We start from the raw sequence: 57487 nt of genomic DNA, 5'->3' as shown, positions 1-57487 counted from the left end.
AGAGTATAGCAGACTTTTTTGCCGGCGCGTATATCGTTGGCAAACTGGAAAACCACCACAAAGGTACCTGTCCCCTTTGTGGTGGTTGGGGCGTTAGGGGAGGAGCTTCATGGCGGCGTCGTGGGCGGCGTGCTCGTAGGTGTCGTCGAGGGGTTTGAGCGGCAGCAGGGCGGCGGCCTGTGTGTCGCCACGGCGCTCGAGGGCGTGCGCGATGAGCCAGTCGGCGAGTTCGGGGTTCTTGGGCAGCGTCGGGCCATGCAGGTACGTGCCGATGACACCCTTGTAGATGAGACCCTCAAAGCCATCGCCGCCGTTGTTGCCGGTGCCCGTGACGACGGACGTTCCGAGCGGCGTGGCATCGGCGTCCAAAAGCGTGCGGCCACCGTGGTTCTCGAATCCCACAAAGGGCTCGGGTGCCAGGTCGGTCTTGACGGCGACGTTGCCGATCAGGCGGTCGGAGCCGCGTACGGTCTCGGCGGCAATGACGCCCAGGCCCTCGATGCGATTTTCGCCCATATAGTACGAACGGCCGAGCAGCTGATAGCTGCCGCAGATGGCGAGCAGCGAACCGCCGTCCTCAACATAGGCTGCGACCTTGTCTTTTTGGGCGAGCAGCTCGTGTGCCACGGCTAGCTGGTCGCGATCGGATCCGCCGCCCATCATGACGATATCGGCATCATGCAGATCGAGCACCTCGCCCATGCGGACCTCATCCACGCGAACGGGGATGCCGCGCCAGGCGCAGCGGCGCTCGAGGGCGATGACGTTGCCGCCGTCGCCATAGAGGTTGAGGGCATCGGGATACAGGTAGACGATGCGCAGCGGGCGCGAGAGCTCGACTGGCGCGATACCGACAGGAAGAGCGCTGCCGTCGGCGCGGACTGCGGCGCGGGCGGCAACCGTGGCTGCATCGGCACCCTTCAGCCCGTCGAGTTCTTTGACCAGCGGCGGGAAGGCCGTGTAGTTGGCGACGGCGTAGAAGGTGTCATCGGCGGCCTCGTCTGCCACGGCACCGATCGTCTGCGCGATGTCCGAGATAATCGCGGCATCGATGCCGGCGTACTTGAGGCGTACCTGCATGTCGTGCGCACGCGTGCCTCCGGCAAAGGCGACAAGACCCGGCGTGTCGGCGATGCGCTCGAAGTCGACATCGTAGATCCACGAGACATCGTGGCCGTCGGCATCGTTATCGTTTAGGAAGAAGGCGCAGAGCCTGCCACCTGCCGTTTTAATGGACTGGATCTGGCGATCGAAGCCCACGGGATTCTTGGCCAGGTTGGCCTCGACGGTGCGGCCGGCAATATCCCAGCGGCCCATGCGTCCGCCGGCGGGCACGTAGGCATTAAGCGTGGGCTGCAGGTGCGCCGCGTCCACGCCCAGCTCGTGCGCCGCAAAGAAGGCGGCGGCGACGTTATAGACCATGTACAGGCCGTTGTAGCGCGTGGCGATGTGCACGGCGGGCGCGTTGGCCTCAGGTCCAAAGGCCAGGTCAAAGCCGTAGCCGTCGCAGCCGAGCTCAACGCCCGTCACGCGGCGGAGCAGCGCGGGGCGACCCCAGCCGCACGAAGGGCAATGATAGGCGCCCAGCTGTCCGTACTGCACATAGTCGTATTCCAGCGGGGCGTTGCACTGCGAGCAAAAACGCGAGTCGCTAATGCGGTCGGACTCGGTGCCCGTGGCGCCGTCGATGCCAAAGGCGATGCTCGTGTTGGGGACGCGCGCGGCGATCGAGGCGCACAGCGGATCGTCGGCGTTGTAGATGAGCGTTGTCGTCGGAGAGAGCTCCAACGCATGGGCGATGACGTCCTGGGTATGGTCGATCTCGCCGTAGCGGTCCAGCTGGTCGCGGAACAGGTTGAGCAGCACAAAGTAGGTCGGCTTGAGCTTGGGCAGGACGCGCACCGTGTAGAGCTCGTCGCACTCAAAGACGCCTACGCGCTTGCTGCTGGCCGTTCGCTTAAGGTTGCCGCGCGCCTCGAGCAACGCGCCCACCACGCCCGGCTCCATGTTGTTGCCAGCGCGGTTGCACACCACGGTGGCGCCGCTGGCGGCAACGGCGTCGGCGATGAGGTTGGAGGTGGTGGTCTTGCCATTAGTACCGGTGATCACCACGCTGCGGTCGACCAGGCTCGCGAGGTCGCTTAGCAGCTCGGGGTCGATCTTCATGGCGATGCGGCCGGGAAGTACGCCGCCCTGGCGCTTAAGGACGGAGCGCAGCCCCCAGCGGGCGATATCGCTCGAGGTGCAGGCAAGAGATGAGCGGAGATTCATGAAACCGTTCCTAACGTAAACGATATGGTCGGGTCGAGTGCGTCACTAAAAACCGTAGCGGCGCGCAAATTCCTGGGCAAGCTGCGACACGTCTTCGCAGGCATTGGCCCAGGGGGCAAAGTCTGGAGTGTCCGAGATAATGCCGTCCGCTTCCCAAACGGCCTGGTGCGAAAGATCCCAGGGATCGCGTGGCTCGGGCCGGCAGGGAAGGTACGGTGTCTGGTACATGGGATTCAGCAAGAAGAACGCGCCGCCCTCGCAGCGGTTAGCGAACTCACGCAGCGCACGCACCGCCGGACGCATCTTGTTCGTTTTGAACAATAGGATTGTGCGGGCGAGCAGGTACCAAGGAGAGTTCTCGAGTGCATCGGCTCCCGCCTGTTCCTCGAGCTGGTGCGCTAGGGCGAAAAAGCCGTCCTGGTCTTCCAGGCGAGCGAGGGCGAGCAACACGGTGCCGGCAGCTCGGGTGGGATAGCCTTCTGCCTTAAGGACGCGGCGGGCGTAGTTGGCAGCAGCGCGGTAGCGGGCGCTCGCCATGCACAGCTGCGAGATGGCCTCGAGTGTGTGAAGCCACCCGATAAGAGCCGGCTCGCTCACGGTAAGGTCTGCTGCGGTGACACCGTCGGCCAAAACATTATTGGCCCAGTAGTGCGGGGCTTCCATGTCGAACCCGGGCACGCTTTGCTGCAGGTAATCGGCCGTGGTCGCCTCGAGCTTCATCAGGTCGCCCAGGCAGGCGTCAACGGGCGTGTCGGCCAGGATGATGGCGAGCAGCTGCGCGTCGACGGCCAGCGCATCGACGCGGACGATCTTGAGCAGCTCGTCGCGCATGTCGTCGAACAGGCGGTTGCGCGTCTGCTCAAACTCCTCGTCGCTGCCCATGTCCTCGATGCGATGGAGCTCGTCGAGCAGGTGGCGATGAACGCCGGCATAGGACAGCAGTGCCTGGGCATGCTCGGCCTGCGCATACTTTTGAGGATTCGCGCTAATGTCGTTATGGACAAGCTCGCGTGCTGCATCGGTGAGCTCGGGGTGCGACGCCAGATAGGTGCGCTCCAGGTAGGCGGGGATGTAGACGCTCGGATCCATTAGAGGTCCCCTCCCTTAAATGGAAGCCCCTGCTCGGCCGCGCGCAGGATGCGCTCGTCGATCTGGGAACGCACGATGTCGTTGGTGGCGATCCAGGCGGCAAAGCTGGCGTTGTCGGGGGCGCCCAGGCCCTCCTGCAGTACCGGCGTCGCCTCGGACAGCGCAAGGACAAGCTCGTCGGTGGAGCCTGCACCCACGTTGACGCGGGCATAGACGCCATCGGGAAACTCGGTTTGGAAGTAGAGCGCCTCGGCTGCGTGCGGACACGAGCGCGCAAGGATGCGCAAGTAGTGCTCGGCGCCCTCGTAGTCCAGCTCGCGCCAAGCAGCGCTCATCAGCGCGATGAGCGTCCATGGGTCCAAGTCACGCTCCGCATCTTTGGGGCGGCGGCGCAGCGGCGTGTTGGCAAGATAGGGCACGGAGTGGGCGGAGCGAAAGCGCTTGAGCTCCTCGGCGGGGTATTCGAGCTTTGCCATGGCGAGCATCGCGGTGTGGCGGACACCGGCGGGGTCGTTGGGCGCAAAGTCCAAGCTGCGATTTGCGGCTTCGAGCGACATGCGATAGCGGCCGCTAATGAGGGCGCGCGATGCCAAGGCGGCAAGCCAGCGCAGATAGGGGCGGCGCGTAAGGTCGCCTGCGGCCTCGCGCTCGTAGGGGTCCTGCGCCGAGGCGATCTTGAGCGCCAGATCGTGCTCCACCTCGTCGCACTTGGACACCAGATACTGCACGTATTCCTCGTTGGATTCGGCGGTGAGCGCCGTCAGCATGCGCTGGGCATCCCAGTTGGCCGGATCGAGTGCGGCTGCCTCGCGGAGCATGTTCTCGGCAGCTGCCTCTTCCTGCTCTGCCTGGGTATCGTCAGGGATAAAGGGAATGCGGTAGTCGACGGCCTCGACCACCTTGGCAATGAGGTGCCCGGCGCGGTCGCGGTCGTGCACGATGAGCGGTGCGGGGTTGCGGGTGAATTGTTCCATCAGACGCTCTACGGCGGCAGCGTCGGTGAGCGGGATATTGTCGCGGCGCAAGGCCTCAAGAACGAGGCGATGGCAATCCTCTTGAATGGGATCGAATGCCATGGGGCCTCCTTTGCTGCGGTTAGGGTTCAAATGTTTCTATATAAGGTTCTAGTTTACCCGCATGTGGCACACCGGGGGTGCCGCACTTGGACTTGCACCTTTGCACCACGAAGACGGATGTCGCACAAATGTCGGCACCCTGGACGACCGAGTGGTATCACGGTGCCGCAAACGGTCGATTTTTGGCGGCGAACGGTGCATATTTTGGAGGGGCACCGTCCTGCCCAGGATATGTAGTCAACCTTGATAAAACGTTTGCCCAGCTTGGGAGTATGAATGCCGCACAAGGATCTTCAGGGATAGAAAAAACGTTTCATCATTGGCGGCTTTAGGTGAATAACTGACCAACCAGAACGGTAAAATAGTGTTTGTCTGAGCGTTGAGACGTTTAGACATCGCGCATTGTCATCGCCGGCAACGCGCAAACCGGTCCTAACGGAGCCAATTGGGTGCTCCGTTATATACGCAAGTCTAAGAGGGGCTTGTTTAGGAGGCACAGTATGGGACGTTTTACCAATCCTCGCGATCTGTACTTTGGTGAGGGCGCTCGCCACGAGGTGAAGAACCTCAAGGGCAAGAAGGCCATCATCGTTTCTGGCGGCAGCTCTATGCGCCGCGGCGGGTTCCTGCAGGACGTCGAGAACGACCTTAAGGAAGGCGGTTTCGAGGTCAAGCTGTTCGAGGGCGTCGAGTCCGACCCGTCCATCGAGACGGTCATGAAGGGCGCCGAGGCCATGCGCGAGTTCGAGCCCGACTGGATTATCGCCATCGGTGGCGGCTCGCCCATCGATGCCGCTAAGGCCATGTGGGTCTTCTACGAGTATCCCGAGGAGTCCTTCGATAACATCATCCAGCCGTTCAGCTTCCCCGAGCTGCGTCAGAAGGCTCATTTCTGCGCCATCTCCTCTACCTCCGGCACCGCTACCGAGGTCACCGCGTTCTCCGTCATTACCGACTACGCCAAGGGCATCAAGTACCCGCTGGCCGACTTCAACATCACCCCTGATGTCGCCATCGTCGACCCCGAGCTCACCTACACCATGCCCGCCAAGCTGTGCGCTCACACCGGCATGGATGCTCTGACCCACTGCATGGAGGCCTACGTTTCCACCTGCGCCTCTATGTTCACCGACGCCAACGCTCTGCACGGCATCCGCGAGATCGTCGAGTGGCTGCCCAAGTCCTATGCTGGCGACCATGAGGCCCGTCAGCACATGCATGAGGCTCAGTGCATCGCCGGTATCGCCTTCTCCTCGGGCCTGCTCGGCATCGTTCACTCCATGGCTCACAAGACCGGTGCTGCCTTCGAGAACGGCCACATCATCCACGGTGCCGCTAACGCCATGTACCTGGGCAAGGTTATCCAGTGGAACTCTAAGGATCCCCGTGCTGCCGAGCGTTACGCTTACGTGGCCAAGGAGATCCTGCACCTTCCCGGCGAGACCAACGAGGAGCTCATCGCTGCGCTCGTCCAGAAGATCCGCGACCTCAACGACCAGCTCAACATCCCGCAGTCCATCAAGGATTACGCAAATGGTGGCGTGAAGGTCGACGCCGAGAACCCGCAGATGGTTTCCGAGGAGGAGTTCCTCGCCAAGCTGCCCGAGATCGCCGCGAACGCCGAGCAGGACGCCTGCACGCCCGAGAACCCGCGTGAGACCAAGGCTGCCGACTTCGAGAAGATCCTCAAGGCCTGCTACTACGACACCGACATCGATTTCTAATCGACTCTTGTTATCGTAGGGAGGGGCTCCGCACGTATCCGTACGGAGCCCCTTTCTTTTTAATTATGAGAGGATGGGATAAACATGGCTGCAATTTTCAATAGCCCCAGCAAGTACATCCAGGGTCCGGACGAGCTCGCCAAGCTCGGCTCCTATGTCGAGCCGCTCGGCGCTAAGGCCCTCGTCATCGTGACGCCTTCGGGCAAGAAGCGCGTCGGTGCTAAGATCGAGGGCGGTTTTGCCGAGGCTAAGGCCGAGCTGCTGTTTGAGGACTTTAACGGCGAGTGCTCCAAGGGCGAGGTCGATCGCCTGGTTGCGCTCGCTCGCGACAACGGTTGCGACATCATCGTCGGCGTCGGTGGCGGCAAGATCCTCGACACCGCGAAGGCCGTTGCCTACTACCTGGAGTCTCCGGTTATCATTTGCCCCACCATTGCTTCGACCGATGCTCCGTGTTCCGCTCTTTCGGTGCTCTACACCGACGACGGCCAGTTTGATAAATACCTCTTCCTTAAGGCAAACCCCAACATTGTCCTTATGGATACGACGGTTATCGCGGCGAGCCCGGTGCGCCTGACGGTTTCCGGTATGGGCGATGCGCTCGCAACCTATTTCGAGGCACAGGCGACGCATGATGCCGACGGCGGCACCTGCGCCGGCGGCAAGGGCGGAATGGCCGGCCTGGCGCTCGCCAAGCTCTGCTACGAGACGCTCATGGCCGATGGCGTCAAGGCCAAGGTCGCGCTGGAGAAGGGTGCGCTCACGCCTGCCGTCGAGCACATCATCGAGGCCAATACGCTGCTTTCGGGCATTGGCTTTGAGAGCTCGGGCCTTGCTGCTGCTCATGCCATCCACAATGGTCTGACGATGCTGCCCGAGTGCCACAGCATGTATCACGGCGAGAAGGTCGCCTTCGGCACCATCGTCCAGCTGGTACTCGAGGATGCCCCGACCGAGAAGCTCGAGGAAGTCTTGGGCTTCTGCATTGAGCTGGGCCTGCCGGTCACGATGAAGGAACTTGGCGTTGCCGAGGTTACGCGCGAGCAGGCCATGATTGTTGCCGAGGCCGCCTGCGCACCCGATGACACCATGTGCAACATGCCGTTTGAGGTGACGCCCGAGATGGTCGCAAACGCCATCCTGGGTGCCGACGCGCTGGGCCACTACTATCTCATGGATGAGTAAATCAAGCTAAGGAAGGGGCAAAACCAACAGATGGTTTTGCCCCTTTTTGCTATGGTGCAAAGGGGTCAGGTTACTTTGCACCAATCGTTGTTTGATGAAGGGCGGATTCTCGTATGGCGCTTCCTATGGTTTATGGCGGTCCCGGCCGGTATGTTCAGGGGCCGGGCGAACTTTCGCGTCAGGGCAGGTATTTGTCATGGTTGGGCTGCGCTGCCTATGTCTTGTTTGACCAGGGCACCGAGGATCGGCTGTGCAGGCAGATCGTCGATGGATTTCTGGACGAAGATCTAAGCGAGCCGTTCTTTAAGATTTATAACGGTCCGTGTACGGAAGAGGCCGTTGTCGGAATGGCTCAGGAAGCCCAGGCCGAGTACTGCGACATGGTGGTGGGCATTGGCGGCGGCAAGATGCTCGATATCGCCAAGGCCGTTGCGTTTTATGCCGAGCTGCCGTTGTGTGTATGCCCCACGGCGGCTTCGATGGACGGCCCGTGCAGTGCGATTTCGGTGCTGTATCACGAGGATGGGTCGTTCGACCGCTACTTGATACTCGACAAAAATCCCGATCTGGTCGTGGTTGATACCAACGTGGTTGCGGCAGCACCACTGCGGATGACGGTCGCTGGTATGGGCGACGCACTGGCAACGTACTTCGAGGCGCGTTCGTGTGCCGCGGCGCACGGCGCTAACGAGCACGGTGGCGCGCCGGGGCACTTGGCCTTGGTTACGGCTCGTGCCTGCTATGACACGCTCATGGAGTGCGGCGTCGCTGCCAAGCGCGATCTCAAAAAGGGCCGTATATCGCCTGCGGTTGAGCGTCTGATCGAGTGCAATATTCTGCTTTCGGGTGTTGGCTTTGAGAGTGGCGGCCTGGCGTTGGCACATGCCATCGCCAACGGTCTGACGATTCTGCTCGAGTGCAAGGCCATGCATGGTGAGGCCGTGGCATTTGGTCTGGTGGTGCAGCTGCGCCTGGAGCGTGCGCCCGAGCTTGATCAGGTGCTCGAGTTTTGCCAGCGCGTTGGTCTGCCGACGACGCTCGAGGAGCTGGGCCTTGGCGAGATTTCCGATGCCGACCTGATGAGCGTTGCGGATGCGGCCTTTAGAAACGAACGCAATATGGCCAACGAGCAGGCCAAGGTGACCAAACAAAAGCTCGTGCAGCTCATGCGCGAGGCATAGTTTGGCGCTTGATCGACCTTGTGCAATCGAGGCGGCGATAGGCCATGGGCTATTTGCCTCAAAGGTGCTCCGCGTGTAATTTGCCCGAGGCGTGGGCCGATAGCGTATCATTATCTCTTGCTTGTTTGCACTGCTCAGGGAGGGGCCGCGCATGGCGCAGGAACACGATCTGTTTGATGACATTATCGAGATCAGCAAGGGTTTCGACTTTCTTAAAAACCCGCTTGGCGGCGTGACCGACGCGCTCGATCCGTCAGCGCCGCAGTGGAATCCTGCCGACTATAAGGAGCGTCCGCGCGGCAACACGATTCCGTGTCTGACCTGCAAAAACGAAAAGAGCGGCTGCACCGCGTGCATGGACGTGTGCCCGGTCAACGCTATCGAGGTCGAGGAAGACGCCATCGAGATCCTCGACTCCTGTCGCAAGTGCGGCCTGTGCGCCGCTGCCTGTCCGACCGAGGCGATCATCTCGCCGCGATTGGCGCCCAAAAACCTGTATGACGACATTGTCTCGGCAGCTACGAGCCACGAGACCGCCTACGTCACCTGCACGCGCGCCCTTAAGCGCATGCCGCGCGAGAACGAGGTCGTCGTTGCCTGCGTGGGCGATATTACGGCCGAGACCTGGTTCTCGGTGCTGGCCGACTATCCCAACGTGAGCGTCTACCTGCCACTGGGCGTGTGCGATAAGTGCCGCAACACCGGCGGTGAGGACATTCTGGGCGAGGCAATCGCCACTGCCGAGGAGTGGGCCGGCACGGGTATGGGCCTGGAGGTCGACCCCAAGAGCCTCAAGTGCCATAAGCGCCGCGAGTACGAGCGCAAGGAATACATGGAAAAGATCGCCCGCACCACGGGCCTGACGGTGACCAAGCTCAACCCGGCGACGGCGGCGCTGGCCTCGGTGACGCAAAAGCTCAAGGCCCACCGCCATCAGATTACCCAGCTGGAGCGCACGCTCAACACCATGTGCGGCACCACGACGGCCAAACGTCGCCGCACGCTTACGCACGGGCGCCAGCTGGTACTCTCGACGCTGCAAAACCACCCCGAGCTTGCCAAGAACATGCAAGTAAGCACGCCGGAGTGCGATTTTGACAAGTGCACGTCGTGCGGCGAGTGCGTTAACGCGTGCCCCACGTTCGCCTGCGATTTGGTGGGAAGCGGCCGCTTTGCACTGGAATCCACGTATTGTTTGGGTTGCGGTGCCTGTGTCAAGGTGTGCCCCGAGCATGCGCTCAAGCTTGTTGAGCACGATGCGTCCAATTTGATCGTCGTCGACCCCGAGGCCGAGGAGAAGGCCGCCCAGAAGGCGAAAGCTCACGAAGAAGCTGAGAAGGTCAAGGCCGAGGCGAAGGCCAAACTCGGCAAGATGCTCGATCAGGTGGAGAAGCTCGCGGACTAGCTAAAAGAGCGTAAATGATGGCCGGTGGGACAGACGCTGCCCCGCCGGCCAAAAAAAGTTGCGGTGGAATAGTTCCTGTTTTGCCCTTAAGCTGGCCATTCTAGGAACTATCCCACCGCAACTAATAAATGGTTAGTTCATGCTGCTTTGGTGGCCGGTTCGACCGGTACCGTTGCGCGTCACGGTTTCATGGAGCAAAAAGAACCCGGGGACCTGTTTGGTCTCGGTGTATTCCATAAGGATGCCGTCGGCGTTGTAGGTCTGCCCGCGTATAACGGCGAGTGCGTTAAAGTCGTCGAGATCGAGCACGCGCGTATCCTCGGGCGTGGGATGCTCGATCGTTACATCGCGTTTGCCCGTGGCAATCCTAATGCCAAGATCTTCTTCGAGGTAACGATAGATCGAGTCGTTGACAATCTCGGGTGTCAGCCCCGGTACTTGTGAGCTTAGGTAATAGGAGTCGTCGGAGCACACGGCTTGTCCGTCTGCATAACGGATGCGTTTGGCGCGTGTGAGCTCACAGCCTTCGGGAAACCCAGTAATCTTGGAGAGCGCCTTGCTGCAGATGAGGAGCTCAAAGACGGTGGTGACAGTCTTGAGCTCAAAGCCTCGGTTGACCGCGATTTCCTTAAAGGTCTCGAGTCCGCCGCCACCACGACTCTTCTCGTCACTGATGTTGCGAATGACGCGCATGCCTTTGCCTTGCTGGGGGAGCACGTAACCATCTGCCGCAAGCATCGAGATGGCGCGACGAACCGTCATGCGCGAACAGTCAAACAGCTGCGTGAGCTCAGTCTCCGAAGGCAGATAACTCTGATAGGCGTATGTGCCGTCGTCAATCGACTGCTTCACGTTGTCATAAATAGTTTGGAAGATGGCTCGCGCCATGACGGTCTCCTAGAGCTGGGTGCGCGAACGACGGGTGAGGGCCGCCCGCGCAGGTGTCAATCGATTTACTTGCTGGGGTCGATTATATATTTACCCATGGCACGCAGGGCCGGGTCTGACAGGATGGCGCCGAGTTCGTCGAGGGAAGCCACCTTGGCGACCATCGAGGATACGTCGAGCCTGCCAGAGTCGATGAGCTCGAGCGCGCGACGCTGCGTATAAGGGTTGATGTAGGACGAGGTAAGCACAAGCTCCTTCTGGAAGACCTCGAAGGGCTTGACGGTGATTGTCTCATCGGGCTTGGTGAGGCCGAACATCATGACCGTAGCCTTGTGGCCGGCGATCTGGATGGCCTGCTCGATGGTGACGGGCTTGCCAACACACTCAATAACGACATCGACGTTGCCGACGCCCTCCTGCTTCAGGCGGGCCGGGACGTCCTCGTGGATGGAATCAATTGCCAGATCGGCGCCGAGTTTGAGCGCAACCTCGCGCTTGCCCTTGACGGGCTCGAGCAAGACGACCTTGGTGGCGCCGGCGTTTTTGGCAAGCTGCATCATGAGCAGACCGATCATGCCACCGCCGATGACGACAACCGTGCTGCCGGGCTTGATGTTGCACATATCGATGCCGTGCAGGCAGCAGGCGACGGGCTCGGTCATAGCACCCTGCTCAAAGCTGGTGTGATCGCCCAACTTGTAGACTTGCTGCATATCGACGGAGCAGTACTCGGCAAAGCCGCCGTTAACGGTGGTGCCGTAACCGGTCATATGCTCGCAGTAGTGGTTGATTCCGTCGCGGCAGGGTTCGCAGCAGCCGCAGGGATGGTTTGGGTCGATGCACACGCGATCGCCCGGTTTAAAGCCAGCGACGTCGCTGCCCACGGCCTCGACAACGCCCGCAAACTCATGACCAAGGATCGTGGGCGGGGTAACGTCGGCTGCACCCTTGTCGCCTTCATAGATATGAACGTCGGTACCGCAGACGCCGCAAGCCTTGACGTTGATCAGAACGTCGCGCTTGCCCACGGCCGGCTTTGTCGAATCCTCGACCCTGAGATCGTGCTTTCCATAGAAGACCGCGCTTTTCATGGTGACTCCTTAACGTGGTGGTGAATGTTGTAATGAAGTATAGGTATGTCTGCAGATATAGACAAGCATATCTAGACAAGTAAAAAAGAAATATGAATTGCAGCTATCAGCTATATTAGATTTAGCAGGCGAAATACTGGACATATACCGTTTACGGCCAATAATCAACCGTTTACCGACCGTAGTATTTATACTAACTTGTCTAGATAAGTGATATGATAAAAATAGAAGCGCAAGAAGTCAGGGAAGCGGGCCCACCCGTCCTATTGCACGAGGTACACGCAAACGGCGCGTCTGCGGTCTCGAGTGAAGCCAAAACCGCAGCGCTCCGAATGAAGAGAGGGGGATTCCCCGTCATGATGCAAAAGATACAACGTTTCGGCGGTGCAATGTACACGCCTGCAATTCTTTTCGCATTTTCCGGAATCGTCGTCGGCCTGGGTACGTTGTTTACCACCGAGGCGATCTTTGGCGAGATGGCCACTGCGGGTCATCTTTGGTTTGATTGCTGGAATGTGCTGCTCCAGGGTGGTTGGACGCTCTTTAACCAGATGCCGTTGCTGTTTTGCGTAGCGTTGCCAATCTCGCTCGCGAACAAGCAGAACGCTCGCTGCTGCATGGAGGCTTTGGCCATCTACCTTACCTTCAACTACTTTGTAAGCACAATCTTGGGGCAGTGGGGCCCTGTCTTTGGGGTCGACTACTCTGTCGAGGCGGGCAGCGGTACTGGTCTTGCCACTATCGCAAGCATCAAAACGCTTGATATGGGCATCATGGGCGCGCTTATCATTTCGGGTATTGCCACGATGCTTCACAACAAGTACTTCGACACCGAACTTCCTGAGTGGTTGGGCGTGTTCTCGGGCTCCGTGTTCATCTATATGATCGGTTTCTTCGTTATGGTTCCGGTCGCTATTATCGCCTGCCTGGTATGGCCGCATGTTCAGGCTGCTATCGCCGCCTTCCAGGGATTCATCCTTTCCGCCGGTACGTTTGGCGTGGGCGTCTTTGCTTTCTTCGAGCGCGTGCTGATTCCTACAGGCCTGCACCACTTTATCTATACGCCGTTCTATTACGACAACGCGGCGGTCAACGGCGGCATCTTTGCTGCTTGGGCCAACATCCTGCCCCAACTGGCTGCCGATCCGAGCATTGCTCTTAAGGATGCCGCACCCTGGGCTGCCTATACCTGCCCTGGTTGGACTAAAGTCTTCGGCTCGCTTGGCGTCGCCATTGCGTTTTATATGACCGCCAAACCCGAGCGCAAGCAGCGCGTCAAGGCTCTGCTCATTCCCGTCACCCTTACCGCTATGCTTTGCGGTATTACCGAGCCGCTTGACTTCACCTTCCTGTTCATCGCGCCCGGCCTGTTCGTCGTCCACTGCGTGCTCGGAGCGCTTGGCTGCATGGCTCAAAACCTCCTTGGCGTCGTGGGCATCTTCGACGGCGGCATCATCTCGATGCTCTCGTGGGACTGGCTGCCCCTTTGGGCCGCACACGGTCTGCAGTACGCCATCTCCATCCTTGTCGGTCTGTGCTTTACCGCCCTTTGGGTCGTGGTCTTCCGTTTCCTGATCGTCAAGTTCGACTTTAAGACCCCCGGTCGCGAGGATGACGATGTTGAGGTTGAGCTCAAGTCCAAGGCCGACTACAAGCAAAAGCAGGGCGGTGCTGCTGCTGGCAAATCGGTCGCCCAGAGTAAAGATGATGAGCGCTTGGTGCTTGCCGAGAAGATCCTCGATCTGCTCGGTGGCACGGATAACATCATCGATGTAACTAACTGCGCTACCCGTCTGCGCGTTAACGTCAAGGACAAGAGCGTCGTTGCACCCGAGGCTTCCTTCAAGGCGATCGGTACGCATGGCTTGGTGGTCCAAGGTCAGTCAATCCAGGTCATCATCGGCCTTACCGTCCCGCAGGTTCGCGAGAAGTTCGAAAGTCTTCTGAAGTTCGAGAGTCTTCTGTAAACCATCGTCCATCGAAACAATCGGCCTTGCAGAGCCGGTATGCACCGCAAGGCCCATTCTAGAGATAAAAAACTCCACTTCTAGGTAACAATTCCAAACCGCGCAGGCCGCGTGCGGGGACGGATTGAGCAAGCGGCCAGAATGAGGAGGACATCATGTCCAAGAAAAACTATGCCGTGACCATTGCCGGCGGTGGCTCCACCTTCACTCCGGGTATCGCCCTGATGCTGCTTGAGGAGCGTGACCGCTTTCCGGTCAACAAGGTGACCTTCTACGACAACAACGCCGAGCGTCAGGAGATTGTGGCCAAGGCCTGCGAGATTTACTTCCACGAAAACGCTCCCGAGGTTGAGTTTAGCTACACCACCGATCCCGAGACGGCTTTCACCGGTACCGACTTCGTCCTTGCTCACATCCGCGTTGGCCTGTACGCCATGCGCGAGCTCGACGAGAAGATTCCTCTCAAGTACGGCTGCGTTGGCCAGGAGACCTGCGGTGCCGGCGGCATCGCCTACGGCATGCGTTCCATCGGCGGCGTCATCGAGATCCTCGACTACATGGAGAAGTACAGCCCCAACGCCTGGATGCTCAACTACTCCAACCCCGCAGCTATCGTCGCCGAGGCCTGTCGCGTGCTGCGCCCCAACAGCCGCATCATCAACATCTGCGACATGCCGATCGACCTCATGGATAAGATGAGCCGTATGTGCGGCATCAAGGATCGTCGCGAACTGCAGTATAGCTACTACGGCCTCAACCACTTTGGTTGGTGGAGCAAAATCTACGACAAGGAGGGCAACGACCTCATGCCGCAGATTAAGGAGCACATGGCTAAGAACGGCTACCTGGACGGCATCGAGCACGAGGCCGGTAAGGAGCAGCATGTCGAGGAGAGCTGGATTCACACCTTCGGCAAGGCCAAGGATGTCTATGCTGTCGATCCCGAGACGATTCCCAATACCTACCTCAAGTATTACCTGTACCCGGACTATGTCGTCGAGACGTCTGACCCTAACTACACTCGCGCCAATGAGGTTATGGACGGCCGCGAGAAGAAGGTCTTTGGCGCTTGCCGCGACATCATCGCTAAGGGTACGGCCAAGGACGGCGGCTTTGAGCCGGATGTTCACGCCAACTACATCGTCGACCTTGCCTGCGCGCTGGCCGAGAACACGCTCGAGCGCTTCCTGCTGATCGTCCCCAACGATGGCGCTGTGCCCAACTTCGACCCGACGGCCATGGTCGAGGTGCCTTGCATCGTTGGTTCCAACGGCTTTGAGAAGATCTGCCAGGGTCCGATTCCGCAGTTCCAGAAGGGCCTGATGGAGCAGCAGGTTTCCGTCGAGAAGCTCGTTGTCCAGGCTTGGGTCGAGGGCAGCTACCAGAAGCTCTGGCAGGCGCTCACGCTTTCCAAGACCATCCCTTCGGCGAGCGTTGCTAAGCAGATCCTGGACGAGCTCATCGAGGCCAACAAGGATTTCTGGCCCGAGCTTAAGTAAGGACTGCAGTCTCGAACTCTCACTCATCTCTGCTTCATTTGCGCCGCCGTGGCGTCCGGGTTCGCCCAGATGCTGCGGCGGCGCTATACTTATGCAGTTTAAAGTACCTGTACCAAAAGGAGCTGTCGTGTCCCTTTCCATCGGTATCGTGGGCCTGCCCAACGTGGGCAAGTCGACGCTGTTCACCGCGCTTACCAAAAAGACCGGCCTTGCCGCCAACTACCCGTTTGCCACGATCGACCCCAACGTGGGTATCGTCGATGTGCCCGATAGCCGCCTGCAAAAGCTCGCCGATATCGTCAACCCGGGCCGCATTGTGCCGGCTACGGTTGAGTTCGTCGACATCGCAGGTCTGGTGAAGGGCGCCAACGAGGGCGAGGGTCTGGGCAACCAGTTCCTGGCCAACATTCGCGAGACCGACGCCATCTGCGAGGTCGTGCGCTACTTTAAGGACCCCAACGTCATGCGCGAGGTGGGCCGCACGGGCGAGTTCGTCGATCCCGCCGGCGATGCCGACACTATCATGACCGAGCTCATCTTGGCCGACATGGGCACGATCGAGAAGCAACTGCCCAAGCTCGAGAAGGAGGCCAAGCGCGACAAGGAACTCATGCCCAAGTTCGAGGTCGCCCGCCGCCTGCTTGCCTGGCTCAACGAGGGCAAGCGCGCCGCATCCATGGAGATGACCGACGAGGAGCGCGCCGCTGCCAAGGGCCTGTTCCTGCTCACCATGAAGCCCATCCTGTATGTGGCCAACGTGGACGAGGATATGCTCAACGACGACCTGGCGCCCATCGATGGTGTCAAGCCACTGCCCATCTGCGCCAAGATCGAGGCTGAGCTTTCCGAGCTCGATCCCGAGGATGCCGCCGACTACCTGGAGAGCCTGGGCCTGGAGCAGCCCGGTCTGGACGTGCTCGCGCAGGCTGCCTACAAGCTGCTTGGCCTGCAGTCGTTCTTTACGGCTGGCGAGATGGAGGTCAAGGCCTGGACGGTGCGTCAGGGCGCGACCGCCCCGCAGGCCGCCGGCGTCATTCACACCGACTTTGAACGCGGCTTTATTAAGGCCGAGGTCATTGGCTATGACGACTACATCGAGCTCGGCGGCGAGCAGGGCGCCAAGGCCGCTGGCAAGCTGCGCATCGAGGGCAAGGACTATGTCATGGCCGATGGCGACGTCGTGCACTTCCGCTTTAACGTGTAAGGACGACGTGCATGTTTAAATATGGTAAAAAAGCCGGCTACATGGGCATCGCACTGCTGGTGCTTGCGGTGCTTCCGCTGGTGGTCGCAGCGTTTGTGATTCCCAACATTGGGTCCGAGGTGGCAACAAAGTTTAATGCCGCCGGCGAGGTGACGCGCTGGGGTAAGAGTTACGAGCTGTTGGCTCTGCCGGTGCTCAATCTGCTGCTCGGCGTGGCGACGTATTTTACTGCCGGCCGTCAAGCAAAGAACAACGAAGACTCCGCTGTGATGGCACGTCTGACGTGCGAGCGCTACCTGCGCAACGGTTGCATCACGGGTGTGTTCCTCAACGTGATCAACGTTTACTTTATGTACTCGGCGATTACCGGAACGGGTTTTGGCTTGGGCTTTTAGCTTGTCCTTTTAGGCAACGAGCCTGCACGCATATTCAATGGCTGCTGCGAGGCCGCCGCTCGATCGTGGTTGAAAGACTACATCGGCGGCGGCCTCGTTTTCGTATCCGGCGCCGCGAAGGGCGAGTGCTATGCCGGCTTCTAAAAGGAGCGGCAGGCCGCGTTGGCTGGTTGCGATTACGGCAGCCTGATTGAGCGAGCAACTGTGCGCCTGGCATTGGATGGCAAGTTCACCTTGCGCCGGGCAAGGGACCAGAACGGCGGAGACGCGACTTGATAGCAATGCAAATGCTGTGCGCTCATCGGGCGAAAGGCATTCTGCTTCAACGACGACGAGCTTGGGCGGCGCGCTGTTTGTGCGAAGCGTGGCTCGGTACATGCGGATTGAAGAACCCGACATAGAAAACTCCTGTGTATTCGGCAAAACGTAAACTATAGTTTACGTTTATGTTCGGCTCCATTTCAAACTCGGCTGCATGGACGAACGTGCGAAACAGATTCTTGGCAGGCGGGTCGAAGAGACACGCAGGGACCTTGGTATCTCCAAGGTTGATTTTTGTGTGGCAACAGGAATCAGCCGACCCTACCTCGACCGAATCGAAGATGGGACGGCAAATTTCACGCTCAAGGTTCTATTTAAGATCGCGCCCGCACTCGGCATGACGGTGTCAGAGCTTCTCGAGGGCATCGAATAGGGGATACCCGTCGACAACTGAATTACGCCATCGGGATGCGGTCGTGGTTGACTTGGCTGTAGAACAGGCGCTGAATCTCGGTCGCATCACGTGACTGGCCGAGTGCCCACATGGTTTTGGCCACGAGCGTCTCGGTGGTCATGTCGTCGCCGCGCAGAATGCCTGGATGATCGGCGTAAGCACGGCCGACCTCATAAACGCCCAGATCGAGGCCCTCCTCGGGGACCTGCGTGGTCATAACGACGGTGCGACCCGAATCGACCCAGCGGAAAATCGCCTCCTGGAATGACTCGCCGGACTCGCCAAACTCGGGAATACCGCCAATGCCAAAGGTCTCCAGAATCACGGCGTCGTAGCTATCGGCAAGGGCGTCGAGGATGCCCGGGTTTACGCCGGGCGTAAGCTTGAGTACAAATACGCGCGGGTCGATGCTGTCGTAGAAGCGCACCGGGTTTTCGCCCTGATGCGTGCCGTGAAGCCCGTTGCGCACGATGCGGTCGTTGCGGATATAGGCGATGGGCGGATAGTTGACGCTGATGAACGCGTTAAAGCTCATGGTGCGCTGCTTGCGGGCACGCGTGCCGGCAATGGCGACGCCACCAAACACGATCGAGACGTCGTGCGAGTGCTCGTCGAGCGCATAGAGCAGGCTCTGGTACAAGTTGAGCTTGGCGTCGGTAAAGGGGTTGCCCATGGGCTTTTGCGAGCCGGTGAGTACGATGGGCTTGGGGCTGTCCTGAATCAGATAGGAAAGCGCCGCCGCTGTGTAGCTCATGGTGTCGGTGCCGTGCAGGATCACAAAGCCGTCGTGGTCGGCATAGCCTTCGACGATGACGTCGCGGATACGCATCCAGTCACTGGGGCGCATATTGGTGCTGTCGATGTTCATGGGCTGCACCACGTCGAGCTCGCAGAGGCCCGAGATCTCGGGGACGCTCTGGGCGAGCTCCTCACCGGTCAGGGCGGGGGAGAGGCCATTGCCGTCCTCGGTCGATGCGATGGTGCCGCCCGTGGCGATGAGAAGGATGCGCTTCATGCTGGTATTCCTATCGTATTTGCCGCCACAGAGGCGGAGTCGTTCGGCAGTATTGTGGCACAGGGCGTCCAATGTTCAAACGTATTACATCATCTGCAATGTTTGGTAACACTTCAATTGCCGTCAAATAGGGGCCATGGTCGTGCGTTTGCCGTGCGCTGATGGCTGCGAGGGACGAGAAACCCCATATAACGTGTACACTATGGAGGTTATTTTCGTTCATTCACGCGGGCGGGCACCGGCTCCCCGCCAACAGGAGGGGGAAACCATGGATCAAAAGGCTTCCGCAAAGGTCCTCGTACTCGACTTTGGTGCGCAGTACGGTCAGCTCATTGCCCGTCGCGTCCGCGACCTCAACGTGTATTCCGAGATCGTTCCCTGCGACATATCGGCCGATGAGATTCGCGAGATGAACGCCTCTGCGCTCATCCTTTCCGGCGGCCCGGCCTCCGTGTACGCCGAGGACGCTCCGTCCATCGACCCCGCCATCTTTGACCTGGGCCTTCCTGTCCTGGGCTTTTGCTACGGCCATCAGATCACGGCCGTGACGCTCGGCGGCAAGGTCGGTCACTCCGAGGTGGGCGAGTACGGCCGCGCCACCATCACTCGCACGGCCGGTGCCAAGCTCTTTAACTCCACGCCCATGGAGCAGACCGTGTGGATGAGCCATCGCGACGCCGTGTCCGAGGTGCCCGAGGGCTTTACCGTTACCGCCAGCACCGACGTGTGCCCGGTCGCTGCGATGGAGTGCCCCGAGCGCAAGATCTTTACCACGCAGTTCCATCCCGAGGTCAAGCACTCCGAGTACGGTCAGCAGCTGCTGAGCAACTTCCTGTTTGAGATCTGCGGCCTGGAGCCCAACTGGAGCATGGACAACCTGGTCGAGACCATGACGGCCGAGTTCCGCGAGAAGGTCGGCGACGACCGCGTGATTCTGGCCTTGTCCGGTGGCGTCGACTCCTCCGTCGTGGCTGCGCTGGGCGCCCGCGCCGTGGGCAAGCAGATGACCTGCGTGTTCATCAACCACGGCCTGCTGCGCAAGGGCGAGCCCGAGCAGGTGGAGGAGGTCTTCACCAAGCAGTTCGATGTCGACTTTATCCACGTCCACGCCGAGGACCGTTATGCCGAGCTTCTGGCCGGCGTGACCGAGCCCGAGGAGAAGCGCCGCATCATCGGTACGCAGTTCTGGAAAGAGTTCTTCGCGGTCGCCCAGCAGCTCGAGTGCGATGGCAAGCCGGTCAAGTACCTGGCTCAGGGCACCATCTACCCCGACATCATCGAGTCCGGCGCTCGCAAGACGGGCGGCAAGACGGCCACCATCAAGAGCCACCACAACCTGATCCCGTTCCCCGAGGGCGTGCACTTCGACCTGATCGAGCCGCTCGACCACTTCTTTAAGGACGAGGTCCGCGCGCTTGGTCTGGCGCTCGGCCTGCCGGGTCACATCGTGTTCCGTCAGCCCTTCCCGGGCCCGGGCCTGGCCATCCGCATCATCGGTGCGGTCGACAAGGAGAAGCTCGAGATCCTCAAGAACGCCGACGCCATCGTGCGCGAGGAGCTCGACGCCTACAACCAGCGTCTGTTTGAGCAGACCGGCGAGCGCAACTCCGAGCACAGCTGCTGGCAGTACTTCGCGGTCCTGCCTGACATTAAGTCCGTCGGCGTTATGGGCGACGAGCGCACTTATCAGCGCCCGATTATTCTGCGCGCCGTCGAGTCCAGCGATGCCATGACCGCCGACTGGGCCAAGCTGCCCTACGACGTCCTGGCCCGCATCTCGGGCCGCATCGTTGCCGAGGTCCCCGGCGCCAACCGCGTGTGCTACGACATTACGTCCAAGCCGCCCGCGACCATCGAGTGGGAGTAGCCGAGGGTCTAATACGGCACGTCACAAAAGGTAGTGAATAGCAATGAAGCCCCAGGTAGAGTTGGCTATCTGGGGCTTCTTCATGCAACGTCGCGATGCGCTCCATAACGCTCTATTTGGGGAATTTAGTTCAGGCAATGAAGACGGGCACATGAACGCAGAAAGGACGGCACGAGGCCCACTTGAATCCTCGACACTCATCCGCATTATCGTTGCCCCAATGCCCTCTGCATCAAGCGAGGTCGGCGGTTAAGCAACGGCTCGGCGAGTGTTATTTTGAGAGCTACGCGCATCTAAGGCGAGTTTTCGTGGTAAAAACTACTTGCCGGAAGCCGCGGCTTTCAGAGTACGGCTTACGTGCACGTTTAACCTCCGTGGGCGACGGGGTGCCGCAAGGCGTAGAGTATCGCTCACCTGTAGGGGCAGCGTCGCTTTAGGACCGAGGGTTCGGCCTACTACGAGACGCCCCAGCGCATCATCGACGGCAACACCAAGCGCATTGTCTCCGAGTGTCAGGCGTACCTCGACCGCTACGAGCGCGAGGGAAGGCCTCGCTTTGCCGTCGACATCGACCGCATCGTGGGGCTGCTGGAGGGCGAGAAGTAGGGCACCTCGGCTCAGTCTCGAGCCATGCGGAGTCGCTCCGCATTTTTGAACGCCGCGTGTGCGTCCCAAATACTTGAGAAACAAGCTGTGAAGTGCAGTGGCGCGCCCGTGCCCGTGCATGGCCGTCACCATCAGCGTCTACGCGGCGTCGGCTTCAAGTGGAACTGGCACCGCTGCTGTATATGGTTTGCCTTGCTGCAAATGGCGATCAATGCCCACGATGCTTCTGCTTGCGCTTCAGCTTTCGCTGCTCGAAGCGCGCCTCCGCCTCATCCGCGCGACGCTGGCTTCTTGCTTGAGCCGACTCCCGCTTCATCGCTTCCCGCTGTGCCGCGAGAGCCTGCTGCGCCTTGGTGCTCATCGCTGGCTGCTTGAGGGCTTTCGCCGCCTCGCGAGCGCGCCGCTTGGGGTTCTTCGCGGGCTTGCTTGCCTCAGCCGGTTTGCCATCGAAGAACGAGAGCTTCTCCCATTTGCCGGCAACGAATTGCAGAATCTCCTCATCGGACGGCTCCGCGCCGAAGACGATGCGGGCGACGCCGTACCTTCCGTCCTCGACATGCTCCGCCAGCCCGACCCAGAATTGGCCGTCGTGATATACGGCCAGGGTGGACGACACGCTGATCTGCATGGTTGGTTCCTCCTTTATGTAGATGACCATGCAGAGAAGGGACAACCAAGGAGGCAGGTTACTGATGCGGACTCCCGCACGCCCACGACTACCCGACGGGGACTGTGTTTTCATCTCTGGTGCCCGCATTGTAGCACGCGTGAATTCGCATTGACCTCGCTGCCGGCATGCTGTGACTGGTCGAGGGTTTTACCAGGAATGGGGAAAGCCGGCACAGGAGCTGCGCCCGGGCGATGTGGTCAACATCGCCCCGGGGGTGAAGCATTGGCACGGAGTCGCGCCCGACGGCTGGTTCTCCCATCTCGCGCTGGAGGTTCCGGGCGAGGAGACCTCCAGCGAGTGGTTGGAGCCTGTGAACGACGAGGAATATCTCAAAGCGACTAACAAGGAGGCTTAAATACCTTCGCCGTCCGCGCCGCCGAGAGCAGTGCGCCCAAATCGGCCTGGATCGCCTCCGCCCTGCTCCCGAGCTGCAGCGGGACCGAGCCGCCCGAGATGTTCACGCTCAACAGATGCGCATCCGGCAGCTTCGCGGCCATGCTCCAGAACGGGAGCGTGATGATGCCAGGGGTCATCTCGCCCACGCCGAGCTCCAGCAGCAGCACGCGGCAATCGCCGCGCCCGCGCACGAAGCGCTCGTATCGTCCGAGGCCCTCGCGCCATGTCGCACCCTGCAGAAACGTGTCGTCGCGCACCCACGGTACAAGATACTGGTTTTCTGTGCGAAAACGCTCATGCCGCTAAATTGAGCGACCGCCTGTACTGCAGCGGGATCATCCGCCCGAGCGATCCCTTAATCCGTCGCCCGTTGCGCCAATCGGCAGAAGCCACGCGTGGACGCTAATCGCTCGAGCGAATCGTCGTCGGTTTCCGTTTAACGATTTCTTTTTCCGCTATTATCCGACCCTCGGACTTCCTCGTGATAGAAGTAGTCCACGATCACCGGATGCCCCTGGGGGACTCTGCCATAAGGCATTTCGTTGTCCACAAAGGGGCAATCGTACTTCTTGGCCATTTCCTCGGCTTTTACTTCAAGCGCTTCAAAATAGCTACGGTTGCGCTTGTTATAGATCTCATCGTAAAGCGGTACGAGATCGGGATGTTTCTCGGCGATATAATCCAGGATCGCTTTTTTGAAACCACCCCGAAGATTGAGATTTTCGAGCCAAAACAAATCGCACTGATCCTTTACTCGCTCAAAAATCATCTCAAAATCCGTGATGCCGGGAAATACCGGGGACACGAAGCAGACCGTACGGATACCTTCGTCATACACCTGCTTCATAGCAGCGATACGACGCTCGATGCTCGACGCGGAGTCCATATCGTTCTTGAAGTTCTCATCCAGCGTGTTGATCGACCATGAAACGGTCACTCGTCCAAGCCTCTTCAGCAGATCGATATCCCGTACCACAAGATCGGACTTTGTGCAGATCAGAATATCTGCATCGCTGCCAATCAGCTGCTCCAGGAGCTTCCTGGTATTCCCGAATCGCTCCTCCTGTGGATTGTAGCCATCCGTCACAGAACCGATAACTACCCGCTGTCCAGCGTATTTCTTCGGATTCTTGATTTCCGGCCAATGCTTCACATCAAGAAAGGTGCCCCATTCCTCCTTGTGTCCGGCAAAGCGCTTCATAAAGGAGGCATAGCAATACTTGCAGGCATGCGTGCAGCCTACATAGGGATTGACCGAGTAGCCGCCTACCGGCAGGCTGGACTTGGTCATGATGTTCTTTGCTTCCACCTCATTGATGAGGATTCCATCGATCACTTCCGCCATGTTCTCTGCACCTCCAGCACTCTTTCGAATTCTTCCGGCAATTCCTGAATCATGTTTTCGTCCCCTATGACAGAGACGAGGTCTTCCTTCATAAACATTGGAATGCCAAGCGCGTGCGCCTGGTCCGTCAAAGACCATGCCCACTCCGGTTCCGTATGAACCTTCCTGCTCTGCGCCCCGGTCATGGTACCGACGACGATCCAGTTGATTCCGGAAAGGTCGACCGTACCGGGATCGTCGAATAGCGGCTCAAAAGTAACGAAGAAGTGATTTGCTTTGACGTTTTTCCGAAGGGCGTCGATACGCCACAGCTCCGCTTTCCTCGTCACCGTAACGCCGAACCATGCGTTTTCCAGGTCGGTATCTAAATCCAGCAAATCGGGTCTCTTGGTCAGGAACAGGAACTGATGCTGTGGATTCTCATGAATCTTTGCAAATACCTCGTCTCGCCATTCCAGCTTCCACCCGGAGAGATCGCTCATGCCGGTAAGGAGAAAGTTCTGCGGGCGTTTCTTTTTCATCATCTTGAGCTTGCTCGGGAAGAACGCAGGATCAGCGAAGTCGTCAATCATATGCCAACGTTTCACATTGTTACGGGCATAGCAATATGGACACCCCACCGTGCAGCCGATGACGATATTCATATTCTGAATCTGATTTTTGATGCAGATGCTCATAACGCCTGCCTACCTGCCTCTCCCGTAAACACGCAATCAGCCTCCCCCACCTTGCGGGCAAAAGCCTCGATACCTTGCTTGCAAGCAGCAGACTCGCAATCGCTCAAATCGTATGACGTGCCGCCGTTTCGATAGACGGCCCGATGGGAAAACGATCGGCTGACAAGCCCGATGCCGAGCTTCTCGTACAGGGTCATCCGTGCTCCCTTTCAGCTATTATAAACAGGTGTCTATAAACAGTATCCTTGTTGATTTTCGCAGGGGCAATGAACAAACGCGTGCACCTGTCGATAAACGAACAGCTACTGGACATTGTCAAACGACTCAGATTGGAGAGGCGATGGGAGAAACCAAGATCGACCGCCGGCGGCGCTACACCCTCTCGGTCATACAGGAGGCGTTCTTCGCGCTGCTGGCCGAGGTCGGCTTCGCGAAGATGACGGTGGCGGACATCTGCCGCCGCGCCGAGATCAACCGGGGAACGTTCTATCTGCATTGCGAGGATAAGTACGCGCTGCTCGATGCGCTTATCGACGAGGCATTGGCAGCGGCTCCCCCGCTTGAGGGGGTTGAATCGGCAACGCTTTGCCAGCGTCCGCCGGCAGACGACGATTATCGCCTGCTTTACTCGGACAGCGACGCATACGCTCGCGTAGCCCAGCGCGTCATAGAACGCGGAGCGGAGCAGATGGTTCCCTGGGTCATGGAGAAAACAGGGCTTTCACGCGAAGACGCCTTCCTGCTCTTCGTCCACAACGTCCAGGGCAATCTGGCCGTCAACCGCCTGCTCGGCTGGAGACGAGGCCCCGAGTTCGCCCATGCCCAGGAGCTGCTCAACGCCTATTCCGAAGGGGGCTTACTGGCGGTATCCGCTCTTCGCGATTCCGATAACCCATCGTGACCTGCGATTCAGGAATACCAGCCTCCGAGCCCTCTCGTCCGGAGGCTGCGGCTAAAACCTCATTGCGCGTCTACCGCTCCGCGCTACTCGCCGCCCGTCCGCGCCGCCGAGAGCAGTGCGCCCAAATCGGCCTGGATCGCCTCCGCCCTGCTCCCGAGCTGCAGCGGAGCGGAGCCGCCCGAGATGTTGACGCTCAACAGGTGCGCATCCGGCAGCTTCGCGGTCATGCTCCAGAACGGGAGCGTGATAATGCCGGGGGTCATCTCGCCCACGCCGAGCTCCAGCAACAGCACGCGGCCGTTACCACGCTCGCGCACGAAGCGCTCGTATCGCTCGAGGCCCTCGCGCCAAGCCGCACCCTGCAGAAACGTGTCGTCGCGCACCCACGGCACAAGCTGCCAGCCGCAGTGCGGGCACCGGGGGATATCCTCGCTGCGGACCTCGAACCCCGCCATGCCCGCGAGCATGCGCTCGACGTAGGGACTCGAATCGAAGAGCTCGTCGCAGCATGGCTGCTTGCATTGAAGGTGCGCGAAGCTTCCCTGATAGTTGCAGATCCTCTCGGCGGGAAACGCCTTCTCGACCTGGGTGTCCACATTGGTGCTCAGGATGAAGTAGTCCTTATGGCCGATGAGAGACCGCAGGTCGAGATAGGGCCGTGAGGCCGGCTCGCGCAGCATGAAATCGATGTATCGCGCGTAGTAGGCCCATTGCTGCTCGAGGCTGGGGTAGAGGTGGTAGAAGCCGTCGAAAAGGCTCTTGAAGCCAAATGCTCGCTGCCAGTCCTCCATTCCGGCGCGCGCCATGCCTGCGCGGTTGTAATGGTTGAACCCGGCGGCGCTCGACATGCCCGATCCGATGCCGACGATGATGGCGTCGGCATCGTCGATAAGGCTTCGAAGCCTCGTGGCTTCTCTTTCTAGGGGCGGCATCGGATAATCTCCTCGAAAGCCGGAGCCATATCGCCGTCAACGAGAATGGTCTCGTACGAAGCGTCGGGCGCCATGGCCTGGCTGTAGTTGAACACGATGTAGGTGGCGTGCTCGCAGGTGTTTGCAATCTGAGCGAGCACGTGCTTTATGACGCCGTTGCGCAGTCCCACGCCAAGTTCGAGGATGGCGACCCTGCCGTTGCGATGGGCTTGCACAAGGCGCTCGAGCTCCTCGAGCTGGGCCGTGGCGAGGGCGTCTGGATGGGCGAGACGCCGCTCGTCGATCGACGTGCGCGTGCTCCCCTCCGTCTCGAGCACGCGCTCCTCGTCGAACCCGGCGCGCGCGAAGTGCCCGTCGATGTTGCATGTGACCACGAAGGTGTCGGCGTGCTCCGTAAGACGCCGCAGCCCGTTCATGAGCGGGCTGGGCTCATATTCGAGATATTCCTTTTGATGAAACCGCTCGGCCCATCGGCGTCGCACGCTGGCATCCGGGGAGGCGAGCCCCTGCAGTATGCAGCCGATGCCGTCTGCCTGGGCGAGGTCCCCGTACGCCTCCCGGAAATGGGCATCGGCGCAGAAGAGGTTGAGCCCCTCCGCCATGTCGAGCCCGTTGCTGGCGCCGATGATGACAAGATCCGCCTCGGAAAGCGCCCTGCCTATGCGAACTGCTTTCGCCGTCTCCATGCGCTACCTCCCCAGCGTCTTGCGCACGTCGGCGAGCACGTCGGCGATGTCGGCGCGAACGGCGAGGCCCCGATCATCGATCGCGCGGGGGAGAAACTGCGTCTTGTCGTTCACGGCGATGTAGCCAGCCTGCGGCAACTGCGCCGTGAGGGCCCAGAACGGCTCTTGGATAAACGCGGGCGTCATGCGGCCCACGCCCAGCTCGAGGAAAAGGATCCTCTGCCGCGCGTGCGCATCGAGCCAGTCGGACACCTTGCGGTACTGCTCCTCGTAGAGCTCGCCCTGCAGGAAGTTGCCGTAGCCGCGAACCCAGGGGAACGCCTCTGCCCCGCAGTGCGGGCAGCGCGGCACGAGCTCTGCCGGAACCTCCAGGCCGTCTCCCATGGCCTCTACCATGCGGGAGACCGGCTCGACCGCGTCCCACACCTCGTCGGTGCAGCAACGGGAGCACTGGAAGAAGCGGTGGTCGCCTTGGATCTCCGCCACCTTCTCCCAGGGGTAGAGCTTCACGAACTGCGTGTCCTGGTTGGTGGTGAGCACGAAGAAATCCTTCTCGGCGAGAATGGCGTCGAGGTCCTTGTAGGGCTTGCGCAGCGGGGCGTTGAGCGTGGTGTCGAGGAAGGTGGCGAGGTATCCCCAGCGCGCCTCGGCGGTGGGCCAGCGGTAGAACGACCCCTCGAAAGCGCCCCTGAAACCGTAGCGCTCGGCGAATTTGCCGAAATGCCTGCGATAGGTCGCGTTGTCCTCGTAGTAGAAGTCGCCGCCGCCCGCCGCGGAGAGCCCGGAGGCCCCGCCCACCAGCACGCAATCGGCTTCCTCGATCATGCGGGCAAACGTTTCGATTTGCTGCCCGTAGGAGACGGGTTCGCAATCGCTCAGATCATAGGGCGTGCCGCCGTTTCGATAGGCTGCTTGATGGGAAAACGATCGGTTGGTGAGCTCGATAACGAGCTGCTCGTACGGAGTCATTCGATACCCTCTTTCAGCTATAATGAACAGGTGTCTATAAGCAGTATCGATGTCGATTTACGCAAGAGCAATGAACAGCTCCGAGATGCTGTCGATAAACGAGCAGCTGCTGGGTATTGTTGGGCAGATCGAACGGAGGAGCCATGGATACAGGGAAAATCGACCGTCGCCGGCGCTATACGCTCTCGGTCATACGGGAGGCGTTCTTCGAGCTGCTGGCCGAGGTCGGCTTCGCGAAGATGACGGTGGCGGACATCTGCCGCCGCGCCGATATCAACCGTGGCACGTTCTATCTGCACTACGAGGACAAGTTCGCCCTGCTCGACGCGCTTATCGACGAGGCCTTGGCGGCGGTGCCGCCGCTCGAGGGAACGGAGGCGGGTGCCCTCTGCCAGCGTCCGCCGGCAAACGATGACTATTATCTGCTCTACTCGGATGACGACGCGTACGCCCGGGTGGCACAGCGCGTCGTCGAGCGCGGCGCCGAGCAGATGGTTCCCTCGATCATGGAGGAGACTGGGCTTTCGCGCGAGGACGCCTATCTGCTCTTCGTCCACAACGTCCAGGGAAATCTCGCGGTCAACCGCCTACTTGGTTGGAGGCGGGGACCCGAGTTCGCTCACGCCCAGGAGCTGCTCAGTGCCTATTCCGAAGGAGGCATGCGGGCGGTATCGGCTCGCCACGATCCCCGTAGTTGATCTTGACAGCGTGCCATTTCAGGCAGGCGACGTTGCTATGGCCCCTCTTTGGTTTTCGATGTTGTATAAGGCAATCGCAATCGCCTTGAGCTTCTTTAGGGAACTTGAGCAAGAGATATGGCCTGCTGGCGATTGATTAACCCCATTTGTTTTGGTTACAAGAAAAAATGCTGCGCGCCTGCAGTATGAAGGAGAGGGAATCCTATGAATATCGTTGTATTGAGCGGCAGCCCGCGTAAGGGCGCCAATACCGATACCATGGTCGAGGCGTTTGCCGAGACCGCGCGTGAGGGCGGCAATACGGTCGAGGTCGTCCGCGTTGCCAGCAAGAAGATCGCCGGCTGCTTGGGATGCCAGTACTGCTTCGCCCATGAGGGCGTCTGCGTGCAGAAGGATGACATGGCCAACGTGATTGAGTCGCTGAAAGACGCCGACATGGTCGTCTTCGCTTCGCCTATCTACTGGTTTGATATCACCGCACAGGAGAAGGCTGTCATCGACCGCCTGTACGCCTTCGGTGCTACGGGCTTCCCGTTCACCAAGACGGCCCTTTTACTCGATAGCCACAGCGAGGGCGTCTATGATGCGGCGATCGCTATGTACAAGTCAACCTGCGCGTACTGCAAGTGGGAGGACCAGGGCATTGTCACCATTAGCGGCATGACCGAGCGCGACAGCATGGCCTCCTCGCCCAAGTTGGAAGAGGTGCGCGAGCTCGCCCGCAAGCTCGCCTAAGGACAAGAGGAGCGCATGGCAATCAGCGTTGGTGGAAATGCTTGCTGTCCTTACCGAGAGATAGGGGCGAATTCCCTCAAGTGCCGTATAGAACAATTTTTAAACGCAGAAAAATAACTGAAAACAAATTAATCCGCGTTAAAATATTGTCAAATAGAAGTTCATGAGGGAAGGTTACGTATGCGTCGCAAGGCAGACGAGCTCCTTAGGGAATGGCGAGACAGAGCTGATAGAAAACCTTTGCTGGTCAAAGGCGTGCGCCAGTGTGGCAAGACCTATTTGCTCAGAACGCACGCCCAGGATCTTTTCGAATCGGTTGTCTACGTTAATCTTGAGAACGACCGGTCGGCGCGAGCGGATTTTTCGGGCGGTCTTGATCCTCATTCGATCGTACGTGCGATCGAGGCTCGTACGGGACAGCGTATCGTGCCTGGCAAAACCTTACTGTTCATTGACGAGATCCAGGCATGCGAGGAAGCGCTCACTTCCCTTAAATACTTTTGCGAAGATGCTCCCGAGTATTACGTTGCGGCTGCCGGGTCGCTTCTTGGGGTTGCCATTAACCATCAGTCGTATTCGTTCCCCGTCGGAAAGACCGACTTGATTGAGATGACTCCACTCGATTTCGAGGAGTTTCTCTGGGCGATGGGGCACGATCAGCTGGTCGACGAGATACGCTCATCATTCGAGATAATGGGTCCTCTTGCGCCAAGCCTTCATGAAAAGGCGCTTGGGCTCTATCGACAGTATCTTGTTGTTGGCGGAATGCCCGAGGCGGTCCAAACGTACATCGATGATCAGTCAATCATTGATGTGGCCGAAAAGCATCGGATTATTCTCGACGGATATTCCGCCGACACCAATAAATATGCTGATGAACGCTTGAGCGCAAAGACGCGTGCGTGCTTCGATTCCATTCCACAGCAGCTTGCCAAAGAGAATCGTAAATTTCAATACAAGGTAGTGCGAGCGGGGGGCAATGCGTCTCTCTTTGGAGATGCTCTCGATTGGCTTGTATTGTCGGGTACGGTGGCGCGCTGCAGCCTAGTCGGGCAGATCGAAAGCCCTTTAGAGGCCTTCGTTAACCCTTCTGCTTTTAAAATCTATCAGGCGGATACAGGGCTGCTCGTCTCCAAGGCCGGTGCTCAACGCGCCGATATTCTTGCCGGTATCGGCGGCACATTCATGGGTGCACTTACCGAAAACTACGTTGCCCAACAGCTTTCAGCCATGGGCTATCCGCTGCATTATTGGACGCGAGATAATCGCGCGGAAATCGACTTTGTAGTAGAAAAGCAGGGATGCTTGTCTGCGATTGAAGTCAAGGCGGGAGAGAACACAAGATCTCGAAGCCTGTCCTCACTTAAAAAGACCCATCCGGGCGTGCGCCGAATCAGGCTATCGACTAAGCCCTTCGGAATGAATGATGGGCTGATGTCTGTTCCACTTTATGCGGCATTTTGTCTATAGGGATGATGCTGCTGTAATGCATGGGGCCCGGAGTGCGATGTTGCTGCGCTCCGGGCCCCGCTGCTTTGTACAACCATGACGGTTTGGTCGCCGTTGTTTTAGTCAAACAGGCTCGGCATGTCGTTTTCCTTCATGAGGGCACCGGCGGAAGGTAGGCTCTGTGCGGTGAACTTCTCGGCCGAGACACCGGCGCCAAGAATCTCCTCGGTCGTGCCGACGGTGGTGACCGAGCGGCCTTTCTTGGCCGTGAAAGCCTGGACGCCCTGCGTGTTGGTGGTCGTCTTGGTCTTGAGCAGCGACGTGTTGAAGTTCATCAGGCGGTAGTCGCTCGAGACCAGCGCGAGGTCGCGGTCTTCCTTGAGCACCTGCGCATACAGCAGCTTGCTGCCGCCGTAGATGGCGTTCTTGAGGCGCTTGCGGTTGGTCTTGGTGACGTATCCGGAAAGTGCGACGCGCACCACGCGGCCGTTCTCAAAGACGAACAGCACATCGGCCTTGTAATCCTCGGGGTCGATGACCCAGATGACGCTCTCGTCGGGTTCCATCTCAAGATCGGTCGGCAGGTACGAGCCCAGCTGGGCCGACTTGGTGTCCTCAAACGCCGCAACCTTGCACTTGTACACCTGGCTCTTATTGGTAAAGACCAGCAGCTCGTGGGTGTTGGAGGACGGGAACTCGATAAAGGGTTTGTCGCCGTCCTTGTACTTGAGCGTGGTCGCCTTCTTGAGCACGCGGTCCGTCATCTTCTTAAGATAGCCATCGCGCGAGAGCATGATGGTGACCGGGTACTCCTCGACCTCGGGCTCCAGGCTCACCTCGATAACCTCATGGGGCTCGATCCTGCCCGTGCGGCGCGGCATCACGTACTTCTTGTTGACCGCTGCCAGCTCGTCGCTGATGACTTTCTTGATGTTCTCCTCGCTGGAGAGGATCTCCTCAAGCTCGGCAATCTCGCCCTCAAGCTTGGCAATGTCCTTGGTGCGGTTGAGGATGTACTCCTCGTTGATGTTGCGGAGCTTGAGCTCGGCAACAAACTCGGCCTGGGTCTCGTCGATGTCGAAACCCTTCATAAGGTTGGGCACGACCTCGGCCTCGAGCTTGGTGCCGCGGATGATGGCGATCGCCTTGTCGATGTCGAGCAGAATTGCCTCGAGGCCGTGCAGCAGGTGCAGACGCTCGGACTTTTTGCCCAGGTCAAAGTTAATGCGGCGACGCGTGGACTCAATACGCCACTTGACCCACTCGTGCAGGATCTGGCGCACACCCATAACGCGAGGGTAACCATCGACCAGCACATTGAAGTTGCACGAGAACGAATCCTGCAGCGTGGTCGAGCGATAGAGCTTGGCCATGAGCTTGTCGGGGTCGACGCCGCGCTTAAGGTCGATGGCGATACGCAGGCCCGAAAGGTCGGTCTCGTCACGGATGTCGGCGATCTCTTTGACCTTGCCCTCCTTGGAGAGCTTGACGATGCGCTCGATGATGACATCGGTTTTGGTGGTGTAGGGGATCTCGTAGACCTCGATGATGCGCTCTTCGGGAATCCAGCGCCAGCGGGAGCGGATCTGGAAGCTGCCAAGGCCGGTCTCGATTATCTTTTCCATCTCCTCGCGGCGGTAGATAATTTCGCCGCCGGTCGAGAAGTCGGGCATGGGCATGTACTCGAGCAGGTCGCAGTCGGGATCCTGCAGGTAATGCATTGTGGCGGTACAGACCTCGTTGAGGTTGAAACCGCAGATGTCGGACGCCATGGCGACGCCGATGCCCTTGTTGGCCGAGACGAGGATGTTGGGGAACGTGGTGGGCAGCAGGCGCGGCTCCTTCATGGCGCCGTCGTAGCTGTCGACGAAGTCGACCGGGTCCTTGTCGATGTCCTTGAAGATCTCGGCACTGATGGGGGAGAGCTTGGCCTCGGTGTAACGCGAAGCGGCGTAGCTCAGGTCGCCCGAATAGTACTTGCCAAAGTTGCCCTTCGACTCCACGAAGGGGGCAAGCAGCGCCTCGTTGCCGGTGGCCAGGCGCACCATCGTTTCGTAGATGGCGGCATCGCCGTGCGGGTTGAGCTTCATGGTCTGGCCCACGATGTTGGCACTCTTCTGGCGCTCGCCCTTGAGCAAGCCCATCTTGTACATGGTGTAGAGCAACTTGCGGTGCGAGGGCTTAAAGCCGTCGATCTCGGGGAACGCACGCGAGACGTTGACGCTCATGGCGTAGGGCATGTAGTTGACCTCGAGCGTCTGCGTGATCGGCTGGTCGGTGACCTCGGAGTGCAGGCCGATGACGTTCTCGGCGTTGACCTGCTTTTTCTTTGGCTGGTTCTTCGTCTTCTTCTTTGCCACGATTTCCTCTTGAACTTCTTATGGGCCGTCGTTATCGATTTGCTGCTATTGCAGGTCCAGCTGGTCCAGGTATTCCTTGCCGTGCTCGGAGATATGGCGCTTGCGGCCTGCCTCGTCGTTGCCCAGCAAAAGGTTGAACATGGTTTCCATCTTGGTGACGTCCTCGGGCTCCACCTTGATCAGGCGGCGCGTCTCGGGGTTCATGGTAGTGAGCCACATCATGTCCGGGTCGTTCTCACCAAGACCCTTGGAGCGGTTGATCGAGCATTTCTGGTCGCCGATCTCTTTGAGGATGCCGTTTTTCTCGAGCTCGGTGTAGGCAAAGTAGGTCTTCTCTTTGCAGTTGATCTCGTAGAGCGGCGACTCGGCGATATACACGTAGCCCTCGTCGATAAGCGTGGGTACCAGGCGGTAGAGCATGGTGAGCACGAGCGTGCGGATGTGATAGCCGTCGACGTCGGCGTCCGTACAGATGATGACCTTGTTCCAGTTGAGGTTGTCCAGGTCAAAGGCACCAAGGTTCTTGATGCGCTTGTCCTTGATCTCCACACCGCAGCCCAGCACGCGCATAAGGTCCATGATGATGTCGGACTTAAAGATGCGCGGATAGTCCTCCTTCAGGCAGTTGAGGATCTTACCACGGACGGGCATAACGCCCTGGAACTCGGCATCGCGCGAGGTGCGAATGGCGCCTGCTGCCGAGTCGCCCTCTACGATGTAGATCTCGCGGCGGCTCTTGTCCTTGGAGCGGCAGTCGATGAACTTCTGCACGCGGTTGGCCATGTCGGTCTTCTGCTGCAGGTTGGTCTTGATGCTCTGACGCGTCTTCTCGGCATTCTCGCGCGAGCGCTTGTTGATGAGCACCTGCTCCATGATCTTGTTGGCGGCGTCTTTGTTCTCGATCAGGTAGGTCGAGAGGCGCTCCTTAAAGAAGGCCGTCATAGCCTGCTGGATAAAGCGGTTATTGATGGCTTTCTTGGTCTGGTTTTCGTAGGACGTCTGGGTGGAGAAGCAGTTGGTCACCAGTACCAGACAGTCCTGGACGTCTTGCCACTTAATGCCGCTCTCGTTTTTGTTGTACTTGCCCTGTTGCTTGATGTAGGCATCGATGGCGCTGGTGAGGGCGTTGCGGGCAGCCTTCTCGGGCGAGCCGCCGTTCTCGAGCCACGATGAGTTGTGGTAGTACTCCTGCATCATGAAGGTGCGCGAGAAGCACATGCACGCAGTGATTTTTACGTTGTAATCGGGCAGGTCCTCGCGATCGCGACCGCGACGGTCAGCTTCGATAAAGAAAGGCTCGGTAAGGTAGTCGGTACCGACCTTCTCGAGCACGTAGTCCTCGATGCCTTTGGGATAGCAAAAATCCTCTTCGGAAAACTCTCCATCGTCGCCTTCGATGCGCAGACGGAAGGTCACGTTGGCGTTGACCACGGCCTGACGGCGCATGGTCTCGCGATACCAATCGTGGGGGATGCTGATGGAGGTAAAGACCTCAAGATCGGGGCGCCACTTGATAGTGGTGCCGGTGCGGTTCTCGTCGCTGGGCTCAATCTCGAGCGCCTTCTTTTTGGCGCCGACGACCTTGCCCTTCTTAAAGTGCAGGGAGTACTTGTTGCCGTCACGCCAAACGGTGACGTCCATGTACTCGGAAGCGTACTGAGTCGCGCAGGAGCCCAGGCCGTTGGTGCCGAGCGAGAAGTCGTAGTCGCCGCCTTGGTTGTTGTTATACTTGCCGCCGGCGTAGAGCTCGCAGAAGACGAGCTCCCAGTTAAAGCGCTTCTCGGAAGGGTTCCAGTCGAGCGGGCAGCCACGGCCATTGTCCTCTACCTGGATAGAGCCATCGCGAAAGGCGGTAAGGGTGATGAGCTTGCCGTAGCCCTGGCGCGCCTCGTCAACGGCGTTGGACAGGATCTCGAAGGCGGCATGCGCGCAGCCGTCGAGCCCGTCCGAGCCAAAGATGACGGCGGGGCGCAGGCGTACGCGCTCCTCGTCCTTGAGCTGGCGGATACTGTCGTTACCATAGTTTGCGGTGTTTTTTGCCATACTCGCTCTCTCGGTGCTCCTTTGCTGCGTTTAAGTCATATAGATAGTCAAGGTAGCATAGCCCAGGCCATGGGCGATTCCAACCAACACGAAATCCATCGAACAATCGTTCGAATTAACGGGTATAGTGTTTAGTGTTAGCGCGGCATTGTTAAACAAATTTGGATACAAACGAATTTTATTTAATAGGGACCTAGTTTTACTAAACAAAATCGAACGATTATGGGTGACACGATTCAGAAATTCGATGAGTTCGCGGATGCCCAATCTTACTCGGACAAAACCGAGTCGGTTCCGCCCGAGTAAGATGGAATGACGAATCGAAACTGCTATATCCGTATACCGATGACAGATATAGTTGACATCAATTAGTCGATGCAATATATTTCTGGCATGATGCAACGGATATTTGTCCATTACTACGAAAGGAGTTCCATGCCGGGCAAAAAGAACCTACGCATGAAGGCGGCACGCGCGGCGGCTGGCCTTTCGCAAGCTGACTTGGCCCGGGCCGTGGGCGTTACGCGCCAAACAATCGGCCTTATCGAGGCGGGCGGCTACAACCCCACGCTCAATTTGTGCGTGGCAATCTGTAAAGCGCTACGCGTTACGTTGAACGATCTGTTTTGGGAAGACGAAACCGACGCCGACCCTAATACTCTTTAGGAGTTCACTATGAAATACGAAGATCTGAAAATCGTGCAAAAGTGGCGTGAATATGCCGGCCCAAAGGATGAACGCCTGGAGGCTGAGAACGCGAAGATCTACAAGATTGGTTTCGTGCTGCTTTCGTTTGGCATGTTGATGATCTTTTTCTACCAGTTTATAGCTCGACAGGTTGCGTGGGTTCACAGCGACGCCAGTGAAATGTCGCATGGCTTTGCAACGCCGTTCGAGGCAGCCATGTATTTGTGGCTCGTTCTCGTGATGTTGATTTGTGCAGGACTGCAAACGCGGAAGGGCTATGTCGATACCAATCGTTTTGGGCAAACCGAGCATCTTCCTGTTGGATATTTCCTGCTTGTCAGCGGTCTTAGCGGCACCGCGTTCGCGCTTGTTATTGCCGCAATGCGCTGTGTCGCTGAGGCGCAGATCGTACCGCTCGAAAGCGTCTTTTGGTTGGCGAACCTGGCCACGGGCGTGTTCTGCGGTGCGACGATTTTCGCGGCCACGTTTGCTGTCCTGTGCGCAACGTTTTTCACGGCGAAAAGACGCCGTACCAAGCTCGAGGCAGAACTCGACTCCTCAGACGACATTTAATGCGCAATGGGCTGGCTCTGGGTATTCAGAGCCAGCCCATTTTGATGATCGATGAGCCGAGTCGGCGTCTCTCACAAAAGTAAGTAGGAGCTAGCGAGGCCTATCCGAATTGACCTCATTGGCGGTGTTTTTTTCGAGTGCTACAGCGGCTGCCGTAAGGGGAGCGTTGCTGTCTTTGCAAGAAGGTGCCCCGTGGCGGTAGTGCCGTTCAAGGGTCAAAGTGTCCAAATTGAGCGCGCGAAAGCGCCAGGCGCCCGAAGCGCTTTCGATACGCCGGGCAGTCTGGCCGCTAGCGCAACATGTGGGCAACCAGCTCGGCGCGAGTTCCGATACCAAGCTTGGCATACACTCCTGATAGGCGGTTTTTAACGGTGCCCGGCGACACACCCATATGACGAGCGATTTCGGCGTTGGTCCACCCACGACAGGCGAGCATGGCCATGGTGAATTCCGTGGTCGTTAGATCGTCTGCCACGTCCTCGCCCGAATCGGGGTTGTGGATGCGCCGCCAGCCGTAGCTGAAGCGGTACGTGATCTCGATGATGCGCGCGAAGTCGTCAGGGTATTGCGTTTTTAGGCACGCCTCGATGAGTCCCTGCAAAAGGCCGTGGTGCTCGCCAATGAGCTCGAGAAGGCCGTCGGGACGCGCAATGTCCCAAGCGGCTCCGAAGTGTGCCTTTGCGGCGTCGACGTCTTTGAGACTCATGCAGGCCATGGAAGCCGACAGGTGCAGGAACAGCTCCGAGATGGGATAACTTCCCTGTTTCATGATCAGAGCGTTTTCCGCCATGCCTAGACTGCGGCCATATTCGCCGCGCAGGTACAGGGCATGCGCCATCACGTAGCTGGCGAACAGGCGCAGGCCTTCGGGCAGATGTGCCGCAAGCGGATAAAACTCTTCGGCAGAATACGGGGAAGGCAAGTGCAGCAGGACGCTCGCGGCGGAGGCGAACAGGATATGCGTGGCGTGGACGGCGGACGGTTCCTCGTCAGTTGGTATATCGAGGATGCCCGCAAGGCAACGGCGGGCATCGGCGATACGGTTGAGCGACAGACTGGCATATCCGCAGATAAGGCATGCGGAATAGCGCAGTGCGGGGTCGGTGGCGTCAAGATAGGGGCGTGCTGTCTCGGCGGCGAGTGTGGCCTGTCCGCGAAAGTACAGCGCTTCTGCCGAGGCGATGGTGTGTGAATCGGGGTCGGAAATGCCTGCAACCGCAGCGTCAATCTGCCCCGGCACAAAGGCAGTGCACATCAACGGCATGGGGATGCGCGGGTAGCCATCGCAGTCCATCTTTCATCTCCCATCAGGTGGCAACACTAGCAGCAATTGTACTCCTGTTGCTCGGGACTGGAATTTGTGGGTATCGCCTACGATTATGCTGAACGCATAAAGGAAGAGTCTATTGGCGATGCTTCCAAGGTGGCTACCGAAGCCTAGCTGACCTTGGAATATAGAAAAACTGCCACCCCTGCAAAAAGCTCTGACGCAGCGATGGGAAACGGACCTTGCTCTGCATATAATGAGGTCATATGACGGTGCGTTTGCATACATGCAACGCACTCCCATCGAACCGAAAAGGAGCTCTGCATGGATCCCAACAAGCGTCCCGACGACATGGTGCGAATCACCACTCCCGAACTTGCCCAGGCGTTCATCGAAGAGCAGATCGCTGCAATCCGCGAGCAGATCGGCGACAAGAAAGTCCTGCTGGCCCTTTCCGGCGGCGTTGACAGCTCCGTTGTCGCGGCACTGCTGATCAAGGCCATCGGCAAGCAGCTTATCTGCGTGCATGTGAACCATGGACTCATGCGCAAGGGCGAGAGCGAGCAGGTCGTCGACGTCTTCAAGAACCAGATGGATGCGAACCTGGTCTATGTCGACGCTACTGATCGCTTCCTGGATAAGCTCGTGGACGTCGAGGAGCCCGAGGCAAAGCGCAAGATTATCGGCGCCGAGTTCATTCGCGTGTTCGAGGAGGAGGCCCGCAAGGTTGGCGACGAGGTCAGTTTCCTCGCCCAGGGCACCATCTATCCCGACATTCTTGAGTCCCAAGACGGCGTGAAGGCTCACCACAACGTGGGCGGTCTGCCCGAGGACCTACAGTTTGAGCTCTGCGAGCCCGTCAAACTGCTGTACAAGGACGAGGTCCGCGTGGTCGGTCGCGAGCTCGGCCTGCCCGAGAACATGGTCGAGCGCCAGCCGTTCCCCGGTCCCGGCCTGGGCGTCCGCTGCCTTGGTGCCATCACCCGCGACCGTCTTGAGGCGCTGCGCGAAGCCGACGCGATCGTGCGCGAGGAGATCGACAAGGCGGGTCTGACCATCTGGCAGTATTTTGCCGTCGTGCCCGACTTCCGCGCCACCGGCGTGCGCGAGGGCAAGCGCGCCTACGATTGGCCCTGCATCATTCGCTGCATCAACACCGTCGATGTTATGACCGCCGAGGTGCCTGAGCTCGACTGGGCGTTGCTCAAGCGCATCACCGCTCGCGTCACCGCCGAGGTTCCCCGTATCTGCCGCGTGTGCTACGACCTCACGCCGAAGCCGGTTGGCACGGTGGAGTGGGAGTAAGCTAACTCACCTAGCCCCCGTTTCCGCTTGGAAGCGGGGGCTTTTTGCTGGCACTTCGCCCAATTTCGTGCATCTTGGGCCTCACGTATCCTGCGAACTAACAGATGTGACAAAGGGGCAGTTCCTTTGTCGCATCTTCGATGTTATGCGCGGGAAGAGTCACGAGCATAGTCGTTCCCCTCTCTGAGCTCTCTTCGACCTCGATGGAACCGCCGTGGAGTGCGGCGATCTCCCAGACCAGCGCAAGCCCCAGCCCCACGCCGCCATATGCCCTGCTGCGCGATTTATCGACGCGAAAGAAGGGCTGAAAGATGCTCGTCTGGTATTGCTCGGGAATGCCTTGTCCCTGGTCGTGCACCCGTAGCAGTACACGGTCGCCCTCGACGCGGGCGCTGATTCGCACGGTCGAGTTGGGCGTGCTGTAGCGAATGGCGTTTTCGGCCAAGTTGAACAGCAGCCGATAGATCAGCGTGTCGCTGCCGGTCGTTTGCGCGTCGCCCTCGCTTGCGAGCGCGATGCCCTTTTGCTCGGCAAGGGGCGCCAGGTCGGTGAGCACTTCTTCGATCATCGGCGCCAGGTCAATCGCATCGTTGCAGGGGACGCTGCGCAACTCGCTCATCTCGAGCAGGGTCTTTGTCATGTGCGTCATTCGCTCGGTCTGCTCTTGCAGCAGCCCGAGCAGACGCGCTGTATCTGCATCGGCGTCGGGGTGCTCGGCGCAAAACAGCTCAACCTGAGCTTGCATGAGCGCAAGCGGCGTGCGCAGCTCGTGCGCCGCATTGCCCGTAAACTGTTTTTGTGCAGAAAAACCTTCGTCAAGGCGGGCAATCATGTCGTTAAACGACGCGCTGCAACGCCTAAGCTCAGAGGGCACATCTTCGCTGATCTTTGTGTCGGCGAGGTTGTCGGGCCGCACGCTCTCGACTTGCGCTGCAAAGGTACGCAGCGGCTGCAACGCATGCCCGCTCACAAAGTAGGCCAGCACGCCACCGAGTAGCGTCACCGCTGCGGTTATGTACCAGCTCGTCGCACCAAACGATTCTTGGGCGTCGCTCACGACGATGGTCAGATCGTCGTCGAGCTCCTTGCTCGTCGGGTCGAACGAGTTGGGCGAGGCCGCCTCCGCCTTGCTATGCTCCGACATTTCAGTACCGATTGAGTCCATGTAGCGCATGCCGGAGTAGCCAACCAGGCAATTAATAAGTACGCAGGTCAAACATATCAGCAGAGCTGTCATCAACGTGATGCGCCATTGCAGGGACAGTCGCTTCATTCGCCGTCCTCCATAACGTAGCCCTCGCCGATTCGGTTACGGATGGGGTCGTGCCCCAACGCGCCGCGCAGCTTTTTGCGCAGTGACGAGATGTGCACGCGGGTCGCGTTGCTAAAGCTGTTGACACTGCTGTCCCATACATGCTCGATAAGCTCTTCCTGGCTCACCGGTCGTCCCTGGTTAAGCATCAGGTACTCCAAGATGCCGGTCTCCTTGCGTGTGAGGGATAGGGCCTCGTCGCCCACGGAGGCGACGCGCGCCTTGGTGTCAAAGCTCAGCGATCCGCAGGTCAGGACAACATCGCTTTGCGTAAAGCGCCTGAGCGTGAGGCTGCGGATACGTGCCGCCAGCTCGTCAAGGTGGAACGGCTTGGTGAGGTAGTCGTTGGCGCCCGCATCGAGCCCCGCTACCTTGTCGGAGACCTCGCCGCGTGCCGACAGCACGAGCACCTTGGTCTCACAATCGGTAATTCTGAGCTGCCTGAGTACGGTCATGCCGTCGACGTGGGGGAGATTAAGGTCGAGCACGACAAGATCGAAGGTCTCGATATCGAGCAGATCGAGGGCCTGCTGCCCGTCGTAGCAGCAGTCGACGCTATAGGCCAAGTTGCGCAGGCTGCGTGCGATTGCATCGCACAGCGCCCGCTCGTCCTCGACGACCAAGATGCGCATAACGTTCTCCTTGCATAGTCATTCGCGCTTAACACGGATTTTATAGTCGGTATGGTCCAATGGGTCGCGAAACGAAAGGAGTGGTCAGATTGTTCAAAGCGATTAAGCCTGTGGCGCAGGTGGCTTTGCTGATCGTTGGGGTAGCCATGGTTGGCTTTGGCATTATGCGCGGCGAGGCAGATGCCGTGCTGGCCAAGGCAATCAGGCTGTGCTTGGAGTGTATCGGAATTGGTTAAAAGAAAAAATACCGTATCGCATCTTTTGGCGAGATTTCGCGGATTGATTCAGGCGGCGGCAACGCTTGCGACCAACATTCACCTGCCTAATTTTGCCAAGGGAGGCATCTACCAGGGGGCGGGCAAAGCCGTCTGCGTGCCGGGGCTCAACTGCTACTCGTGTCCGGCGGCCTCAGGTGCGTGCCCCATCGGGTCGTTTCAGTCGGTGGTGGGCTCGTCTAAGTTCAGCTTTTCGTATTACGTCACCGGAACACTCATCCTGATCGGCGTGCTGCTGGGACGTTTTGTATGCGGCTTTTTATGCCCGTTTGGATGGCTGCAAGAGCTTCTGCATAAGATTCCCGGCAAAAAGCTCTCGACGAAAAAGCTCAAGCCGCTCACGTACATCAAGTACGCCGTGCTGCTGTTTGCCGTGGTGCTACTGCCCGTTCTGGTAGTCAACGATGTGGGCATGGGCGACCCGTTCTTTTGCAAGTACATCTGCCCGCAGGGTGTGCTCGAGGGCGCGATTCCGCTGTCCATCATGAACGTGGGAATCCGCTCCGCGCTGGGAAAGCTCTTTACCTGGAAGCTCGCGATCCTCATTGTGGTTGCGGTGCTGAGCGTGCTGTTCTACCGCCCCTTCTGTAAATGGATTTGCCCCCTCGGTGCGTTTTATGCACTCATGAACAAGGTGTCGTTGCTGGGGATTCAGGTTGACCAGTGCAAATGCGTCTCGTGCGGTAAGTGCGCCAAAGTGTGTCAGATGGACGTGGACGTTACGCGTACGCCCAACCATGCCGAGTGCATTCGTTGCGGCAAATGCGTGGGCGCATGCCCCGTCGATGCCATTAGCTTTCGCTACGGGCTGGGTGTGACGGGCGACAAACCCGCGCAGCCCGCGCAAGCCTGCGAAAACAAATAGGTATCTATATAAGCTTCGATATAAACGGAGGAACCATGAAACTGTCAAAAATTGCGGCCTTGTTGATGCTGCCCGTGCTGGCGCTGACTCTCGCAGCGTGCTCTGCCCCCAAGGGCGACGCAAAGGATGCCACGAGCGGCGATACGCAAATCGCCGAGCTTGTGGCACAAAAGCCGTCGAGCGCCGAGGAGGCGGCCGAGCTGTACCAGCAGCTGCTGCAAAAGGAAAACGAGATCTTTGCGAGCGATAACGCCCTATGGGAAAAGGTGTTTCTTGCGGCCAACAAAGACACTCCCATGATTGAGGACGGCAAGAACTACGGCGACTTTTTGCTTGATACCATCGAGGGCGCCAAGGATCAGTTTACGGCTGACGAGCTCAAGACGCTTAAGGCCGGCGCGCAGCAGGTCAAGGAGATCGAGGATAAGCTCATGGCGCTGGAGAAGGAGTTTCCCGGATGTGGCAGCACGCCCGGCGAGGGAGAGAGCGTCGATGCCTCGACCGCAGGCATGACCAACGGCGAGAGCGGGGAGACGAAGTTCCCCAGCTTTAAGGGCAAGGACTTGGACGGCAACGATGTAAACAGCGACGAGCTGTTCTCCAAGAACAAGGTCACCGTCATGAACTTCTGGTTTACCACCTGCAAGCCGTGCGTGGGAGAGCTGGGCGATCTGGAGAAGCTCAACAAGGAGCTTGCCGAGAAGGGCGGCCAGGTCGTGGGCGTTAATTCCTTTACGCTCGATGGCAACAAAGACGAGGTGGCAGACGCCAAGGACGTACTTTCCAAGAAGGGCGTGACGTACAAGAACATCTGGTTCAAGTCGGATAGCGAGGCCGGCAAGTTCACCTCCAACCTGTACTCGTTCCCGACCACGTACGTGATCGACCAGAACGGTAACATTGTGGGAGAGCCGATCATGGGCGGCATCAACTCCGCTGAGCAGCGCGAGGCGCTCAATAAACTGATCGATCAAGCACTCGCGAAGAGCGAACAGTAGATTCGTGGGACAGGCAACTGAAGGGGAGTCGCTGGAAACAGCGACTCTTTTTTCTGCTTCGGAGTAGCATCATGGGTATACGTCGAAAGGGGGCGGCTATGGTCGGCAGCATGGTCGAGCGGTTGCCGTTTTGGGGACAACTTACATCCGATGAGCAGACGCTCGTGGCAGAGCGCTCGTCGCTGCGATCCTTTGATGCCGGGCAGATAATCGGTAGCAGCGGAAATTCTTGCACCGGCATTATCTTTATTATCGAAGGTGACATTCGCGTGAGCCTGCTTTCCGAGGAAGGCAAGGAGGTCACGCTGTTTAGGGTTGGCTGCGGAGAGTGCTGTGTCACCACGGCCTCGTGCGTTATCGAGCAGATTTCATTTGACACCATGGTGGTTGCAGCACGCAGGTCATCGCTTTTGGTGGTGCCTGCGAGCGTGTGCGTCCAGCTCGCCCGCGATAATGTCTACGTTAAGGCCTTTATGCTCCAGGTTGAGGTGAAGCGCTACTCCCAGGTGGTATGCGTGCTGCAGCAGATGCTCTTTAAGCGTCTCGATCAGCGCGTCGCCAGCTACGTGCTCGAGCATTGCCGAGTTGCGGGCACAGCAGAAGTTGCCGTAACGCAAGACGAGCTTGCACGCGACATCAACTCTGCGCGCGAAGCGGTGACGCGCGCTCTGAGCCGTCTTGCGCAGGACGGGCTCATCGAGGTTAGGCGCGGACGGATTATCGTGCGTGATGTAGATGGGTTGGCACGGTTGGTCTAGACCTACCGCGCAGCTGTATCTGCCGTCGGCAACATATTTTCCGTTTGGTGACTTGGTCACAGAACGCGACCGCAGTGCCTTGGCATACTTGCCCAAAGCAACCAGCAAAGGAGTGCGCTATGGGATTGTTTGATTTGTTTGCAGGACTGGACATGAATGTGGGCGTCCAGGAATGGAAGGCTTCTAAGGGGGCGGTGCTGCTCGACGTGAGGAGTGCTGACGAGTATGGACAGGGCCACATTCCGGGCAGCGTCAACGTTCCGCTCGATCGTATCAACCAGGTGCTTGAGCTGTATCCAGACAAGGGCACGCAGCTTTTCGTGCATTGCCTGAGTGGTGCGCGAAGCAACCAAGCTGTGAGTTTTCTTAAGCGTTCTGGGTATGGCAGTGTCAAGAATATCGGCGGCATAAGCGGCTATACGGGAAAGGTGGTGCGTTAGCTATGAAGGTGGTTATCGTTGGAGGCGTCGCGGGCGGCGCATCGGCGGCGGCACGTTTGCGCAGGCTCGACGAGCAGGCCCAAATTGTCATCTTTGAGCGCACGGGTTTTGTATCGTATGCCAACTGTGGGCTTCCGTACTACATTGGCGGCGTGATAGAAGAAGAGAGTGCATTGACGCTGCAGTCTCCCAAGGGATTTTGGGATCGCTTTCGCATTGCGGTCAAGACGAGTCACGAGGTGTTTGCCATCCATCCCGATTCGCATACGGTCGAGGTTCGCAATATGCTGACGGGCGAGGAATTTGTCGAGACGTATGACAAGCTCATCCTGTCGCCGGGTGCAAAGCCGATTCGCCCTGCGTTGCCGGGCATCGACTCGGATAAAATCTTTAGCCTACGCACCGTTGAGGACACGCTGCGTATTCACAGCTATGTTCGAGAGCGGCGACCGAGCAGTGCCGTCGTGATCGGCGGCGGCTTCATTGGCGTCGAGACGGCGGAGAATCTGTGCGAGCTAGGGCTCCAGGTGACCCTTCTGCAGCGTCCCGTCCAGCTTATGAACAACCTGGATTACGACATGGCGACCCTTTTGCATACCGAGGTGCGTGAGCACGGTATTGATCTGCGCCTCAAGGCCGATGTGACAGGTTTTGAGGAAGTTGATGGCCGCGTTGTCACCCATGTTGCGGGCGATGACCCTATCGGAGCCGATATGGTGCTGCTTGCCATTGGCGTGGCACCTGAGAGCCATCTGGCGCAAGAGGCGGGGCTCGAACTGGGCATCAAGGGGGCTATTGTGGTCAACGACCGCATGGAGACCTCTGCTGCCGACGTGTATGCCGTGGGCGATGCCGCGCAGGTCACGCATCAGGTGACCGGCGAGGACGCGGTCATTTCGCTCGCCGGCCCCGCCAACAAGCAGGGGCGTGTCGTTGCCGATGTCATAGCCGGCATGGACAGCTGCTACCGCGGATCGTTGGGCTCATCGATTATCAAGGTATTCGACTTGACGGCGGCAAGCACGGGACTATCCGAAAAGGCAGCACACGCGGCGGGAATTGACTGCGACAGCGTGGTCCTGTCGCCCGGTTCGCATGCGGGTTATTATCCGGGTGCAACGCCCATGACCATGAAGGTTATCTTCGAGAAGCAGGGATTGCGCCTGCTGGGTGCGCAAATCGTGGGCATCGATGGTGTGGACAAGTGTATCGACGTTCTGGCGACTGCCATCCAGGCAGGCATGCGCGGCGATAGGCTTAAGGATTTGGACCTAGCATACGCGCCGCCGTACTCATCGGCGAAGGATCCCGTCAATATGGCGGGCTTTATGATCGAGAACCTCAATCGCGGCATACTGGCGCAGTGGCATTGGGAGGATGAGCCCAACTTGCCACGCGATGGCAGCGTGCAGCTGCTCGATGTTCGTACGGAAGGGGAGTATGAGCGCGGGCATATCGATGGTTTCGTAAACATTCCCGTCGATGATCTGCGCAATCGCCTGGGCGAGCTCGACCGGGCCAAGCCGGTCTACGTAATTTGCCAGAGCGGCATTCGCAGCTACATTGCTTGCCGCATTTTGGCGCAGCATGGCTTTGAGTGCTTTAACTTCTCGGGCGGCTATCGCTTCTTTGCAGCCGTGACTGAGGCTCGCCGCGGCAGCGCTAACGTTATGCCGTGCGGGCTCGAAAAGTAGCGCGCATTGGAATGTGAAAAAGTGACAGCCTCTTTGTCACATCGGGGATGTTATATGCGGGATGGTGCGCCATGCGGCGTGCTGTCCCGTTCGTTTTTTGGCGCGGTTCGTTACATTCCTCACTGGTATCGGCCAAAAATGAGGATAGAGTAGGACAAGCGCGCCGAACGTGAACGGCGGGGGAGCGGGCGAGCGCGCCCGCGCGAGAGAGGTTGCCGTCCATGCTGGATCTCAGAGATATTTGCAAAAGGTACGTTACGCAGTCGTTTACGCAGGTAGCGCTCGACAGCGTAAGCCTGTCTTTTCGCGATAACGAGTTTGTAGCCATCCTGGGTCCCTCGGGTTCGGGTAAAACTACGATGCTCAACGTCATTGGTGGACTCGACCATTTCGATTCCGGCGACCTGTTGATCGATGGCATCTCGACCAAGGACTTCAGCGACCGCGATTGGGATGCCTACAGAAACAATCGCATTGGCTTTGTGTTTCAGAGCTACAACCTCATTCCGCATCAGACCATTTTGGAAAACGTGGAATTGGCGCTTACGCTCACGGGCGTGGGGCATGCCGAGCGCCGCCAGCGTGCACGCAAGGCGCTTGAGGCAGTCGGTCTGGGCGAGCACGTTAACAAGCGCCCGAGCCAGCTATCGGGCGGCCAGATGCAGCGCGTGGCTATTGCCCGCGCCCTGATCAACGATCCCGAGATTGTGCTGGCTGACGAGCCGACCGGCGCCTTGGACTCAACGACATCCGTGCAGGTCATGGATTTGCTCAAGGACGTTGCGCGCGACCGTCTGGTCATCATGGTCACGCACAATCCCGAGCTGGCGTACAAGTACGCCACGCGCATCGTCACCCTGGCGGACGGCAAGATCACCGACGATTCAGATCCCTTTGATGCTGCCGAGGCCGCGCGTCGCGAGGCCAAGCCCACGCGCAAAACCTCGATGAGCTTTGTGACGGCGCTGGGGCTTTCTGCCCGAAACCTCATGACCAAGAAGGGTCGCACGGCCATGACGGCCTTTGCGGGCTCGATTGGCATTATCGGCATTGCGGCGATCCTGGCGCTGTCCAACGGCGTAAACGACTACATCAAAAAGGTCGAGGAGGACACGCTCTCGAGCTACCCGCTGACGATTTCCAAACAAGACTACGACCTGTCGTCCATGATGGGCGGCCATGGGGCTACCGATGAGGAGGCGTCCAAGGGCGAGGGCTCGTCCGATGACGCTACCGGTGGCAAAGCTAAGGGAACCGACAAGATCCCTGTGGTCACAGCCGTAAAGGACATGTTCGCAAGTGTTAAATCTAACGATATGACAAGCTTTAAGGCATGGCTTGACGACGACGGCGACGGTATCAATAAAGAGGTCAACGCTATCCAGTACGGCTACGGCGTGACGCCGGTTGTCTATCGTGCGGGCAAGGACGATGAGAAGCCTGTCCGGCTGGTGCCCAACGCTATGACCGAGGCCATGAGCGGCGGCGCAAGTTCGGCGGCAACGGTGAGCATGGATTCCATGGGAACCTCGGTCTTTAACGAGATGATTGACGACCAGAGCCTGCTCGACAGCCAGTACGATGTCGTCGCCGGCCATTGGCCCACGTCTGCCAACGAAGCCGTGATGGTACTTTCGAGCCGCGGCACGGTGGGCGACTACACGCTCTACAGCATCGGTGCGCTGGATATCGATGAGCTCAACGACCTGGTTAACAGCGCCATGACGGCCGATGGCAAGGTTGAGACGCCCAAGACCGGCGGCGACTTTACCTACGACGATGCGCTGTCCACGACGTTTAAGGTGCTGTCGCCGGCCGATGCCTATCGTAAAAACGAAGAGACCGGCATGTGGACTGACATGTCTGGCGACGCCGACTTTATGACGGCCAAGGTTGCCGACGGCATTGACGTGCGTATTGTGGGCGTGGTGCGACCTAACGAGACGGCCAATGCGAGTGCATTGTCTCCGGGCATTGCCTATACGCATGCACTGACTCGCCAGCTTATGGAGCGTGCCGCCGATTCGCAGATTGTGCAAGAGCAGCTTGCCCACCCCGAGACGGATGTCTTTACGGGCAAGTCTTTCGACGAACTGCAAGGCGAGGCCAAGCAGGGCGTGGATCTGGGCAGTATGTTCAGCGTGGACGAGGCGACGCTCAAAAGTGCGTTCTCGTTCGATGCATCTGCGCTCTCGGGCGCGGCGGGCGGTGTCGACCTTTCTGGTATCGATTTGTCCGGGCTGAACATTGACCTTTCGGGCGTTGGTAAGGACATCGACTTTAGTGACATCATGGCCAAAGCGCCGGCCCCCGATTTCTCGGGTATCTTTGACGGTCTGGAACTTACGCCCGAGCAAATGCAGCAGGTGGGAACACTAGCCAACCAGCTGTTTGAGGGCTTTTTGCAGTCTGATCAGTTTAAGGCACTGACGCCCGATGATCTTAAGGACGCGTCAAAGCTTGCTGCCGCATTCTCGTCGTATCTTGAGAATGATGCCGCAGCCCAGCAATGCCTGGCTCAGCTCAGGGCGCTGGGCGGCGATGCCCTGGCCGAGCGCCTGCAGCAGGCGATGACCGACTATGTGCAAAAGCAGCTGGCTCCGTATCTGCAGCAGGCTATGGACCAGGTCATGAAGACGATCAGCGAGCAGATAGCGTCGACGGTATCGTCCCAGCTCAAGGCGGGCGCGGCAGGGCTCATGGGCCAGATGGCGACGCAGATGTCATCGAGTTTTGCCAACCTGGCGAGCGCTATGCGTGTGGATGCGAGCGCCTTTGCGCGTGCCATCCATTTCAACATGGACGCCGAGGACCTGAGTTCGCTCATGATGAGCTATGCCAAGGCGTCGAAGCTCACCTACGACAACAATCTGACCACGTTGGGCTATGCGGACGAGGCGGACCCTATCTCGGTCAAGATTTTCCCGCGCGACTTTGAGGCCAAGGAGCGCGTGCTCGATTACATCGATGCGTACAACAAGCAGGTCAAAGCTGCTGGACACGATGAGCAGGCAATCTCGTACACCGACTACATGGGCATCATCATGGGCTCGGTAACTGACATCGTGAACACCATCAGCTTGGTACTCATCGCATTTGTGAGCATCAGCTTGGTCGTCAGCTCCATCATGATCGGCATCATCACCTACATCAGCGTACTGGAGCGTAAAAAGGAGATTGGCATCCTGCGTGCGATTGGCGCGTCGAAGCGCAATGTGGCCAACGTGTTCAATGCCGAGACCTTCATCGAGGGCCTCATTGCCGGCGTCTTTGCCGTTGCCGTCGTGGTTGTCGTGAGCTTTCCGGTCAATGCCTGGGCGCTTGCTGCCAAACAGGTCCCCAACTTGATGAGCCTGCCCGTGCAGGATGCGCTGGTGCTCATCGCGATTTCGGTGCTGTTGACGGTTGTCGCCGGCCTGCTGCCGGCCCGTAGCGCATCCAAGAAAGACCCCGTGGAAGCCCTACGCTCCGAATAATGTGACAAAGGGACAGTCCCTTTGTCACATTCATCTCCCTGCACCTAGTTCGTTTTGCCCATCAGCGTGATGCGGATGGTTGGATGGGTGTACTCGTCAAACTCGTCCTCGGGATCCGTGTCAAACGAGTAATACGCTTTAATAGGGTCGTCACTCGTCCTGATAGAGATTCTCTCGTAGAGCGAGCCGTTCAAAAAAGCTTGCCTAAACTCTTCGGGGAGCTTCTGCGGTGCTAGGAGCTCGGGGCTTGTGGTCTTGACGTCTATGGTTTGGACAACAGAGGAAAGCTCGTCAAGATCGAGCTCGATACGGGCGAGGTTGTCCTCGAGGCTCGCGCCGGGGTCGACCTCTGCCGCGTAGCTCACTTCCGTGAGTGTCCCCTTGTTGTCAAAATCCAGGTACGTATAGGTCTTTTGGGTATCGGAGTCGCCGTCGTGCAGATAACCGCGGACGTGATAGCCGTAATCTTGATATCGCTCGTAGGGGTCATCGGCGGACACGTACTCGCATGAGGGCTCTAATGCCTTGCGAGCAATGGCGATCTGCTCAGCCGCGGCCGCGGCGTTCTCCTGCATCTCGATGTTTCCCTGCGCCAGCTGCGGGATATAGGCGCCGCATACGATCGCGAGGGGCAGCGCCACAAGCGCGATGACCCACTTCTTTGCACGGGGGACAGGCACGCCACAGGCCTCTGCCATAGCCTTTGCGTTGGCGAAGCTCTCGGTAAGCACGTCTGCCGCGGTGGCGACGGCGCCTACGGCAGCGGCGACTTCTGCCGCGCCGCCCAGGTTGCGCGCGGTCTCGTTGTCGCTGTTCTTGAGCAGGCGCGCGGCGGCCTGCGTGCCAACAACGCCTGCGATTTGTGCCGAGCGGTCTTTCTCGCTCTGCTCGACGGCGAGCCGGCGCTGCATTTCCTTCCACTGCTTGCCACGCATGCCAAAGCGCGGGGCGAGAGCGCAGTAGCAGAATATAACGAGCTCGATGGCGGTGAGCACCAAGGCGGTCATCATGCCTGTCTCTTGGAAGCCTTCGTGATGGAAGACGATGTCGTCGACCATTTCGAAAGGAATGATCGATAAGGGCAGCACGAATGCCATGGCAAGCGCCGCGCCGGCAACCTTTGGGCAAATGCAGTATCGCTGGATGCGCTTACGTTCTTGTTCGGAGAGTGTTGCCATAGCTGGTCCTTGGTGTCGTGGCGGTCGTTGTGGCGCGCGGCGCGCGGGATGTATCAGTCTGAGCTAGCGCTGGATAAGAACATAGAGCAAAATACTCAGCGCGATGAGCAAGATACCCGCGATGTTAAATATCAGCGTGGCAAAGTCGCCCACGATAGGGCGCTCGACATAGCTCTTGTCTGGGCTGCTGGGGTTGTAGTGCACAGTCATTTGGCTGCCGAGGGGCCAAAGCTGCTCTGCGAGAGTATCTAGGCGTGTGATGGGTCCTGTCTGTACGTGCAACCAGCCCTTGGCGTCTTCGTACGCCGCGCTTTGCGTGCGGACGGGGAGTCCCGACAAGCTTTTGGTCTTTACGCCGCGGAATTGTTTTCTCACGTGGTACCGCGTGCCGTCGACGGTGTACTCCAAAACGGGATACATTCTGCCTTCGCCCATAAAGCGGTGGTCAATGACCGTTCCCATGATCATAGCGGTGCAGGCCTTGGCTTTCCTGCGGGCGGCGGCTTTCATGAGCGTGCTCATTCCGATAAGCAGGATGCCGATGCCTCCAACCGAGATGAGCGCGAGCAGGGATATCTGCGACGTGGTCACGGCGTTCTCCTTTGGCGCGATACCGTCATATGTGACTCAGTATAGAGAATCCCGCCATCGATGAGTGCATGGTCATGCGGCTAAAGTGTCATGGCAGCTCGATGGGTTTGCCATGTCGGCTTGCCAGATGGTCCTGCCGAGCATACGATGCGCTGCCTGGGCGTTGGCAAGGATGCTTTTCGCGCCCGTCGCAATGGGACGTCTCTCCTTGCCATCACTGCTTTTTGCCTGATACCGAGCGCGTTTTCATGCATGTGGAATCGGTTTTAGCTGTTGGATTCAACTCTTATGGAATGCGTGCCCCTTACAGTCCTCGGATGGATTCTGCCAGTGACAATAGGGCGCCTCGTTATGCGGCAGGAGACTGCCCCTTTGCCATATTGGGGCCCTTGCGAAATCGATGTCAAATACTTTTCCCGAGAAGTGAACGAGTGAAAACGGACCCCCGAAGCATCGGCACTTTTGGCGTGCAATTTCCTGCGGTTTTGCCAGTCGAATCCTGCGGTTTTAACGTCTAAAAATGTCGATGTTTCGGGGGCCCAAATACAGCCGTTCACTTCTCGGGAAAAGTATTAGACCTCGAGATGTAGACGGCGTTTGAGAGCAGCAGCTAGAGTGTAAACCTGCTTGCAGCTCCTTTCACTGTTTGTCCTGCATCCCAAAGCGCGGTGCAAGGGCGCATTAGCAAAAGATGGTGAGTGCGATTGCGGGGAGTGTGATTGCGGAATACATTCCCGCTGGTTGGAAACCCTTTTGGCGAAATACGATGTCGTTGGTCATGCGGAGTGGCAGCCTCAGCAGACATACTGCGAACGCCATGACGAGGACAGTTGCTGCGATTTTGGGTATGTGCAGTATCACTGGATGCACTTCTTGTCATGTTCGGTGAGCTGCTGCGCGAAGCCCTCGATCCCCATCGTTTTCCGTCTGTGGCGTACACATGTCCCTGAGCGTAAATGATTAGCAGGCGTTTGTTCTTTGTGTGCGGTAACCGGAAATCAAGGAATAAGGCAAAGGGGCCGTTCCTGTGTCACATGTGTTGCATGTAAAAGCAAGGAAGTCGCAAGGAGTGGGGCGGGGATACCGGTATATGCCTCGGATACAATCGAATCCATGCTAGAAAGAGGCTCTGATGATTAAAAAATCATTTTTCAATCCGTTCTCGTCCCTGTTGCTTGCGCTGGCCGGTTTGGCTTTTTTGGTCGATGTCGTTCCGCAGGCGCAGGGCCAGACGGGGGTGTTCGCGCCTACTGTGTTGTTTGCAATGTGGCTGGTCGGCGGCTTGGTGCGTCTGTTCTATGAAAATGAGGCTATGCGCACCTTCAATCGCCATATGCTGAGGGCGAGCCATGCGGCCGTTTGGAAGCGTGTTGACGCATGCTGGGTTCAAATCAATGCCGACCGGCTTGTGCCTGGCGATGTGATTCGCTTGTACGCTGGCATGCTCTGCCCGGTCGATGCGATTCTTGCCCAGGGCAATCACATTCTTGTTTCCGAGTCATCGCTTACAGGCGAGAGTGGCCAGACCGCAAAGCGGGAGGGCGAGACCGTTCGCGCAGGGACGACTATTGTTGATGGCAAGGCCTCGGCAACCGTTCTTGCATGTGCCGACAAGGATGAGGCCGTGCCGTGCCGGCGCGCCCGCCCTGCCACGCAGTTTAATGTTGGGGCCAAGAGCATTTGCGCGGCTTTAGTCAAGTGCATGCTGATTGTGTTGCCGTTTGTCATTACGATTCGTGGCGTCGTGTTGGGCGACTGGGCGCAAGCGCTGCTGTTTGCTTTGGGAACGGCCGTTGGTCTGGTTCCCGAAATGCTTCCAGTCGTTACGAGCGTCTGTCTGTCGGGCAGCGCCCGTCGTCTCAAAAACAAGCAAGTCATCGTTAAGAACGTCGATGCCATGGAGTCGCTGGGCTCCATGGACGTAGTGTGCGTGGACAAGACGGGAACGCTGACAGAAGATGTCGCGGTGCTTGAGTACTACACCGATATCCTGGGCAACGAGAGCGAGCAGACCCTCAACTTGGCGTATCTCGAGAGTATGAATCAGGGGACCGTCGCCAATCAACTTAACCGGGCTATTGCCGATGCGTGTGCCGCACCCGAGCTTCGCCTTGCTGCCAAAGATCTTGGTCATTCATTTACCCTGTATGCGTCCGATCCCTTTGATCACGTTGTCAAGGCGTCGGGCGTTAAGCTCGGCACCACACCGGGGGCACTTGGGTGTCTGGGGCTGCCTGCTCGTCCCGACAGTCGCCTGACCATCGTTAAGGGCGAGGTCGAAAGCGTTTGCGCACATTGCGACTGGGCGAGCTTTAAAGGCGAGCTCGTTCCCATGAATGAAGAAGGGCGCCAGAGCGCCTACGAGGTTGCCGAGGATATGCGTGCCGATGGCATCAAAGTGCTCGCTGTCGCCTACAGTACGACGGCGGCGGGTTGGGACGGTCTGGTGCTGTGCGGTTTTCTGGGCTTCTTCGACCGACCAAAGGCTAGCGCCCACGCTGCCATTCGGTCACTTTCCGACCTGTCTGTCGAGGTGCGCGTGCTGACCGGTGATTCGGCGTCGGTCGCTCGTTCTACCTGTAAACGCCTTGGGATTCCCGCCGGTAACGTCATCACGGGTGCCATGCTCGATGCCATGGAGGAGTCCGAGGCGCTTATCCAGGTGGGGCAGACTCGCGTCTTTGCCGAGCTCACGCCCGCGCAAAAGGCGCGTATCGTAGGGCTCATCCGGCTTTCGGGCCATGCCGTCGGCTATATCGGCGACGGCGTGAATGACGTGCCGGCGCTTACGGCGGCAGACGTCGGTATCGTTGTGGATTCTGCCGCCGCCGAGTCCAAGAAGGTTGCCGACCTCGTGCTGCTCGAGCGCGACCTGGGCGTCGTTGCCGAGGGCGTACGCGAGGGCAGGGCCTCGTTCGCCAACGCCTCCAAGTACATCCGCATCGCGTCGAGTTCTAACTTTGGCAATATTTGTTCGGTGGCTGCCGCCAGCATCTTCTTGCCCTTTGTGCCGGCGACCGCTACTCAGCTGCTTTTGCTCAACTTGCTTTACGACGCGACCTGCCTGGCGTTGTCGTGGGATAACGTTGACGGCGAGGAGATTGCTCGCCCCAAGGCATGGTCGGGCAAGGGCCTGGGTGGCTTTATGCTCCATTTTGGCTTTGCGAGCTCGGCCTTTGACATCATCACCTTTGCCATTTTGTTCTTTGGCGTGTGCCCCGCCGTATGCGGTGCATCTTTTATGGCGTTGGACGACGCGGGTAGGGCGGCCTTTATTGCCATGTTCCAAGCAGGTTGGCTGCTGGAGTGCGCATGGACCGAGTCGCTGGTGCTTTTGGTCTTGCGAACACGATGCGTTCGCGGGGCTGATCGCCCGCGCCGTTTGCTCGCGATGATGGTCGGCATCATGCTTGTCGCGTCTGCCTTACTCGCACTGGGTCCGGCGGTGCAACTGATCGGTCTTGCCGCTTTACCGGCGTGGTATTTGGGCGTCGTCGCACTGCTCAGTGTGCTGTACCTTGTTGTCGTTTCGGTCATCAAGCGGGTCTACCTGTCCCGTGCGAGCAGTTTGTTCTAGGGTGGTTCTATGCAAACGAACAGAACCAACATAGCGATCACGCCCGCCGAGGCCGCCGAGCTCAGCGGTGCGCTGTTCTCGTCCGGCAGTGCCGCCGCCCACGAGCTTGCGCCTATATTTGCCGATATCGCGTCGGGCAGACTCACATCCGTCGAACTCATGCTCGCGGGTTCGCAGCCGGGTTCCGCCGCAGAGCCCATCGTTATCGACGGGCTGTCGATTGACCTGGCTTCGCGCACCGTGAAGGTCTTGGGTGTACCCGCCTCGCTCACGCCCAAGGAGTTTGACATCCTTGCCTTTTTGGCCACCAATAGGGGCACGGTCCTTAGCAAGGAAGAAATCTATCGAGCGGTGTGGCGGGACGAGTATTTGCTCGACGACAGCAACATCATGGCCTTTGTCCGAAAGATTCGAAAGAAGATCGAGCCCGAGCCCGACAACCCGCGCTACCTGCTAACCGTGTGGGGCGTGGGCTACAAGATGACGGAATGACGCTTTGGCCTATTGCCCCCGCCAATAGAAAGCAGCAGAACAATCCTTGCCGAATCGCAAGAAAGCCGCAAGAAACCAGCCATGTGCCTGGTCTTGCGGCTTTTCTATGCTGTGAACAGTCGCAGACGCGAAGGAGAGGTGAGGACCTTGAGCGGCAGTGACAGTACCGGAAGCGCAGGGCGGTGTGCGTCGCCGCGGTCCCATCTTGTTAAGGACCGCCGCAGCTAAGTTGCTCTGCATGCAATCGATAGAACGGAGCGTAGTAAGTGAAGATGTTAACCATGCACCGTGCGGCTTCGACGGCTCAAGCGCAGCACGATTTGATTCGGCATCGTGCGGAGGGGCGCATCCAGTATGCGGCGACCATTCCGCTGAGCGATGCTATGACATGGGTCGGGTCCAACCTGGGTGGTCTGGATCGCGACGAGGTCGCACACAGTGAGGCGGACAACGGGCGCAACGTGGTCACGCGCGGCAAGAATAAGTCGCTGGCCCGCAGGCTCGCAGACGCCTTCGTCAACCCCTTTACGGCAATCCTATTTTTCCTGGCCATTATCTCGGCGGCAACGGACATGGTGTTTCCCGCCCTTTCGCTTATGGGGAGCGTGCCGGAAGATTTCGATCCGCTGACCGTGATTATCATCACCACGATGGTGGTGCTTTCGGGCACGTTGCGCTATATCCAGGAGGCGCGTAGCGGCAACGCGGCCGAAAAGCTGCTCGACATGATCACGACGACCGTGACGGTCACTCGAAAGGGTGCTCCCAAGGAGGAGATTCCCATCGACGATGTGGTGGTCGGCGACATTGTGCACCTTTCCGCTGGCGACATGATCCCTGCGGATGTGAGAATCATCGAGGCCAAGGACCTCTTTGTGAGCCAGGCCAGCCTGACGGGTGAGAGCGAGCCTGTCGAGAAAATGCCCACGACCTGTGTAGAATCCGATTCGGCAACGTCGTTCGAGAATATCGCCCTTATGGGCAGCAGCGTGATCTCGGGCAGCGCGACCGCAGCCGTCTTTAGCGTGGGCGAGCAGACTCTGTTTGGTTCGATGGCGTCGAGCCTTTCGGATGACGCCGTGGAGACCAGCTTTTCCAAAGGCGTCAATGGCGTCTCGTGGGTGCTCATCCGCTTTATGATGGTGATGGTCCCATTCGTCTTTTTGATTAACGGCGTTACCAAGGGCAACTGGCTCGATGCCGGCCTCTTTGCCATCAGCATTGCCGTGGGTCTTACGCCCGAGATGCTGCCTATGATTGTCACCACGTGCCTTGCCAAGGGCGCAGTTGCCATGAGCAAAAAACAGACCATCGTTAAGAACCTCAACTCGATTCAGAACTTTGGCGCCATGGACGTGCTGTGCACGGACAAGACCGGCACGCTGACGCAGGACCAGGTGGTGCTGGAGTATCACTGGAATATCAACGGTCAGGAGGATTCGCGCGTTTTGCGCCACGCCTATCTCAACAGCTATTTCCAGACGGGCTACAAGAACCTCATGGACCTGGCGATTATCAAGTGCACCGAGGAAGAGGAGCAAAACGACCCGAGTCTCACCGATCTTTCGGAGGCATACGTAAAGGTCGACGAGGTGCCGTTTGATTTTGCGCGCCGTCGCCTTACCACCGTGGTGCGCGATCGCAGCGGCAAGATTCAGATGGTCACCAAGGGCGCTGTCGAGGAAATGCTCTCGGTGTGCTCGCATGCCGAGATCGATGGTGCGGTTCGCGTGCTGGATGGCAAAGTGCGCGAGCGCATCCTTGCAACGGTCGCCGATCTGAACGACGACGGTTTTCGCGTGTTGGCGATTGCGCAAAAGTCCAATCCTTCGCCGGTCGGCGCCTTTAGCGCCCAAGACGAGTGCGATATGGTCCTAATCGGCTATCTGGCGTTTTTGGATCCGCCTAAAGAGTCGACGGCCGATGCTATCGAGGCACTGCGCAATCATGGCGTCGCCACCAAGATTTTGACCGGAGACAACGAGAAGGTCACGCGTACCATCTGCAAGCAGGTGGGGCTGCAGGTCAACAACATGCTGCTGGGCAGCGATATTGCCGCCATGGATGATGCGGAGCTCGCCCGCCGCGCCGAGGACGTGCAGGTGTTTGCCAAGCTCACGCCCGACCAAAAGGCGCGTGTCGTCTCCGTTCTGCGCGACAACGGGCATGTTGTGGGCTATATGGGTGACGGCATCAATGATGCCTCGGCCATGAAGTCGTCCGATATCGGAATCTCGGTCGATACCGCTGTCGACGTTGCCAAGGAGTCGGCGGACATTATTTTGCTCGAGAAGGACCTGATGGTGCTCGAGGAGGGCATCATCGAGG

The 57487-nt window shown here is 58.7% G+C and carries 49 protein-coding genes (1 of these 49 only partly in view); 27 read left to right on the top strand and 22 right to left on the bottom strand.

Features of this window, described 5'->3' with window-relative positions:
• Positions 1-93 precede the first annotated feature (93 nt).
• From DW171_RS10310 to DW171_RS04400, 3 genes are read right to left on the bottom strand one after another with little or no spacing between them, the layout of a single operon-like run.
• Positions 94-2271, bottom strand: a complete 2178-nt coding sequence (locus DW171_RS10310; RefSeq protein WP_233539099.1) for a MurT ligase domain-containing protein — start codon at positions 2269-2271, stop codon at positions 94-96.
• Between the two features lie 45 nt (positions 2272-2316).
• Complete coding sequence (locus tag DW171_RS04405) at positions 2317-3360, bottom strand: hypothetical protein (RefSeq protein WP_117648513.1); 1044 nt, start codon at positions 3358-3360, stop codon at positions 2317-2319.
• The gene (locus tag DW171_RS04400; protein ID WP_118270537.1) at positions 3360-4436 is read right to left on the bottom strand and encodes a hypothetical protein; all 1077 of its coding nucleotides are present in this window, start codon (positions 4434-4436) and stop codon (positions 3360-3362) included. Before DW171_RS04400 ends, DW171_RS04405 begins: the two co-directional genes overlap by 1 nt.
• A 500-nt stretch (positions 4437-4936) precedes the next feature.
• Between DW171_RS04400 and DW171_RS04395 the strand changes: the two genes are divergently transcribed.
• The 4 genes from DW171_RS04395 (at position 4937) to DW171_RS04380 (ending at position 9931) form a co-directional block, all read left to right on the top strand.
• Positions 4937-6160 carry an iron-containing alcohol dehydrogenase gene (locus DW171_RS04395; RefSeq protein WP_006234677.1) on the top strand — a complete coding sequence of 408 codons (1224 nt, stop codon included), beginning with the start codon at positions 4937-4939 and terminating at the stop codon, positions 6158-6160.
• 84 nt (positions 6161-6244) lie between these two features.
• The gene (locus DW171_RS04390; RefSeq protein ID WP_118205285.1) at positions 6245-7345 is read left to right on the top strand and encodes a glycerol dehydrogenase; all 1101 of its coding nucleotides are present in this window, start codon (positions 6245-6247) and stop codon (positions 7343-7345) included.
• A 113-nt stretch (positions 7346-7458) separates the two neighbouring features.
• Entirely contained in the window at positions 7459-8526 is a 1068-nt protein-coding gene (locus tag DW171_RS04385; RefSeq protein WP_118270536.1) for a glycerol dehydrogenase, read from the top strand.
• A 151-nt stretch (positions 8527-8677) separates the two neighbouring features.
• Positions 8678-9931 carry a 4Fe-4S binding protein gene (locus DW171_RS04380; protein WP_118270535.1) on the top strand — a complete coding sequence of 418 codons (1254 nt, stop codon included), beginning with the start codon at positions 8678-8680 and terminating at the stop codon, positions 9929-9931.
• A gap of 132 nt (positions 9932-10063) precedes the next feature.
• Here the strand turns inward: DW171_RS04380 and DW171_RS04375 are convergent, their stop codons facing one another.
• Positions 10064-10819 carry a GntR family transcriptional regulator gene (locus DW171_RS04375; protein ID WP_117716786.1) on the bottom strand — a complete coding sequence of 252 codons (756 nt, stop codon included), beginning with the start codon at positions 10817-10819 and terminating at the stop codon, positions 10064-10066.
• Between the two features lie 65 nt (positions 10820-10884).
• Entirely contained in the window at positions 10885-11910 is a 1026-nt protein-coding gene (locus DW171_RS04370) for a zinc-dependent alcohol dehydrogenase family protein (RefSeq protein ID WP_118270534.1), read from the bottom strand.
• Between the two features lie 332 nt (positions 11911-12242).
• Here DW171_RS04370 and DW171_RS04365 point away from each other — a divergent pair, with 332 nt between their 5' ends.
• The 4 genes from DW171_RS04365 to DW171_RS04350 all read left to right on the top strand — a co-directional run bounded on the left by DW171_RS04365 (position 12243) and on the right by DW171_RS04350 (position 16975).
• Positions 12243-13877 carry an alpha-glucoside-specific PTS transporter subunit IIBC gene (locus DW171_RS04365; RefSeq protein WP_369832464.1) on the top strand — a complete coding sequence of 545 codons (1635 nt, stop codon included), beginning with the start codon at positions 12243-12245 and terminating at the stop codon, positions 13875-13877.
• A gap of 155 nt (positions 13878-14032) precedes the next feature.
• Complete coding sequence (locus DW171_RS04360) at positions 14033-15376, top strand: 6-phospho-alpha-glucosidase (protein ID WP_117716789.1); 1344 nt, start codon at positions 14033-14035, stop codon at positions 15374-15376.
• A 127-nt stretch (positions 15377-15503) separates the two neighbouring features.
• Positions 15504-16580 (top strand): redox-regulated ATPase YchF, encoded by a 1077-nt coding sequence (ychF, locus tag DW171_RS04355; protein WP_118270533.1) that lies wholly within the window; start codon positions 15504-15506, stop codon positions 16578-16580.
• 11 nt (positions 16581-16591) lie between these two features.
• Positions 16592-16975 (top strand): DUF1648 domain-containing protein, encoded by a 384-nt coding sequence (locus tag DW171_RS04350; RefSeq protein WP_118270532.1) that lies wholly within the window; start codon positions 16592-16594, stop codon positions 16973-16975.
• 9 nt (positions 16976-16984) lie between these two features.
• Here DW171_RS04350 and DW171_RS04345 read toward each other — a convergent pair whose 3' ends face one another.
• Positions 16985-17374, bottom strand: coding sequence for a hypothetical protein (locus DW171_RS04345; protein WP_118270531.1), 390 nt, complete (start codon positions 17372-17374; stop codon positions 16985-16987).
• Between the two features lie 76 nt (positions 17375-17450).
• Here DW171_RS04345 and DW171_RS04340 point away from each other — a divergent pair, with 76 nt between their 5' ends.
• Entirely contained in the window at positions 17451-17669 is a 219-nt protein-coding gene (locus tag DW171_RS04340) for a helix-turn-helix domain-containing protein (protein ID WP_035136926.1), read from the top strand.
• A gap of 22 nt (positions 17670-17691) precedes the next feature.
• Here the strand turns inward: DW171_RS04340 and DW171_RS04335 are convergent, their stop codons facing one another.
• Complete coding sequence (locus DW171_RS04335; RefSeq protein ID WP_118270530.1) at positions 17692-18705, bottom strand: asparaginase; 1014 nt, start codon at positions 18703-18705, stop codon at positions 17692-17694.
• Positions 18706-18973: 268 nt separating this feature from the next.
• On the opposite strand from DW171_RS04335, the gene guaA (DW171_RS04330) reads away from it, so the two are divergent.
• The gene (gene guaA, locus DW171_RS04330) at positions 18974-20572 is read left to right on the top strand and encodes a glutamine-hydrolyzing GMP synthase (protein WP_118270529.1); all 1599 of its coding nucleotides are present in this window, start codon (positions 18974-18976) and stop codon (positions 20570-20572) included.
• 814 nt (positions 20573-21386) lie between these two features.
• Here guaA (DW171_RS04330) and DW171_RS04315 read toward each other — a convergent pair.
• The 5 genes from DW171_RS04315 to DW171_RS04290 all read right to left on the bottom strand — a co-directional run bounded on the left by DW171_RS04315 (position 21387) and on the right by DW171_RS04290 (position 24463).
• On the bottom strand, positions 21387-21806 hold the full coding sequence (locus DW171_RS04315; RefSeq protein WP_118270526.1) for a YjdF family protein: 420 nt from the start codon (positions 21804-21806) through the stop codon (positions 21387-21389).
• A gap of 380 nt (positions 21807-22186) precedes the next feature.
• Positions 22187-22501, bottom strand: a complete 315-nt coding sequence (locus DW171_RS04305; RefSeq protein ID WP_118270525.1) for a hypothetical protein — start codon at positions 22499-22501, stop codon at positions 22187-22189.
• A 179-nt stretch (positions 22502-22680) separates the two neighbouring features.
• The gene (locus tag DW171_RS04300; protein WP_118270524.1) at positions 22681-23589 is read right to left on the bottom strand and encodes a radical SAM mobile pair protein B; all 909 of its coding nucleotides are present in this window, start codon (positions 23587-23589) and stop codon (positions 22681-22683) included.
• Positions 23577-24266 (bottom strand): radical SAM mobile pair protein A, encoded by a 690-nt coding sequence (locus DW171_RS04295; protein WP_118270523.1) that lies wholly within the window; start codon positions 24264-24266, stop codon positions 23577-23579. Before DW171_RS04295 ends, DW171_RS04300 begins: the two co-directional genes overlap by 13 nt.
• On the bottom strand, positions 24263-24463 hold the full coding sequence (locus DW171_RS04290; RefSeq protein WP_118270522.1) for a hypothetical protein: 201 nt from the start codon (positions 24461-24463) through the stop codon (positions 24263-24265). Before DW171_RS04290 ends, DW171_RS04295 begins: the two co-directional genes overlap by 4 nt.
• Positions 24464-24606: 143 nt before the next feature.
• On the opposite strand from DW171_RS04290, the gene DW171_RS04285 reads away from it, so the two are divergent.
• On the top strand, positions 24607-25167 hold the full coding sequence (locus DW171_RS04285; protein WP_117790916.1) for a TetR/AcrR family transcriptional regulator: 561 nt from the start codon (positions 24607-24609) through the stop codon (positions 25165-25167).
• Between the two features lie 83 nt (positions 25168-25250).
• Here DW171_RS04285 and DW171_RS04280 read toward each other — a convergent pair whose 3' ends face one another.
• The 3 genes from DW171_RS04280 to DW171_RS04270 are packed head-to-tail and all read right to left on the bottom strand — an operon-like array spanning position 25251 to position 27754.
• Positions 25251-26099: an NAD-dependent protein deacetylase, SIR2 family gene (locus tag DW171_RS04280; RefSeq protein ID WP_118270521.1), complete on the bottom strand. Its 849-nt coding sequence runs from the start codon at positions 26097-26099 to the stop codon at positions 25251-25253.
• On the bottom strand, positions 26087-26785 hold the full coding sequence (locus DW171_RS04275; RefSeq protein WP_118270520.1) for a hypothetical protein: 699 nt from the start codon (positions 26783-26785) through the stop codon (positions 26087-26089). The genes DW171_RS04280 and DW171_RS04275 overlap by 13 nt, the downstream gene beginning before the upstream one ends.
• A 3-nt stretch (positions 26786-26788) precedes the next feature.
• On the bottom strand, positions 26789-27754 hold the full coding sequence (locus tag DW171_RS04270; protein WP_118270519.1) for an NAD-dependent protein deacetylase: 966 nt from the start codon (positions 27752-27754) through the stop codon (positions 26789-26791).
• Between the two features lie 143 nt (positions 27755-27897).
• Between DW171_RS04270 and DW171_RS04265 the strand changes: the two genes are divergently transcribed.
• The 3 genes from DW171_RS04265 (at position 27898) to DW171_RS04255 (ending at position 30657) form a co-directional block, all read left to right on the top strand.
• Complete coding sequence (locus DW171_RS04265; RefSeq protein ID WP_118270518.1) at positions 27898-28452, top strand: TetR/AcrR family transcriptional regulator; 555 nt, start codon at positions 27898-27900, stop codon at positions 28450-28452.
• Positions 28453-28656: 204 nt separating this feature from the next.
• Entirely contained in the window at positions 28657-29187 is a 531-nt protein-coding gene (locus DW171_RS04260; protein WP_118270517.1) for a flavodoxin family protein, read from the top strand.
• Positions 29188-29367: 180 nt separating this feature from the next.
• Positions 29368-30657 carry an ATP-binding protein gene (locus tag DW171_RS04255; protein WP_118270516.1) on the top strand — a complete coding sequence of 430 codons (1290 nt, stop codon included), beginning with the start codon at positions 29368-29370 and terminating at the stop codon, positions 30655-30657.
• Between the two features lie 98 nt (positions 30658-30755).
• Here DW171_RS04255 and DW171_RS04250 read toward each other — a convergent pair whose 3' ends face one another.
• Entirely contained in the window at positions 30756-32996 is a 2241-nt protein-coding gene (locus DW171_RS04250; RefSeq protein WP_118065700.1) for a DNA gyrase subunit A, read from the bottom strand.
• 45 nt (positions 32997-33041) lie between these two features.
• On the bottom strand, positions 33042-35039 hold the full coding sequence (locus tag DW171_RS04245; protein WP_118270515.1) for a type IIA DNA topoisomerase subunit B: 1998 nt from the start codon (positions 35037-35039) through the stop codon (positions 33042-33044).
• Positions 35040-35474: 435 nt separating this feature from the next.
• Between DW171_RS04245 and DW171_RS04240 the strand changes: the two genes are divergently transcribed.
• The gene (locus tag DW171_RS04240) at positions 35475-35705 is read left to right on the top strand and encodes a helix-turn-helix transcriptional regulator (protein WP_117843330.1); all 231 of its coding nucleotides are present in this window, start codon (positions 35475-35477) and stop codon (positions 35703-35705) included.
• A 9-nt stretch (positions 35706-35714) separates the two neighbouring features.
• On the top strand, positions 35715-36299 hold the full coding sequence (locus DW171_RS04235) for a hypothetical protein (protein WP_117843329.1): 585 nt from the start codon (positions 35715-35717) through the stop codon (positions 36297-36299).
• A gap of 289 nt (positions 36300-36588) precedes the next feature.
• On the opposite strand, the gene DW171_RS10230 is transcribed toward DW171_RS04235, so the two are convergent.
• Positions 36589-37593 (bottom strand): helix-turn-helix transcriptional regulator, encoded by a 1005-nt coding sequence (locus DW171_RS10230; RefSeq protein ID WP_199586839.1) that lies wholly within the window; start codon positions 37591-37593, stop codon positions 36589-36591.
• A gap of 297 nt (positions 37594-37890) precedes the next feature.
• On the opposite strand from DW171_RS10230, the gene guaA (DW171_RS04225) reads away from it, so the two are divergent.
• Positions 37891-38871 carry a glutamine-hydrolyzing GMP synthase gene (guaA, locus tag DW171_RS04225; protein WP_117655542.1) on the top strand — a complete coding sequence of 327 codons (981 nt, stop codon included), beginning with the start codon at positions 37891-37893 and terminating at the stop codon, positions 38869-38871.
• Positions 38872-38968: 97 nt separating this feature from the next.
• On the opposite strand, the gene DW171_RS04220 is transcribed toward guaA (DW171_RS04225), so the two are convergent.
• Both DW171_RS04220 and DW171_RS04215 read right to left on the bottom strand, forming a co-directional pair.
• Positions 38969-40144 carry a cell wall metabolism sensor histidine kinase WalK gene (locus tag DW171_RS04220; RefSeq protein WP_118270514.1) on the bottom strand — a complete coding sequence of 392 codons (1176 nt, stop codon included), beginning with the start codon at positions 40142-40144 and terminating at the stop codon, positions 38969-38971.
• Positions 40141-40815 carry a response regulator transcription factor gene (locus DW171_RS04215; protein WP_118270513.1) on the bottom strand — a complete coding sequence of 225 codons (675 nt, stop codon included), beginning with the start codon at positions 40813-40815 and terminating at the stop codon, positions 40141-40143. The genes DW171_RS04220 and DW171_RS04215 overlap by 4 nt, the downstream gene beginning before the upstream one ends.
• Before the next feature lie 89 nt (positions 40816-40904).
• On the opposite strand from DW171_RS04215, the gene DW171_RS04210 reads away from it, so the two are divergent.
• The 7 genes from DW171_RS04210 (at position 40905) to DW171_RS04180 (ending at position 49321) form a co-directional block, all read left to right on the top strand.
• Positions 40905-41051, top strand: coding sequence for a CD1871A family CXXC motif-containing protein (locus tag DW171_RS04210; protein WP_197032826.1), 147 nt, complete (start codon positions 40905-40907; stop codon positions 41049-41051).
• The gene (locus DW171_RS04205; RefSeq protein ID WP_118065684.1) at positions 40996-41955 is read left to right on the top strand and encodes a 4Fe-4S binding protein; all 960 of its coding nucleotides are present in this window, start codon (positions 40996-40998) and stop codon (positions 41953-41955) included. The genes DW171_RS04210 and DW171_RS04205 overlap by 56 nt, the downstream gene beginning before the upstream one ends.
• Before the next feature lie 35 nt (positions 41956-41990).
• A complete protein-coding gene (locus DW171_RS04200; protein WP_118270512.1) occupies positions 41991-42953 on the top strand; it encodes a redoxin domain-containing protein in 963 nt (320 codons plus the stop codon).
• A 98-nt stretch (positions 42954-43051) separates the two neighbouring features.
• Complete coding sequence (locus DW171_RS04195; RefSeq protein WP_158571012.1) at positions 43052-43711, top strand: Crp/Fnr family transcriptional regulator; 660 nt, start codon at positions 43052-43054, stop codon at positions 43709-43711.
• Between the two features lie 119 nt (positions 43712-43830).
• Positions 43831-44151 carry a rhodanese-like domain-containing protein gene (locus DW171_RS04190; RefSeq protein ID WP_118270510.1) on the top strand — a complete coding sequence of 107 codons (321 nt, stop codon included), beginning with the start codon at positions 43831-43833 and terminating at the stop codon, positions 44149-44151.
• Between the two features lie 2 nt (positions 44152-44153).
• A complete protein-coding gene (locus DW171_RS04185; protein WP_117798075.1) occupies positions 44154-45845 on the top strand; it encodes an FAD-dependent oxidoreductase in 1692 nt (563 codons plus the stop codon).
• A 221-nt stretch (positions 45846-46066) separates the two neighbouring features.
• Positions 46067-49321 (top strand): ABC transporter ATP-binding protein/permease, encoded by a 3255-nt coding sequence (locus DW171_RS04180; protein WP_118270509.1) that lies wholly within the window; start codon positions 46067-46069, stop codon positions 49319-49321.
• Between the two features lie 44 nt (positions 49322-49365).
• Here the strand turns inward: DW171_RS04180 and DW171_RS04175 are convergent, their stop codons facing one another.
• Both DW171_RS04175 and DW171_RS04170 read right to left on the bottom strand, forming a co-directional pair.
• A complete protein-coding gene (locus DW171_RS04175) occupies positions 49366-50499 on the bottom strand; it encodes a hypothetical protein (protein WP_118270508.1) in 1134 nt (377 codons plus the stop codon).
• Positions 50500-50562: 63 nt separating this feature from the next.
• Complete coding sequence (locus DW171_RS04170; protein WP_118270507.1) at positions 50563-51090, bottom strand: DUF3592 domain-containing protein; 528 nt, start codon at positions 51088-51090, stop codon at positions 50563-50565.
• A 1132-nt stretch (positions 51091-52222) separates the two neighbouring features.
• On the opposite strand from DW171_RS04170, the gene DW171_RS04160 reads away from it, so the two are divergent.
• The 3 genes from DW171_RS04160 to mgtA all read left to right on the top strand — a co-directional run.
• Entirely contained in the window at positions 52223-54667 is a 2445-nt protein-coding gene (locus DW171_RS04160) for an HAD-IC family P-type ATPase (protein WP_118270505.1), read from the top strand.
• Positions 54668-54676: 9 nt separating this feature from the next.
• Positions 54677-55159, top strand: a complete 483-nt coding sequence (locus DW171_RS04155; protein WP_118270504.1) for a winged helix-turn-helix domain-containing protein — start codon at positions 54677-54679, stop codon at positions 55157-55159.
• Between the two features lie 272 nt (positions 55160-55431).
• On the top strand, positions 55432-57487 hold the 5' portion of the coding sequence (gene mgtA / locus DW171_RS04150) for a magnesium-translocating P-type ATPase (protein WP_118270539.1). It continues 707 nt past the right edge of the window; 2056 of the gene's 2763 nt are visible here — the first part of the coding sequence; the start codon lies at positions 55432-55434; its stop codon lies beyond the right edge, outside the window.

The sequence above is a fragment of the Collinsella sp. AM15-2 genome (assembly GCF_003471985.1).
Lineage (GTDB): Bacteria > Actinomycetota > Coriobacteriia > Coriobacteriales > Coriobacteriaceae > Collinsella.
Note: the sequence above shows the minus strand (reverse complement) of the source record. Positions and strands in the feature narration are given on the sequence as shown.

What these genes read in the sequence shown, in the direction of transcription:
- DW171_RS04280 (WP_118270521.1), bottom strand. Translation starts at nt 26,099, where the DNA reads ATGCCGCCCCTAGAAAGAGAAGCCACGAGGCTTCGAAGCCTTATCGAC.
- DW171_RS04360 (WP_117716789.1), top strand. Translation starts at nt 14,033, where the DNA reads ATGTCCAAGAAAAACTATGCCGTGACCATTGCCGGCGGTGGCTCCACC.
- DW171_RS04390 (WP_118205285.1), top strand. Translation starts at nt 6,245, where the DNA reads ATGGCTGCAATTTTCAATAGCCCCAGCAAGTACATCCAGGGTCCGGAC.
- DW171_RS04335 (WP_118270530.1), bottom strand. Translation starts at nt 18,705, where the DNA reads ATGAAGCGCATCCTTCTCATCGCCACGGGCGGCACCATCGCATCGACC.
- DW171_RS04385 (WP_118270536.1), top strand. Translation starts at nt 7,459, where the DNA reads ATGGCGCTTCCTATGGTTTATGGCGGTCCCGGCCGGTATGTTCAGGGG.
- guaA (WP_117655542.1), top strand. Translation starts at nt 37,891, where the DNA reads ATGGATCCCAACAAGCGTCCCGACGACATGGTGCGAATCACCACTCCC.
- DW171_RS04300 (WP_118270524.1), bottom strand. Translation starts at nt 23,589, where the DNA reads ATGGCGGAAGTGATCGATGGAATCCTCATCAATGAGGTGGAAGCAAAG.
- DW171_RS04205 (WP_118065684.1), top strand. Translation starts at nt 40,996, where the DNA reads ATGCCGTGCTGGCCAAGGCAATCAGGCTGTGCTTGGAGTGTATCGGAA.
- DW171_RS04220 (WP_118270514.1), bottom strand. Translation starts at nt 40,144, where the DNA reads ATGAAGCGACTGTCCCTGCAATGGCGCATCACGTTGATGACAGCTCTG.
- DW171_RS04375 (WP_117716786.1), bottom strand. Translation starts at nt 10,819, where the DNA reads ATGGCGCGAGCCATCTTCCAAACTATTTATGACAACGTGAAGCAGTCG.
- DW171_RS04240 (WP_117843330.1), top strand. Translation starts at nt 35,475, where the DNA reads ATGCCGGGCAAAAAGAACCTACGCATGAAGGCGGCACGCGCGGCGGCT.
- DW171_RS04380 (WP_118270535.1), top strand. Translation starts at nt 8,678, where the DNA reads ATGGCGCAGGAACACGATCTGTTTGATGACATTATCGAGATCAGCAAG.
- DW171_RS04370 (WP_118270534.1), bottom strand. Translation starts at nt 11,910, where the DNA reads ATGAAAAGCGCGGTCTTCTATGGAAAGCACGATCTCAGGGTCGAGGAT.
- DW171_RS04190 (WP_118270510.1), top strand. Translation starts at nt 43,831, where the DNA reads ATGGGATTGTTTGATTTGTTTGCAGGACTGGACATGAATGTGGGCGTC.
- DW171_RS04155 (WP_118270504.1), top strand. Translation starts at nt 54,677, where the DNA reads ATGCAAACGAACAGAACCAACATAGCGATCACGCCCGCCGAGGCCGCC.
- DW171_RS04400 (WP_118270537.1), bottom strand. Translation starts at nt 4,436, where the DNA reads ATGGCATTCGATCCCATTCAAGAGGATTGCCATCGCCTCGTTCTTGAG.
- DW171_RS10310 (WP_233539099.1), bottom strand. Translation starts at nt 2,271, where the DNA reads ATGAATCTCCGCTCATCTCTTGCCTGCACCTCGAGCGATATCGCCCGC.
- DW171_RS04285 (WP_117790916.1), top strand. Translation starts at nt 24,607, where the DNA reads ATGGGAGAAACCAAGATCGACCGCCGGCGGCGCTACACCCTCTCGGTC.
- DW171_RS04175 (WP_118270508.1), bottom strand. Translation starts at nt 50,499, where the DNA reads ATGGCAACACTCTCCGAACAAGAACGTAAGCGCATCCAGCGATACTGC.
- DW171_RS04315 (WP_118270526.1), bottom strand. Translation starts at nt 21,806, where the DNA reads ATGCAGATCAGCGTGTCGTCCACCCTGGCCGTATATCACGACGGCCAA.
- DW171_RS04255 (WP_118270516.1), top strand. Translation starts at nt 29,368, where the DNA reads ATGCGTCGCAAGGCAGACGAGCTCCTTAGGGAATGGCGAGACAGAGCT.
- guaA (WP_118270529.1), top strand. Translation starts at nt 18,974, where the DNA reads ATGGATCAAAAGGCTTCCGCAAAGGTCCTCGTACTCGACTTTGGTGCG.
- DW171_RS04260 (WP_118270517.1), top strand. Translation starts at nt 28,657, where the DNA reads ATGAATATCGTTGTATTGAGCGGCAGCCCGCGTAAGGGCGCCAATACC.
- DW171_RS04270 (WP_118270519.1), bottom strand. Translation starts at nt 27,754, where the DNA reads ATGACTCCGTACGAGCAGCTCGTTATCGAGCTCACCAACCGATCGTTT.
- DW171_RS04365 (WP_369832464.1), top strand. Translation starts at nt 12,243, where the DNA reads ATGAAGAGAGGGGGATTCCCCGTCATGATGCAAAAGATACAACGTTTC.
- DW171_RS04345 (WP_118270531.1), bottom strand. Translation starts at nt 17,374, where the DNA reads ATGTCGGGTTCTTCAATCCGCATGTACCGAGCCACGCTTCGCACAAAC.
- DW171_RS04295 (WP_118270523.1), bottom strand. Translation starts at nt 24,266, where the DNA reads ATGAGCATCTGCATCAAAAATCAGATTCAGAATATGAATATCGTCATC.
- DW171_RS04405 (WP_117648513.1), bottom strand. Translation starts at nt 3,360, where the DNA reads ATGGATCCGAGCGTCTACATCCCCGCCTACCTGGAGCGCACCTATCTG.
- DW171_RS04395 (WP_006234677.1), top strand. Translation starts at nt 4,937, where the DNA reads ATGGGACGTTTTACCAATCCTCGCGATCTGTACTTTGGTGAGGGCGCT.
- DW171_RS04245 (WP_118270515.1), bottom strand. Translation starts at nt 35,039, where the DNA reads ATGGCAAAAAACACCGCAAACTATGGTAACGACAGTATCCGCCAGCTC.
- DW171_RS10230 (WP_199586839.1), bottom strand. Translation starts at nt 37,593, where the DNA reads ATGGACTGCGATGGCTACCCGCGCATCCCCATGCCGTTGATGTGCACT.
- DW171_RS04195 (WP_158571012.1), top strand. Translation starts at nt 43,052, where the DNA reads ATGGTCGGCAGCATGGTCGAGCGGTTGCCGTTTTGGGGACAACTTACA.
- DW171_RS04350 (WP_118270532.1), top strand. Translation starts at nt 16,592, where the DNA reads ATGTTTAAATATGGTAAAAAAGCCGGCTACATGGGCATCGCACTGCTG.
- DW171_RS04160 (WP_118270505.1), top strand. Translation starts at nt 52,223, where the DNA reads ATGATTAAAAAATCATTTTTCAATCCGTTCTCGTCCCTGTTGCTTGCG.
- DW171_RS04275 (WP_118270520.1), bottom strand. Translation starts at nt 26,785, where the DNA reads ATGGAGACGGCGAAAGCAGTTCGCATAGGCAGGGCGCTTTCCGAGGCG.
- DW171_RS04215 (WP_118270513.1), bottom strand. Translation starts at nt 40,815, where the DNA reads ATGCGCATCTTGGTCGTCGAGGACGAGCGGGCGCTGTGCGATGCAATC.
- DW171_RS04265 (WP_118270518.1), top strand. Translation starts at nt 27,898, where the DNA reads ATGGATACAGGGAAAATCGACCGTCGCCGGCGCTATACGCTCTCGGTC.
- DW171_RS04200 (WP_118270512.1), top strand. Translation starts at nt 41,991, where the DNA reads ATGAAACTGTCAAAAATTGCGGCCTTGTTGATGCTGCCCGTGCTGGCG.
- DW171_RS04340 (WP_035136926.1), top strand. Translation starts at nt 17,451, where the DNA reads ATGGACGAACGTGCGAAACAGATTCTTGGCAGGCGGGTCGAAGAGACA.
- DW171_RS04290 (WP_118270522.1), bottom strand. Translation starts at nt 24,463, where the DNA reads ATGACCCTGTACGAGAAGCTCGGCATCGGGCTTGTCAGCCGATCGTTT.
- DW171_RS04235 (WP_117843329.1), top strand. Translation starts at nt 35,715, where the DNA reads ATGAAATACGAAGATCTGAAAATCGTGCAAAAGTGGCGTGAATATGCC.
- DW171_RS04180 (WP_118270509.1), top strand. Translation starts at nt 46,067, where the DNA reads ATGCTGGATCTCAGAGATATTTGCAAAAGGTACGTTACGCAGTCGTTT.
- DW171_RS04185 (WP_117798075.1), top strand. Translation starts at nt 44,154, where the DNA reads ATGAAGGTGGTTATCGTTGGAGGCGTCGCGGGCGGCGCATCGGCGGCG.